Source organism: Maritimimonas sp. 2405UD52-3, from assembly GCF_056591715.1.
The window spans coordinates 1-57,671 of record NZ_JBWQOL010000008.1; the positions used below are offsets into that span (position 1 = coordinate 1).

At 34.7% G+C, this 57,671-nt stretch carries 41 protein-coding genes and 2 tRNA genes (1 of these 43 running past the window's edge); 31 read left to right on the forward strand and 12 right to left on the reverse strand.

The features are described from left to right. The 14 genes from AC1EU5_RS15185 to AC1EU5_RS15250 all read left to right on the forward strand — a co-directional run. Positions 1-3,385 (forward strand): T9SS type B sorting domain-containing protein (locus AC1EU5_RS15185; protein WP_480193271.1); only part of this gene is annotated, 3,385 nt, incomplete at its 5' end. Positions 3,386-3,430: 45 nt separating this feature from the next. Beyond that, positions 3,431-4,363 carry a PorP/SprF family type IX secretion system membrane protein gene (locus tag AC1EU5_RS15190; RefSeq protein ID WP_480193272.1) on the forward strand — a complete coding sequence of 311 codons (933 nt, stop codon included), beginning with the start codon at positions 3,431-3,433 and terminating at the stop codon, positions 4,361-4,363. Between the two features lie 28 nt (positions 4,364-4,391). Next, on the forward strand, positions 4,392-7,250 hold the full coding sequence (locus AC1EU5_RS15195) for an OmpA family protein (RefSeq protein ID WP_480193273.1): 2,859 nt from the start codon (positions 4,392-4,394) through the stop codon (positions 7,248-7,250). Between the two features lie 188 nt (positions 7,251-7,438). Continuing rightward, the gene (locus AC1EU5_RS15200) at positions 7,439-15,445 is read left to right on the forward strand and encodes a T9SS type B sorting domain-containing protein (RefSeq protein WP_480193274.1); all 8,007 of its coding nucleotides are present in this window, start codon (positions 7,439-7,441) and stop codon (positions 15,443-15,445) included. Positions 15,446-15,488: 43 nt separating this feature from the next. Beyond that, the gene (locus AC1EU5_RS15205) at positions 15,489-16,418 is read left to right on the forward strand and encodes a PorP/SprF family type IX secretion system membrane protein (protein ID WP_480193275.1); all 930 of its coding nucleotides are present in this window, start codon (positions 15,489-15,491) and stop codon (positions 16,416-16,418) included. Between the two features lie 19 nt (positions 16,419-16,437). Next, complete coding sequence (locus AC1EU5_RS15210) at positions 16,438-18,102, forward strand: OmpA family protein (protein ID WP_480193276.1); 1,665 nt, start codon at positions 16,438-16,440, stop codon at positions 18,100-18,102. A 101-nt stretch (positions 18,103-18,203) separates the two neighbouring features. Further along, entirely contained in the window at positions 18,204-19,145 is a 942-nt protein-coding gene (locus AC1EU5_RS15215; protein ID WP_480193277.1) for an OmpA family protein, read from the forward strand. Positions 19,146-19,211: 66 nt separating this feature from the next. Beyond that, positions 19,212-20,777, forward strand: a complete 1,566-nt coding sequence (locus AC1EU5_RS15220; protein ID WP_480193278.1) for an OmpA family protein — start codon at positions 19,212-19,214, stop codon at positions 20,775-20,777. A 117-nt stretch (positions 20,778-20,894) separates the two neighbouring features. Then, positions 20,895-24,299, forward strand: a complete 3,405-nt coding sequence (ileS, locus tag AC1EU5_RS15225; RefSeq protein ID WP_480193279.1) for an isoleucine--tRNA ligase — start codon at positions 20,895-20,897, stop codon at positions 24,297-24,299. 6 nt (positions 24,300-24,305) lie between these two features. Continuing rightward, entirely contained in the window at positions 24,306-24,683 is a 378-nt protein-coding gene (locus tag AC1EU5_RS15230; protein WP_480193280.1) for a TraR/DksA family transcriptional regulator, read from the forward strand. Positions 24,684-24,726: 43 nt separating this feature from the next. Beyond that, entirely contained in the window at positions 24,727-25,392 is a 666-nt protein-coding gene (locus AC1EU5_RS15235; RefSeq protein ID WP_480193281.1) for a hypothetical protein, read from the forward strand. A 45-nt stretch (positions 25,393-25,437) separates the two neighbouring features. Continuing rightward, positions 25,438-26,166: a lipoprotein signal peptidase gene (locus AC1EU5_RS15240; RefSeq protein WP_480193282.1), complete on the forward strand. Its 729-nt coding sequence runs from the start codon at positions 25,438-25,440 to the stop codon at positions 26,164-26,166. Positions 26,167-26,201: 35 nt separating this feature from the next. After that, complete coding sequence (gene uvrC, locus AC1EU5_RS15245) at positions 26,202-28,001, forward strand: excinuclease ABC subunit UvrC (protein ID WP_480193283.1); 1,800 nt, start codon at positions 26,202-26,204, stop codon at positions 27,999-28,001. A gap of 30 nt (positions 28,002-28,031) precedes the next feature. After that, positions 28,032-30,254 (forward strand): patatin-like phospholipase family protein, encoded by a 2,223-nt coding sequence (locus AC1EU5_RS15250; protein ID WP_480193284.1) that lies wholly within the window; start codon positions 28,032-28,034, stop codon positions 30,252-30,254. Between the two features lie 42 nt (positions 30,255-30,296). Here AC1EU5_RS15250 and AC1EU5_RS15255 read toward each other — a convergent pair whose 3' ends face one another. Genes AC1EU5_RS15255 through AC1EU5_RS15270 form a run of 4 tightly spaced genes read right to left on the reverse strand, consistent with a single transcriptional unit; the run spans position 30,297 to position 37,002 of the window. Next, the gene (locus AC1EU5_RS15255; RefSeq protein ID WP_480193285.1) at positions 30,297-33,827 is read right to left on the reverse strand and encodes an efflux RND transporter permease subunit; all 3,531 of its coding nucleotides are present in this window, start codon (positions 33,825-33,827) and stop codon (positions 30,297-30,299) included. A 4-nt stretch (positions 33,828-33,831) separates the two neighbouring features. Then, positions 33,832-35,031, reverse strand: coding sequence for an efflux RND transporter periplasmic adaptor subunit (locus tag AC1EU5_RS15260; RefSeq protein WP_480193286.1), 1,200 nt, complete (start codon positions 35,029-35,031; stop codon positions 33,832-33,834). A gap of 19 nt (positions 35,032-35,050) precedes the next feature. Next, the gene (locus tag AC1EU5_RS15265) at positions 35,051-36,394 is read right to left on the reverse strand and encodes a TolC family protein (protein ID WP_480193287.1); all 1,344 of its coding nucleotides are present in this window, start codon (positions 36,392-36,394) and stop codon (positions 35,051-35,053) included. After that, positions 36,394-37,002, reverse strand: coding sequence for a TetR/AcrR family transcriptional regulator (locus AC1EU5_RS15270; protein ID WP_480193288.1), 609 nt, complete (start codon positions 37,000-37,002; stop codon positions 36,394-36,396). Before AC1EU5_RS15270 ends, AC1EU5_RS15265 begins: the two co-directional genes overlap by 1 nt. Before the next feature lie 125 nt (positions 37,003-37,127). On the opposite strand from AC1EU5_RS15270, the gene AC1EU5_RS15275 reads away from it, so the two are divergent. The 3 genes from AC1EU5_RS15275 (at position 37,128) to AC1EU5_RS15285 (ending at position 38,626) form a co-directional block, all read left to right on the forward strand. Beyond that, positions 37,128-38,093: a polyprenyl synthetase family protein gene (locus AC1EU5_RS15275; protein WP_480193289.1), complete on the forward strand. Its 966-nt coding sequence runs from the start codon at positions 37,128-37,130 to the stop codon at positions 38,091-38,093. Between the two features lie 71 nt (positions 38,094-38,164). Next, a tRNA-Ile gene (locus AC1EU5_RS15280) sits at positions 38,165-38,238 on the forward strand. Positions 38,239-38,389: 151 nt separating this feature from the next. Beyond that, on the forward strand, positions 38,390-38,626 hold the full coding sequence (locus AC1EU5_RS15285; protein WP_480193290.1) for a PID-CTERM protein-sorting domain-containing protein: 237 nt from the start codon (positions 38,390-38,392) through the stop codon (positions 38,624-38,626). Here AC1EU5_RS15285 and AC1EU5_RS15290 read toward each other — a convergent pair. After that, entirely contained in the window at positions 38,616-39,200 is a 585-nt protein-coding gene (locus AC1EU5_RS15290; RefSeq protein WP_480193291.1) for a riboflavin synthase, read from the reverse strand. The genes AC1EU5_RS15285 and AC1EU5_RS15290 overlap by 11 nt on opposite strands. Before the next feature lie 125 nt (positions 39,201-39,325). On the opposite strand from AC1EU5_RS15290, the gene pdxA reads away from it, so the two are divergent. The 7 genes from pdxA (at position 39,326) to AC1EU5_RS15325 (ending at position 44,818) form a co-directional block, all read left to right on the forward strand. Continuing rightward, on the forward strand, positions 39,326-40,369 hold the full coding sequence (pdxA, locus tag AC1EU5_RS15295) for a 4-hydroxythreonine-4-phosphate dehydrogenase PdxA (RefSeq protein ID WP_480193292.1): 1,044 nt from the start codon (positions 39,326-39,328) through the stop codon (positions 40,367-40,369). 70 nt (positions 40,370-40,439) lie between these two features. Beyond that, positions 40,440-40,970: a YceD family protein gene (locus AC1EU5_RS15300; protein ID WP_480193293.1), complete on the forward strand. Its 531-nt coding sequence runs from the start codon at positions 40,440-40,442 to the stop codon at positions 40,968-40,970. Between the two features lie 2 nt (positions 40,971-40,972). Next, on the forward strand, positions 40,973-41,167 hold the full coding sequence (gene rpmF / locus AC1EU5_RS15305) for a 50S ribosomal protein L32 (RefSeq protein ID WP_480193294.1): 195 nt from the start codon (positions 40,973-40,975) through the stop codon (positions 41,165-41,167). Positions 41,168-41,333: 166 nt separating this feature from the next. Then, complete coding sequence (locus AC1EU5_RS15310) at positions 41,334-42,338, forward strand: beta-ketoacyl-ACP synthase III (RefSeq protein WP_480193295.1); 1,005 nt, start codon at positions 41,334-41,336, stop codon at positions 42,336-42,338. Positions 42,339-42,357: 19 nt separating this feature from the next. Further along, a complete protein-coding gene (accB, locus tag AC1EU5_RS15315; RefSeq protein WP_480193296.1) occupies positions 42,358-42,846 on the forward strand; it encodes an acetyl-CoA carboxylase biotin carboxyl carrier protein in 489 nt (162 codons plus the stop codon). A 74-nt stretch (positions 42,847-42,920) separates the two neighbouring features. Next, positions 42,921-44,273, forward strand: a complete 1,353-nt coding sequence (accC, locus tag AC1EU5_RS15320) for an acetyl-CoA carboxylase biotin carboxylase subunit (protein ID WP_480193297.1) — start codon at positions 42,921-42,923, stop codon at positions 44,271-44,273. Positions 44,274-44,353: 80 nt separating this feature from the next. Continuing rightward, entirely contained in the window at positions 44,354-44,818 is a 465-nt protein-coding gene (locus AC1EU5_RS15325) for an Lrp/AsnC ligand binding domain-containing protein (RefSeq protein WP_480193298.1), read from the forward strand. A 51-nt stretch (positions 44,819-44,869) separates the two neighbouring features. On the opposite strand, the gene AC1EU5_RS15330 is transcribed toward AC1EU5_RS15325, so the two are convergent. After that, the gene (locus tag AC1EU5_RS15330) at positions 44,870-45,568 is read right to left on the reverse strand and encodes a zinc metallopeptidase (RefSeq protein ID WP_480193299.1); all 699 of its coding nucleotides are present in this window, start codon (positions 45,566-45,568) and stop codon (positions 44,870-44,872) included. A 160-nt stretch (positions 45,569-45,728) separates the two neighbouring features. Here AC1EU5_RS15330 and AC1EU5_RS15335 point away from each other — a divergent pair, with 160 nt between their 5' ends. From AC1EU5_RS15335 to AC1EU5_RS15365, 7 genes are all read left to right on the forward strand, one after another. Continuing rightward, a complete protein-coding gene (locus AC1EU5_RS15335) occupies positions 45,729-46,763 on the forward strand; it encodes an asparaginase (RefSeq protein ID WP_480193300.1) in 1,035 nt (344 codons plus the stop codon). Between the two features lie 74 nt (positions 46,764-46,837). Continuing rightward, a tRNA-Ser gene (locus AC1EU5_RS15340) sits at positions 46,838-46,924 on the forward strand. Positions 46,925-47,000: 76 nt separating this feature from the next. After that, positions 47,001-47,738 carry a MotA/TolQ/ExbB proton channel family protein gene (locus AC1EU5_RS15345; RefSeq protein ID WP_480193301.1) on the forward strand — a complete coding sequence of 246 codons (738 nt, stop codon included), beginning with the start codon at positions 47,001-47,003 and terminating at the stop codon, positions 47,736-47,738. Positions 47,739-47,745: 7 nt separating this feature from the next. Continuing rightward, positions 47,746-48,213, forward strand: coding sequence for a hypothetical protein (locus tag AC1EU5_RS15350; RefSeq protein WP_480193302.1), 468 nt, complete (start codon positions 47,746-47,748; stop codon positions 48,211-48,213). 9 nt (positions 48,214-48,222) lie between these two features. Beyond that, the gene (locus tag AC1EU5_RS15355) at positions 48,223-48,801 is read left to right on the forward strand and encodes an ExbD/TolR family protein (protein ID WP_480193303.1); all 579 of its coding nucleotides are present in this window, start codon (positions 48,223-48,225) and stop codon (positions 48,799-48,801) included. A gap of 8 nt (positions 48,802-48,809) precedes the next feature. Then, entirely contained in the window at positions 48,810-49,280 is a 471-nt protein-coding gene (locus AC1EU5_RS15360) for an ExbD/TolR family protein (RefSeq protein ID WP_480193304.1), read from the forward strand. A gap of 75 nt (positions 49,281-49,355) precedes the next feature. After that, positions 49,356-50,036: a porin family protein gene (locus tag AC1EU5_RS15365; protein ID WP_480193305.1), complete on the forward strand. Its 681-nt coding sequence runs from the start codon at positions 49,356-49,358 to the stop codon at positions 50,034-50,036. Here AC1EU5_RS15365 and AC1EU5_RS15370 read toward each other — a convergent pair. From AC1EU5_RS15370 to AC1EU5_RS15395, 6 genes are all read right to left on the reverse strand, one after another. Continuing rightward, the gene (locus tag AC1EU5_RS15370; protein WP_480193306.1) at positions 50,024-50,638 is read right to left on the reverse strand and encodes a hypothetical protein; all 615 of its coding nucleotides are present in this window, start codon (positions 50,636-50,638) and stop codon (positions 50,024-50,026) included. The two genes, AC1EU5_RS15365 and AC1EU5_RS15370, sit on opposite strands and share 13 nt — an antisense overlap. Before the next feature lies 1 nt (position 50,639). Beyond that, entirely contained in the window at positions 50,640-52,088 is a 1,449-nt protein-coding gene (gene rpoN, locus AC1EU5_RS15375) for an RNA polymerase factor sigma-54 (protein ID WP_480193307.1), read from the reverse strand. Between the two features lie 39 nt (positions 52,089-52,127). Continuing rightward, the gene (gene asnS / locus AC1EU5_RS15380) at positions 52,128-53,558 is read right to left on the reverse strand and encodes an asparagine--tRNA ligase (protein ID WP_480193308.1); all 1,431 of its coding nucleotides are present in this window, start codon (positions 53,556-53,558) and stop codon (positions 52,128-52,130) included. Between the two features lie 66 nt (positions 53,559-53,624). Continuing rightward, positions 53,625-54,485 carry a glucose-1-phosphate thymidylyltransferase RfbA gene (gene rfbA / locus AC1EU5_RS15385; protein WP_480193309.1) on the reverse strand — a complete coding sequence of 287 codons (861 nt, stop codon included), beginning with the start codon at positions 54,483-54,485 and terminating at the stop codon, positions 53,625-53,627. A 3-nt stretch (positions 54,486-54,488) separates the two neighbouring features. Beyond that, the gene (locus AC1EU5_RS15390) at positions 54,489-56,882 is read right to left on the reverse strand and encodes an efflux RND transporter permease subunit (RefSeq protein WP_480193310.1); all 2,394 of its coding nucleotides are present in this window, start codon (positions 56,880-56,882) and stop codon (positions 54,489-54,491) included. 48 nt (positions 56,883-56,930) lie between these two features. Beyond that, on the reverse strand, positions 56,931-57,671 hold the 3' end of the coding sequence (locus tag AC1EU5_RS15395; protein WP_480193311.1) for a DUF5686 and carboxypeptidase-like regulatory domain-containing protein. 1,773 nt of this gene lie beyond the right edge of the window; only the last 741 of its 2,514 coding nucleotides appear in the window; its start codon lies beyond the right edge, outside the window — the gene reads right to left on this strand; it ends in the stop codon at positions 56,931-56,933.

Sequence of the window (57,671 nt, forward strand, 5' to 3'; positions counted from 1 at the left end):
GATAGATAGTAATGTTACGCCAGATGATTTGGAGGAGACGATTACAGTAGAGAATGAATCTGACTTATTTATTAGCAAGACGGTTGACAATAATACACCCTTTGTTGGTGAAATAATTACCTATACAATTACAGTAGAGAATAGAGGTCCCGCTCAAGTATCTGGGTTAAGTTTAGATGACGCATTGCCGTCAAGAGTAACGGCAACAGGTAATAATACAACAACACAAGGTAATTATGATGGCACTACCTGGACTATAGGTACGCTTAATAATGGAGCAACAGCAATTTTAACAATTGAAGCCAGAGTAGACCTTGATGTTGGAGGCCAAATAATTACAAATGAGGTTACCAATGTAGTATTAGGTCAAATAGATAGTAATTTAACTCCTGATGATCTTGAGGAAACTATTGAAGCAATAGCACTTTCAGATTTAGAGTTGAGTAAAATAATTACCAGCGCAGGCGGAAGCTCTCCTTTTGTTGGAACAGACATTACCTTTGAACTATCTGTAACAAATCAAGGTCCAAGTGATGCAACAGGAGTTATTGTTTCTGATGTGTTGCTGTCTGGTTATAGTTTTGTTAATGCAATAGGAGATGGTACGTATACCGAAAGTACTGGAGAATGGGTGTTGCCAGCAACAATCCTTTCAGGACAAACGGCCACTATAGAAATTACAGCCACAGTATTGGCAAACGGAGTAGCTGGTGATTATGATAATTATGCAGAGATTGTAGCATCAGATAATGAAGATCCTGATAGTGATCCGGCAATTAGTTTTGGTGTTGATGATAGAGATAGTGACGGTCTTGATGATGATGATGAAGATTTTGTTGCTGTTACACCTATTCCGGTATCTGATTTAAGGTTGGAGAAAACCATGAATGATTACAACCCAACCACAGGAGATATTGTAACATTTATGATTACTGTTACCAATGATGGGCCAAGTAATGCAACTGGTATTTCAGTACGTGATGTGGTTCAAGATGGCTACAGCGTTATTCCAGGAAGTCTTGTCGTTGACAGAAGTGGTACGGTTACCAGTTCAGGAACTTTAACAGGAAATACTGTCGTTTGGTCAGGTACAGAACTTGATTTAGCAACAAATGAATCTATTGAATTACGATTTGAAGCAGAAGTATTAACTACCGGAACAGATTATTCTAATGGAGCTGAGATCATAGGTTCTGATAATATTGATTTTGATAGTGACTTTACACTAAGCTTTGATGTTGATGAAGATGGTGATGGAGATCCTTTAGATGATGATGAAAGTGTACTGACAGATGACGGCTCTAATCCTGATATTGTTATTAATTTCTTACCTACGGCGGTAGATGATGATGTACAGGTTGTAGAAAATTCAACGGATAATGTTATTAATGTACTAATTAATGATGATTTTGGTAGAGATGGTCCAAGTAATAATACTATTGTGATTACCACTCCACCAGTGTTTGGGACAGCTGCAGTTGATGATCGTGGTACTCCAAATGACCCTACAGATGATAGAATTATATATACGCCAAACGCAGACTTTGTGGGAGATGATAGTTTTGTCTACAGAATAGAAGATGGTCAGGGCTTGATAGGCTCGGCTAATGGTGATTATGCTTTTGCAACGGTTACCATAGAAGTATTGGTTGATACAGATGGTGATCTGGTACCAGATATCTTTGATATTGATGATGACAATGATGGTATCATAGATATAATAGAGTCTAACAATTTTAATGGAGGAACTGACCCAAGTGCAGATGATGATAATGATGATATTCCTAATTATCAAGATCCTGATACTGGATGTGCAATAAATGCAGCTGGAATATGTGATAATTTAGATGCTGATGGTGACGGAATACCAAATCATTTAGATATAGATGCAGATGGTGATGGAATACCAGATAATGTTGAAGGGCAACCTACTGATAACTATAGATTACCTTCTGGGGTAGATAGCGATGGTAATGGTTTAGATGATAGTTATGAAACTACGCCAGGTGATGGAACAGGTATTGACCCTGAAAATACTGACGGAACGGATAATTCTGATTATTTAGATTTAGATTCTGATAATGATCTGGTACCTGATAGTACTGAAGCGCATGACGCAAATAGTAATGGTATGATTGATCCTAGCGAAGCATCAGCTATTGGAACGGATACAGATCAGGATGGATTGGATGATGGTTATGAAGGGTCTGATGTAAATGACGGATTTGATGTAAATGATGAAATAAATGATCCGGCTCTTGATCTAACCGATACTGACGAAGATGCAAATAGTGGTGAACCTGATGCGGATGTTGATTATAGAGATATTGATGATGATGGAGATGGAATTAATACCATTGATGAAGATGTTGATGGTCTTGGTGACCCATTTGATGATGATAGTGATAATGACGGTCAACCTAATTATTTAGATATAGATGATGATGGTGACGGCATTTTAACAGCTATTGAAACAAGTGATGATGCAGACTTTGATGGAAATCCGAATTACTTAGATATAGACGCTGATGGCGATGGAATTCCTGATAACATTGAAGGACAGCCAACAGGAACGTATACAGAACCTTCAGGATTGGACTCAGATGGTGATGGTTTAGATGATGCTTATGAGCCAACAGATGGTATTGATCCTGAAAATACAGATGGAACAGATACCCCGGATTATCTAGATGATGACTCAGATAATGATGGTGTGCTTGATGAAGTAGAAGGTCATGATACTGATCATGATGGTGTAGCAGATGCAGAGTCTACTGGAACTGATACTGATGGTGATGGATTGGATGATGGATTTGAAGGTAGTGATGTGAACGATCCGTATGATGTGAATGATGAAATTGATGATCCAGCTAATGATTTACCAAATACTGATCTTGATATTTCTAATACACCAAATCTTCCTGATGGTTTTGTGGAAGCAGATGCTGAAGTAGACTACAGAGATATAGATGATGATGGTGATGGTACAGATACATTTGATGAAGATTTCAATGAAAATGGTAATTGGTTAGATGATGATTGTAATCAAAATACTATACCTGATTATTTAGATCCTATTTCATGTGATATCATTCCAGATGGATTCTCACCTAATGATGATGGAGATAATGATACATTTATCATTCCTCTATTAACTAGATATCTAGACTTTAGAATAGAAATCTATGATCGTTGGGGTACACGAGTTTATAATTATGAAAACAATGGAAATCCAGAACCAGAATGGTGGGATGGATTCTCAAATGGAAGAATGACAGTTAGAAGAGATGACTTTAGAGTTCCCGTGGGTACCTATTATTATATCATCTATTTTAATGATGGTGAACGTAAACCAATTACAGGTTGGGTATATGTAAATTACTAATATAAGTGAGCAGCATGTTGAATGCTGCTCATAGATTATATAAAAATGATTAAAAAGAAAATAACATATTTACTATTAATAGCTGTAATTTCTATCACTAACCTTAACGCCCAGCAGGATCCTCAGTTTACGCAGTATATGTACAACATGAATGTTGTAAATCCGGCTTATGCAGGTAGTAGGGGTACTTTGAGTTTAGGTTTGTTAGGTAGAACCCAGTGGGTTGGTATTGATGGAGCACCAAAGACAGCTACCTTGTCAGTTCATGCGCCTGTAGGTAGGAACTTGGGAGCTGGATTTACGGCTATAGCTGATGAGTATGGCCCTGTTCAAGAGACCAATATTTATGCAGATGTGTCGTATACTATTTCTACTTCAGAAGAAGGTAGATTGGCTTTTGGATTAAAAGGAGGTATCAGTTTGTTTAATGTAGATTTATTATCGGCGGTGTTACCACAGACCTTACCAGGTCAAGATCCATTGTTTAATGATAATGTAAATGAGACCTTTCCTAATTTTGGAGCAGGCGCTTATTATTATACAGACAGGTTTTATGTAGGGTTGTCGGTTCCCAATATTTTAGAGACGAAGCATTTAGAGAAGGAAGATGGTAGGATAACCAGAGCAGCAGAGGAGACACATTACTTTTTAACTTCTGGATATGTATTTTATTTATCAGATAATTTAAAGTTTAAGCCTTCAACGATGATCAAGGGGGTTACAGGCGCACCATTATCTATAGATGTATCAGCTAATTTTTTGATGAATGAGCGATTGGAGTTAGGGTTGAATTATAGATTGGATGATTCTATAGGTGCTTTGGTTAATTTTGGGGTGACTCCTAGTTTTAGGATAGGTTATGCATATGATTACACGACTACAAACTTAGGCGACTTTAATGATGGTACCCATGAGGTATTTTTATTATGGGATATAGATTTTTCAAAGAAGAACTTAAAATCACCTAGATTTTTCTAAACGAATAGTATAAGATAAAGCGATTAAAATGAAAAAAGTTATTTGGAGTTTACTATTAATTGCGGGAGTTGTATATGGGCAGACAACTCCAGGTAAGTATACAATTAAAGGTGTAAAGATCAATACTAAGAATTCTGACTTTGGAACCACTTTTTTCGGTAAGGACAAGGTGATTTTTGCGGCTCCTAAAGAAAACGCCTTTATTACAAAAACAACCTGGAGTGGTAATAACCAGGCTTTTTTAGATATATATATTGGTAACGTTTCTGAGGATGGCGAGATAGAAAATAAAAAATTAGTGCCTGGTGATGTGAATAATAAGTTCCATGAGGGGATAGCATCGTTCACAAAAGACTTGAAAACGGTATATTTTAGTGCGAATAATTATTCTTCTGGAAACAAAGCAATAAAAGACTCTACAGGTACTGTAAATATACAATTATATAAAGCAAAAGTTACAGACAAGGGTCAATGGATAGATGTGGTAAAATTACCTTTTAACAATGATGAGTATTCTACTGGGCACCCTACATTAAGTGCAGATGATAAAAAATTATATTTTATTTCAGATAGACCTGGTTCTATTGGTAAAACAGACATTTATGTAGTGGATGTAAATAATGATGGAACCTATGGCACTCCTCAGAATTTAGGACCTAGAATAAATACCGAAGGGCGTGAGATGTTTCCTTTTATTAGTGATAATAATTTCTTGTATTTTTCTTCAGACGGACATAAGGGCTTTGGCGAGCTAGATATTTTTGCCTCACGCGTTTTTGATTCAACCATTACTGAGGCAATTAACCTTGAAGAACCTATTAATAGTGAAAAAGATGATTTTGCTTATATAATCAATGATGAAAACAATCGAGGATATTTCTCTTCTAATAGAAAAGGAGGTAAAGGAGATGATGATATCTATGCTTTAGTAGCTGACCCACCCATACAGATTGAAGGAAAGCAGGCTATTGTAGGTATCGTAAAAGATATTGATACAGATCAGATCATTCCAGGAACCACTATCACATTATTTGACAATGAAGGAAATGAAGTTGATAAATTGGTAATTCCAACAAGCTTAGATGATGATTGGAAACCTTTCACAAATGTTGATAGCGATGCTTCAATAAAGACAACAGTTGAAGAAATTAACAATACAGAAATTGATGTAAAGATTACTATTGACAATGAAGCCCCAGAAACTGGAGAAGAAGTGGAGTTTACTGTTGAAGTTAGTAATATTGGTAAAAAAACTGCTAAAGGTATAGATGTTAAAGATATCTTACCTGATGGGTATACATATATTATTGATGATAACCCTAGAATTTATGACGAGGAAACTGATGCTGTAAGAATTGATGAATTAAAGAAACAACAAAAAAGAATTGTTAAGATAAAGGCGGTTGTTTTACCAGAATTAAAAGGAGCCTTTGGCTTTGATGCCAAAAGTGATACTGAGTATAAAGCTGTAGTTGAGGCACCGGGATACATGAAAAAAGAAATAGATTTTAAAACAGCCAACGATACAAATGTTACACCTTTGAATATAGGTGTAAAAATGGACCCTGAATTAAAGATGGTTGATGAAAAGATCGTGATTAATGTAAACACTATCTATTTTGATTTTGATAAGTGGAATATCCGTCCTGAGGCGGCTAAAGAATTAGATAAGGTAGTAGCTGTTATGAAAGAGCATCCATCTATGGTAATAGAAGCAGGCTCACATACTGATTCAAGAGCAAGAGAAGGGTATAATCAGATATTATCAGAGAAACGAGCAAAAGCTACGGTAGATTATATCGTCTCGAAAGGTATTGACAGAAATAGAATTACTGCAAGAGGGTACGGAGAAATGCAGCTGGTCAATAACTGTTCAAGCTTTGTGAAATGTTCTAGAGAAGAACATCAATTAAACAGAAGAACAGAATTTGTTATTGTTAATGATAATGACAGGTTTGCTTCAAATGCAGCGAGCATTGAAAATGTAAAAGTTGGTGAGAATAACATGACCTATGTAAAAACAGACGAGGTCAAAACAGAAAATAATACCATAAATGAGGATTCGGTACTAGAAGCTAATGCTGAGAATACGGGTGTTGCTGATAACGATTTATCTGTAAGTGCAAAAATGGGAAGCTTTATTAAAATTTCACCTATTTATTTTGAATATGATAAATGGAGCTTGTCTGATGATGAGTTGAAGCAATTGGATAAAATAGTTCAAATAATGAAAGATAATCCTACCATTATTGTTGAGGCAGGGGCACATACAGATTCTAGAAATATTGAATCATATAATCAAATTTTATCTGATAAAAGAGCCAAGACAGTTGTAAACTACATCATTTCTAAAGGGATAAATGCCAACAGAATTTCAGGCAAAGGTTATGGTGAAAAAAGGTACGTTAACAAATGTAAGAGTTTTGTTAACTGTTCAGAAAATGAACATCAGGCTAATAGAAGGATTGAGTTTATGATTGTAGGAGGTAATGGCTATCCTTCAGAGCAAATTATAGAAAAAAATAATGCAAGGTTTATTAATACAAATCCAATTTATTTTGACTATGATAAGGTAGATATACGAAGGGATGCCGCTTATGAATTAAAAAGGGTGGTAGAAATATTAAAAGAAAATCCTTCTTGGATTATAGAAGCAGGGTCTCATACAGATTCTAACAATACAGAAGCGTACAATCAGATACTTTCGCAAAAGCGTGCTAAATCGGTCAAAGAATTTTTAATAGCAAAAGGAATTGAAGGTAATAGAATTAAGAGTAAAGGCTACGGGGAGATGCAATTGGTGAACAACTGTTCAAGTTTTGTGAAGTGTACATCAGAGCAGCATCAGGAGAACAGAAGAACTGAGTTCAGAATTATTAAAATGTAATAAATATGCTTGATAAATATGTAAAAAATAAAGGTTCAAAAAAAATTGACGTTAACATTTTTTTATATATTTGTTTTTATTGCTAATCTGAAGGGAAACAATTAATAAATAAGGGATTATCAAAGTTATTGTACGCTTTAAAGAAGCTGTAAATTACCAAAAACAACATACTTAAGTAAAAATATACCATGAGAAAAAATTACTTAACTGCAAATCATATTTACGATTATGTGCATTTAAGAAATAAAATATTAACAATTACTTTGTTAAGTATTCTTTTCTTTTCATCGCAAATAATTTTATCACAATCAATTCCTGCATCAGATGGGTCTGCTCCATGTGCGTCATGTGTTCCACCTGGTTGGGTTGCTACTTCGGGTACACCTGATGTTTCAGATGCCAATCAAGCTGCTGCTACCGGTATTTCATTAGGTGGAGGTGCCACATGGAATGTTGCTGGGGGCATGTTGCCATTGCCACCCAATGGCCACACATCATGGATTTCATTGAGGGATTTAGGTCCATCAGGATCAGAGGAAATAATAAGTACTACCATGACAGGTTTGGTTGCTGGGTTTACTTATGAGGTGACGCTATATACATTGACTGCCACCACAAATGCTGACGGTTTTGGTAGTGTTGCATATTCTCCTGTTTACAATGATGAGTTTAGATATGTAGTAGGAAGTTTTCCAATGCAAACAATTTCACTTGCCGCTTCACAAGATGTTTGGAGTACAGAAACATTTAGGTTTGTTGCAACTGGTACAACTGAAACATTACAACTTTTACCAGGTGATAATTCTGCGGGTATTCCTAATATTGAATCTGTTCAGGTCTCTGTTACTTTAAATGCAATAGTTGCGGTACCAGTAGTGATAAATGATGAAGTTGAAACTATTGTTGATACCATCTTAAATGGTGATGTGTTTGTTGATAATGGAGATGGGGCTGATCAATTAGGAACAGGCCCTACTACAGTTACAAGTTTTGATGCAGTTTCAGCAAACGGAGGTACTGTTGTTGTCAATGCAGATGGTACTTTTACATATACACCTCCTATTGGTTTTTCCGGAAGGGATTCTTTTACCTACACAATTACGGATAGCAATGGTTTAACTGATACTGGTACAGTAAATATTTCTGTAAAAGTAGATAGTGATGGTGACGGTATAGCTGATGATACCGATTTAGATGATGATAATGATGGTATTCCAGATACAGAGGAATGTCCGGCTACAGCCAATCAAGATTGGATAGACAATAGCATAAACGTATATACTGTTGGGGGTTTAACAGATGGTAGTGGAAATACAGCTTCAAACTGGGATGCAGATGTTACTACCAGTGGAGGTGTGATTACTTCAATTACTGATTGGGCAGGCTCAGAGCCATTTTCTGATGGAGGAACCAGTTATACTGTTAGCTATACTACAATATCAAGCGCAGTTTCCTCAACAAATAATAGATATCAATCAGGAGGAGGAGGTACGGGTATCCGAGTTCGACCGCCCTCACCCAGCAACATAGATGATTATACAGCTATAACTACTATTACATTTACAAATCCTGTTAATGCGGCAGGGTTTGACTTAGTAGATATATTAGATTTTGGCGGTATCGCTACCACAGATATTGAAATTCAAGTTGATGGAAGCTTGGTTTGGCAAACACCTCCATCCTTAGGGGTTGGATTAAACGCCACAGGTATATCAGATTTTCAAGATGGCGCTGGAACAACACAAGGATCAACTACTTTTGGTGAAAATATTGAGAATTTTGTAGGGGTAATAAGCCCAAAACCATTTACTACAATTGTTATTGAATATGGTGTTGATTCTGATGGTGCTGCTGGAAGAGATGAGCAGGGCTTTGATAACTTACGTTTTGCTACATTTCAACTTTGTGATGATGATGGTGATGGAGTTCCAAATTTACTTGACTTAGATAGTGATAATGACGGTATTCCGGATGCTGTTGAAGGAAATGGTGATATTGACGGGGACTTCACTCCTAATTACTTAGATATAGATAGTGATAATGATGGTGTTTATGACATGTTTGAAGCAGGTCACGCTTTTATTTTAGATACAGATTTTGATGGTAGAATTGATGGTGCTGATACTGGGTCAGGAGCTAATGGCTTATTTAATGGCATTGAAAGTGATGATACGCTAACGGCAACTCTTACATATACAATCCTAAACACTGATAGTGACGGAGATATTGATGCTCTGGATGTAGATGATGATGATGATGGAGTAAATACATTTTTTGAGAATCCAAACCCAGATGGAGATGGCAACCCAAATACCGGTTTGACACAAGATACAGATTTAGATGGTGTTGATGATTATTTAGATGTTGATGATGACGGTGATGGAGTAAATACGGAGTTTGAAGGTTCTAATTTAGACGGTGATGGTGATCCTATTTCTGGTGCAACTCCTCCACAGAATACAGATTCAGCCAGTGGAGATACAACCCCAGATTATTTAGATGTAGATGATGATGGCGATGGAGTAAACACGGAGTTTGAAGGTGCAAATTTAGATGGCGATGGTGATCCTACTTCTGGTGCAACTCCTCCACAGAATACAGATTCAGCCAGTGGAGATACAACCCCAGATTATTTAGATGTAGATGATGATGGCGATGGAGTAAATACGGAGTTTGAAGGGGCAAATTTAGATGGCGATGGTGATCCTACTTCTGGTGCAACTCCTCCACAGAATACAGATTCAGCTAGTGGAGATACAACTCCAGATTATTTGGATGTTGATGATGATGGTGACGGAGTAAACACGGAGTTTGAAGGGGCAAATTTAGATGGTGATGGTGACCCTACTTCAGGGTCTACAGATCCATTAGATACAGATTTAGATGGTACAGATGATTATTTAGATGTAGATGATGATGGTGATGGAGTAGATACAATTTTAGAAGGACCAAATCCTGATGGCGATGGAAATCCTAATACAGGTGATACATTAGATACTGATGGTGATGGAACAGATAATTATTTAGATGATGATGATGATGGTGATGGCATTGATACTGCCGATGAGGATACAGATATGAATGGTGACTTATTTAATGATGATAAAGACGGTGATGGTATTCCAGAGTTTTTAGATTTAGATAGTGATAATGATGGTATTCCAGATGCGATTGAAGGAACGGATGATTTAGACAATGATACAATTCCTAATTATCTTGATTTAGATAGTGATGGGGATGGAATTTCTGATATCATAGAAGCTGGAGGTGTAGATGCCGATGGAGATGGCCATCTAGACTATGGTACTCCTGGAGATCCAACAACTTTAAATGATGCAAATGGTAATGGACTAGATGATACTTTAGAAGCTACTCCTCTACCACTTCCAAATACTGATGGAACGGGTGATGAAGATTATATAGATATAGATGCAGATGGTGATGGTATTGTTGATAATATTGAAGGACAAACAACTGCAAATTATATAGCACCTGCTGGTACAGATGTTGATGATGATGGGCTTGATGATAATTATGATGGTGATGATCAATTAACAGTTGGTATTAGTGGAGGTACAGGTCCTTTTGGAGCTGTAGTTCCTACAAATACTGATGGCGCGGCTGATGGTGCTGATTATATTGATTTAAATAGTGATGATGATGCAGATATTGATAGTGTTGAAGGTTGGGATACTGATAATGACGGTACACCTGAAATAGTACCTTCAGGTGGCGATGCTGATGGAGATGGATTAGATAATGCCTATGATGCTGATGATACACAAATAAACCCAACCAATGGGCAAACACCTGCTAGTTTTCCAGATTTAGATACACCAGGAGGTGAGCCTGACTGGAGAGAAGCACTTGACATCGATTGGGACAATGACGGTATAGATGACCCTATAGATTTAGATGATGATAATGATGGTATTCCAGATGTTGATGAGGGAGGTGATACACTTGATACAGATTTAGATGGTGTGCCTAACAGATATGATTTAGATTCAGATAATGATGGGATTTACGACTTAGTTGAATCAGGTCAGATAGATGGAGTAAATGTATTAGATAATGTTTCTGACGGAATTATAGATGGGGCAGCAGCTAACTCAGGCAATAATGGGTTGTTTAATTTTATAGAATCTGATGATACATCTACTGCAACACTCCTTCAACCAACCACAGATTCTGATTCTGATTTGAATTTTGATGCTTATGAGATAGATGCAGATGATGATAACTGTTTTGACCTTGTAGAGGCTGGTTTTGGCGCAGAAGATACTGAGCCCAATGGTATCTTGGGTGCAGATGTGAGTTTAGTGTTTGATGTAAATGGTATTGTTGATTTGGCAGCGTCAGGATTGACTTTAGGATATACACTTCCTGATGATGTAAATGGAAATTCAACATTTGATTTTCAAGAAGCTTCTGTTACAACAGCTATTACAAATCAGCTTGATCCTATCTCACCAATTTTGGCTGGTGATAATGTTACAGTAGTAGGTTTGGTTACTACAGGAGATACTTTTCAATGGCAAGTAAGTCTTGATGATTCACCAGGCTCCTATGTAGATATTACAGATGCAAATCCAAACTATAGTGGTACAAATACAATAAGTCTAACTATTAGTAATACTCCCGCTAGTTTTGGAGGTAATTATTATAGGGTACTTGTTAGTACAAGTAATTATGCTTGTGATACAGAAATAGCTTCTGATTCTAGACAATTAATAATACAAGAAGACTCCGATGGAGATTTAGTAGCAGATGTTAATGATGCTGATTCAGATAATGATGGTATTCCTGATGTAGATGAATCTGGAGGAAACGATCCATACGGAGACGAAGATGGTGATGGCATTCCAAACTGGCAAGATCTTGTCGGTGGTCCTGGTCCTGGCGATGGTAGCTTAACAGATTATACTGATGCTGATGGTAATGGTATTCCAGATGTATATGATACTGATGGTGACGGTGTACCAAATCACTTAGATTTGGATAGTGATAATGACGGTATTTATGATATTGTAGAATCTGGTCAGTTAAGTGCAACAGTACTTGATGGAGATAATGATGGAAGGTTAGATCTTATTGATGTTACAGATGTTGGAATTAATGGATTATTAAATGCTTTAGAAGATGCACCTGATAGTGGTGTTTTGAATATACCAGTGTTGGACTCTGATGGTGATGGAGATATTGATGCTTTGGATTTAAATTCAGATAATGATGATTTCAATGGAGATCCTTGTAATGATCTCACCGAAGCTGGTTTTGGTGCTGAAGATTTAGATGATAATGGTATACTGGGTAGTGATTTTAACCTTACTGTTGATGCTAATGGTGTAGTAAATACACCTGGATTAACTTTAGGTTATACTGAACCGATAGATTTTGGGAATGACGGAACGTATGACTTTCAGGTTGCCGGTATAGGAGTACAGCCTTTGCCAGCAGGTCAACCGGGTGATGATACAGTAATTATCAATGCTCCTGCAATATTTACAGTAGATGGTCAGCCAGTTACTTTTGAATGGCAAGAAAGAGAAAATCCTGCCGCACTTTGGACTACTGTAAATAATGGACCGCCAGTTGCTGGTGTGAGTTCTGGTTATAGTGGTGCTACCACTAATCAATTAACACTTACTATCGTACCTGCAAGTTATAATGGGTATCAGTACAGAGTTATCTTATCATCACCTGCATTTGTTTGTGATATTGATCAACCTTCACGAGTTGCTACTTTAACAGTAGATTCTGATTTTGATGGAGATGGAGTTGGCGATATGGCAGACTTAGATGACGATAATGATGGTATTCCAGATTCAGTAGAGTTAAATGGTTTAGATCCTTTAGCAGATGATGATAGTGATGGGGTACCTAATTATTTAGATGATCGACCGGGTAATCCTGCTGTTGGAGATGCAGATGGTAGAGTAGAATCAGCATATGATTTTGACGGAGATAATATTCCAAATCATTTAGATATAGATTCAGATAATGATGGACTTAATGATGTTGTAGAAGCTGGTCACGGCCAATTAGATGCTAATAATGATGGTTTTATAGATGATGCTGACACAGACTCTGGTGCAAACGGCTTGTTTGATGCTATTGAAGACAATGATACTGATTCGGCAGTTATTACTTATACATTAACAGATACTGATAATGACGGTAATAATAACTTCTTAGACATTGATGATGATGATGATACTGTGAATACAAGCATAGAAATTGCATTTGGTGATACAGATGGAGATGGTATTGATGACCATTTAGATATTGATGATGATAATGATGGTATCTTAACAGCTACTGAAGGAGGTACGGCTAATACAGATAGTGAAGGTAGACCAGATTATAGAGATCAAGATTCAGATAATGATGGTATTACTGATAATGTAGAAGGTCAAACTACTGATGGTTATATACCGCCTACAGGTACTGATGCAGATGGTGATGGTTTAGATGATGCCTATGATAATTTTGATAATCTTACAGTTAGTGACCCAAATAATAATAGTGCATCTGATAATGGTATTCAAGCCAATGATGTAAATTCTGATTCAGGTTTATTTGGAGCTGATAGTGATCCTGATTATAGAGATACCGATAGTGACGGCGATACAGTGCCAGATCGTATTGAGGGACATGATTTAAATGAAGATGGAACTGAGGATGTATTCCCTAGTGGAAGTGATGTTGATAATGATGGCATTGATGATGCTTATGACGGTGATACTTCTGGTTATGGAGATCCAAACGGATTAATAATAACTACAGATCCAGCAACAGATTTACCAAATACTGATGAAGAAGATGATGTAAACTACAGAGATATTGATGATGACGGTGATGGTATTCATACCAGATTTGAAGGTCCAGATCCTAATGGAGATGGTGATTTCTCTGATTCACAAAACACAGATGCTAGTACCGGAAATAACATGCCAGATTATTTAGATGCTGACGATGATGGTGATGGTGTTCCCACAGATGCTGAAAATCCTGATCCTAATGGTGATGGTAATCCAAGTGATGCTCAAGATACAGATAGCGATGGTATTGATGATTATTTAGATAATGATGATGATAATGATGGTGTAGATACCATTGATGAAATTGCTTTTGGTGATACAGATGGAGATGGTATTGACAATTATTTAGATATAGATGATGATGGAGATGGTATTATAACGCTTAATGAACCTGATGGTGATCAAGATGGTGATTCAAGACCAAACTATTTAGATCAAGATGCAGATGCAGATGGTATTCCTGATAATGTTGAAGGCCAAACTACAGGAGGCTACTTGAACCCTGTAGGAGATGCTGATAATGATGGTTTAGATGATGCGTATGATATAGACCCTGATAATGGTGAAGAAAATTATCAATCTGGTAATGGTATTCAACCTATAAATACTGATGGTACAGATAATGTTGATTATTTAGATGAGGATTCTGAAAATGATAATGTACCAGATTTTGTTGAAGGACATGATTTTGACGCAGATGGCAATCCTGATGTAGAAGCTTCAGGAAATGACAGCGATAATGATGGACTTGATGATGCATTTGATGGCTCAATAGGAGATTTCTTAGATCCTAATGGTTTGACTGTAATTACTGATCCAGCCACTGAACTTCCAAATAGAGATCAGTCACTATTTGATGAGCTTTCAGCCACTCTAGGAAATAGTGTATCTAATTCAATTACACCTGATGCTGAGGTTGATTATAGAGATACTGACGATGATGGAGATGGTATACCAACCGCTGAAACGGGTGAAGATGGAGAAGATACAGACTCAGATGGTAATCCTAGAAATGATAATTGTAATGGTCCGCCAGACAATAATTCACCGAATTACTTAGATCCAGTTCCTTGTAATTTCATTCCTTCAGGGTTCTCACCAAATGGTGACGGATTGAATGAGGAGTTCATTATTCCTTTACTAGCTGAGTATCCTAATTTTACGATGGATGTTTATGATCGCTGGGGTAATATAGTATATGAGTATGCTAACAATGGTAGAGATGAGCCTCTATGGTGGGATGGTTTCTCTACAGGTTCAAGAACCTTAGATAAAGGTCAAAGAGTGCCAGCAGGAACATATTACTATATAATTGAGTTTAACCAAGGTGGTAGGCAATCTGTTGCTGGCTGGGTGTATGTTAATTATTAAAATAAATAAGATTTTGTTCTTATTCAAAATATCAAATAGAATCATGAGAATAGCATTTATAGCTTTACTGTTACTATTAAGTTTAACATCAGTTACAGGTAACGCCCAGCAGGATCCTCAGTTTACGCAGTATATGTACAACATGAATGTTGTAAATCCGGCTTATGCAGGTAGTAGGGGTACTTTGAGTTTAGGTTTGTTAGGTAGAACCCAGTGGGTTGGTATTGATGGAGCACCAAAGACAGCTACCTTGTCAGTTCATGCGCCTGTAGGTAGGAACTTGGGAGCTGGATTTACGGCTATAGCTGATGAGTATGGCCCTGTTCAAGAGACCAATATTTATGCAGATGTGTCGTATACTATTTCTACTTCAGAAGAAGGTAGATTGGCTTTTGGATTAAAAGGAGGTATCAGTTTGTTTAATGTAGATTTATTATCGGCGGTGTTACCACAGACCTTACCAGGTCAAGATCCATTGTTTAATGATAATGTAAATGAGACCTTTCCTAATTTTGGAGCAGGCGCTTATTATTATACAGACAGGTTTTATGTAGGGTTGTCGGTTCCCAATATTTTAGAGACGAAGCATTTAGAGAAGGAAGATGGTAGGATAACCAGAGCAGCAGAGGAGACACATTACTTTTTAACTTCTGGATATGTATTTTATTTATCAGATAATTTAAAGTTTAAGCCTTCAACGATGATCAAGGGGGTTACAGGCGCACCATTATCTATAGATGTATCAGCTAATTTTTTGATGAATGAGCGATTGGAGTTAGGGTTGAATTATAGATTGGATGATTCTATAGGTGCTTTGGTTAATTTTGGGGTGACTCCTAGTTTTAGGATAGGTTATGCATATGATTACACGACTACAAACTTAGGCGACTTTAATGATGGTACCCATGAGGTATTTTTATTATGGGATATAGATTTTTCAAAGAAGAACTTAAAATCACCTAGATTTTTCTAAATACTTGATTACACAAACTATGAAAAAATATATTTTAACATTATTTACATTTAGTACTTTATTGATAGGTGCTCAAGAAGGATCAGGTAAATATAAAGATGTCAAAAATCTTGAAGTAAATACAGTAAATTCAGATTTTGGTACTTCATTGCGCAGTGATGGGGTGTTGGTTTTCACGTCACCGAGAACTGGTTTTAATATCATTAAAGACGTATGGAAACAAAATGGTCAACGTTTTTTAGATCTCTATCAAGGTAGTATTAGTGATAATGGAGAAGTTTCCAATAAAAAGAAGCTAAAAGGAGAAGTGAATTCAAGATACCATGAAGGGAATGCTGTTTTTACTAAAGATGGTAAAACAGTCTATTTCACTCGAGATAATTATTATAACAAACAACTGGGTGTCGATAATAGAGGATGGACAAATTTAGCCATGTTCAAAGCCACCGTGAATAGTGATGGTGAATGGATTAATGTTATTCCTATGCCTTTCAATAATGTAGAATATTCTGTAGGTCACCCTGCTCTAAGTGAAGATGAAAAGACCTTGTATTTTACATCAGACATGCCAGGTACGATGGGTGAAACAGATATTTTCAAGGTAGACGTCAATCAAAGTGGATTTGGAAATCCTGAAAATTTGGGACCAAAGGTGAATTCTGAAGCTAAAGATTGGTTTCCATTTGTAGATAATGATGTGCTTTATTTTACTTCTGATAGATATGGTGGTAAAGGAGGGTCAGATATTTATGCAACGAAATTGGAAGGCTTTACACCAAATCCTGTATTATTAAGCGAGCCAATTAACACTTCTAGTGATGATTTTGCTTTTATTATTGATAATGAAACCAGAAAAGGTTATTTTTCTTCTAATAGAGAAGGTGGAAAAGGCGATGATGATATCTATTCATTTTTAGAAGAAGAACCGGTTGAATTTAAATGCAGACAACAGGTTATTGGTGAAGTGCGCGATAAAAATTCTACTGATTTATTGCCAGGATCAGAAGTTATCTTAAGCGATAAAGATGGTAATGAAATTAAAAGAATGGTAGTAAAAGATGATGCTATATTTACTTTTGAAGTAGATTGTGAAACAGAGTATAAGCTAGAAGGTAAAAAGATAGAATATACTCCACAATCAAAAGGGTTCACGACTTCAGATGAAGCTGATATAGAATTAAAGCTATTAATACTACTAGGAAAAGGAGATATTGATTTTGTAGCTGATGGAACTGGTAATCAAACAGAAGGAGAAGGTGAAGATGTGAAACCTGAAGGTTTACCTGATGTTTTGCCAGATGAAATTGTTAGATTAAGACCAGGTACGTATGCTGTAAACATTAACCCTATATATTTTGACTTTAACTCGTCTTATCTTACTAAGCAAGCTAAAAGAGAATTACAAAAAGTAGTAGATTTAATGAATGAATACCCTAAAATGATTATTGAATCAGCATCACATACAGATTCTCGTGGTCCTGATGGGTATAATATGTGGTTATCTGATAGAAGGGCAAAATCTACCGTAAACTATATTATAGAAAGAGGTATAGATCCTACCAGGATTACAGGAAAAGGATACGGTGCGAGCCAATTGATCAATCAATGTGAAAAGGGCGTTAATTGCACTGAAGCACAGCATGCTGCTAACAGAAGAACAGAGTTTGTAATTATAAAGATGTAAGTCAACAAACCAAATTTAAAAGCCTTCGTTTTACGAAGGTTTTTATTTTACACGCATAATTTATTTAGGCACTTATACGTTAATAGATAAAAAGACTATTTATGAAACGGTATTTCATAGCATTTTTCTCTCTACTATTTGCAACATACCTTTATGCTCAAGACAAAGCTGTAGATTCGCTTTCAGTTCCTTCTGAAACTATATGTAAGCAAATACTAAAAGGCGAAGTAAGAGATCAACAAACCAATGACCTATTAACAGAATCTGAAGTTGTCATTATGGATGAATCAGGTACTGAAATAGCCGCTCAAAAAGTAAACGGAAATGCAGAGTTTTATTTTGAACTTGAATGCAATACTATTTATAAAGTTGAGGGAAGAAAAGAAAAGTACACGCCTGAATCTACATCATTTACTACAACAGGTGAAGCTAATAAGGAGCTAAAAATTATTATCTCTTTGGGTACAGGAGAAATTGATTTTGTAGTTGATTCTGAGAGAAGACAACGTAAAAAGAATGAGGTGACAAAGGAAATGAAGAATGAATCCGTCATAGAAGATGAAGTTAAAGAAAGTGCATTAATCAAATCCGAAGAGGTGAAGGAAGAAGTTACTGAAAATGAAGAAGTAAAAGAAAAGAGAAATGAAAATAGACCCAAAATTAGCTCAACTCCTAAGTCAAGTAGTAATTCTTTAAAAATAGATCCTATCTATTTTGATTATGAATCCTCGTATTTAAACCAAAATGCCAAACGACAATTACAGAGTATTGTTAAAATGATGCGAGAAAATCCTGATCTGGTGCTTGAATGTAAGGCATATGCAGATTCAAAGGGCCCTGATGAATACAATCAATGGATGTCTGATAGAAGAGCTAAGCGTGCTATTGATTACGTAGTAAGTAGAGGTATTTCTACTTCACGTATTAGTGGTAAAGGCTATGGGGCTTCAAATATATTGAATAAGTGTATTAAAGATGTTGAATGTACGGATGAAGAGCGAAGGATCAATAGAAGAACAGAGTTTGTTGTTATTAATATGTAATATTTGTTTTCAATTGGAAACCAAACTTTGGTACACCATTTGTATTATGGCAAATAAAGATTGTTAATGAAGTACTTAACTACCTTACTTTTTATTTTTATTGTAAGCTTATCTTATGGCCAAATAGAACGTGCAGATTCTATTATGGCAGCGGAGTATAGTATTAAAAGTATAGATGCAAATACGAAGTATTCTGATTTTGGTTCCACTTTTATGGGTGATAAGCTAGTTTTTTCCTCAACACGCAGAAAACCAGGAATCTCTAATAGAGTCTGGCGTGGCAATAATCAACCATTTTTAGATCTATATATAGGTGACCTAACAGAAAGTGGTGAAATCAAAAATGTACGCCCTTTTTCCGAAAAAGTGAATACTAAATACCATGACGCATTTGTAAGTTTTACAAAAGACTTAAAACAGGTGTATTACACTTCTAATGACAAAATTAATAGACGTATTAAATCAAAAAGTCTAAAGTTATTCAGGGCTTCCATTGGAGAAGGCGGTGAATGGAAGAATGCAGAAAACTTACCTTTTAACAGCGATGGGCATGATGCAGGACACCCATTTATAAGTAGGGATGGTGAGCGTATTTATTTTGTTTCTGATATGCCGGGCACGCAAGGAGATAAAGATATTTTTTATGTAGAAATTAAAAATGGGTATTATAGCAAACCTATTAATTTAGGATCTACCATTAATTCACCTTATAAGGAATACACACCATTCATTGATGGTGATTTAATCTATTTTTCATCCAATAGAAAGGGTGGAAAAGGAGGTTTTGATGTATATGTTACAAAATTAGATGGCTCGCTACCAGAACCTATAAATTTGGGAGCGCCTATCAATAGCAAGGGTGACGATTTTTCGTTTATCATTAATAGCGAAAAATTACAAGGTTACTTCTCATCTAATAGAAAGGGTGGCAAAGGCGATGATGATATTTATACTTTTGTGCAAAAGACAACAATCTCTTTATGTGATCAGTCTGTTTCAGGAATTGTCAGAGATAAAGTAACAGGGTTACCTGTAAAAAATGCATTAGTCACTTTAGTTAACCCCGAAGGGGAAAAGTTAAGAACAGTATCCACCCTGGCAGATGGGGTATTCTATTTTGGATTGGATTGTGCTTTGAAATATACTATTAAGATAGTCAAGAATGGCTATTTTGAATCTGATACCTCATTAGAAACATCAAATGCAAACGGCTTAGAAAACAATCTGGAGGTATTTATTGAAGAAAAAGAGTTTATCACTAGAAATGGTGTAGAGATGTTGTATGTAGATAATATTGGCTTTGAATTAAATGAGGCTACTATTAAAGAAGCATCAAAGAATACTTTAGGTAAAGTAGTACGTTTAATGAAGAAGTATCCCAATATGGTAATTGCCTTTGGAGCTCATACTGATTCTAGAGGTCCTGATGGGCTGAATTTGTCATTGTCAGAACAGAGAGCGGCAGAAACAATATCATATATAATTAATCAAGGAATTTCACCTGATAGAATTTCAGGAAAGGGCTATGGAGAGACCAAATTATTGAATAAATGTGCCAATGGCATTAAATGTACTGATCTACAACATAGAAAAAATAAACGCACGGAATTTGTAGTAATTAAAAAAGAGTAGAAAATACAGATCACCAAATATAAATGAGCACTCTAAACGAGTGCTTTTTTTATTTCTTGAACCCTTTATTTTCAGTAAAATATGTAATTTCGCGAATCAATAGAATTTCAGGAACAAATGGGCGTGAACTATAGAGAATATAAGGGGTTGGATTTACCAAAGGTAGCAGATGAAATACTACAGTATTGGGAAGAAAATGATATATTCAAAAAAAGTATTACTTCACGAGAAGACAACAAACCATATGTTTTCTTTGAAGGTCCTCCTTCTGCAAACGGATTACCTGGTATTCACCACGTAATGGCACGCTCTATTAAAGATATTTTTTGTCGTTATAAAACTTTAAAAGGCTATCAGGTAAAACGAAAAGCTGGCTGGGATACACATGGCCTCCCTATAGAGTTAGGCGTTGAAAAAGAGTTAGGAATCACCAAAGAAGATATTGGCAAGAAAATTTCTGTAGAAGAATATAATGAAGCCTGTAAAAAGGCAGTGATGCGTTACACAGATATATGGGAAGACCTGACTCGAAAAATGGGTCATTGGGTTGACATGAAAGACCCTTATATTACTTATAAATCGAAATACATAGAATCTGTATGGTGGTTGTTAAAGCAATTATATAACAAAGATTTATTATACAAAGGTTATACAATTCAGCCATATTCGCCTAAAGCTGGAACCGGATTAAGTTCGCATGAGTTAAACCAACCAGGAACATATCAGGATGTTACAGATACTACGGTGGTAGCTCAATTCAGAGCTATTGAAGAAACACTACCTGATTTTTTACAAAACGAAGGCGACATTTACTTTTTAGCTTGGACAACTACGCCTTGGACATTACCTAGTAACACAGCCCTAACAGTTGGTGCTAAAATTGACTATGTATTAGTTGAAACTTACAATCAGTATACATTTCAACCTATAAACGTTGTGTTGGCAAAAAACTTGGTTGGCAAGCAGTTTGCTGGTAAATTTTTTGAGGTAGAAACCAAATCAGAGTTACTTAACTATAAGAATGGAGATAAGAAAATTCCATATTATGTAGTTAAAGAGTTCAAAGGAAAAGACCTTATTGAAATCAGGTATGAGCAATTACTACAGTATGCACTACCTAATGATAATCCTGAGAATGCATTTCGAGTGATTTCGGGTGATTTTGTAACTACAGAAGATGGTACCGGTATAGTACATACGGCACCAACTTTTGGTGCAGATGATGCTTTGGTGGCCAAGCAAGCAACTCCAGAAGTGCCTCCTCTGTTAGTGCAGGATGGTTTAGGAAATTTAGCACCTCTAGTAGATCTTCAAGGACGCTTCAGACCTGAAATGAAAGAATTTGCAGGTAAGTATGTCAAGAATGAATATTATGAAGATGGTCTAGCTCCTGAAAGGTCTGTAGACGTAGAATTGGCTATAAAACTTAAAGAAGAAAATAAGGCTTTCAAAGTAGAGAAATATAAACACAGCTATCCTAATTGCTGGAGGACTGATAAGCCTATTTTATATTATCCGTTAGATTCTTGGTTTGTAAAAGTCTCAGATGAGCGCGATAAACTATTTGAACATAATAAGTCTATCAATTGGAAACCAAAATCTACCGGTGAAGGCCGTTTTGGTAACTGGCTATTAAATGCCAATGACTGGAATTTATCCAGATCACGTTTTTGGGGTATTCCATTACCTATCTGGAGAACAGAAGATAAAACGGAAGAGCTTATTATTGGTTCTGTTGAAGAACTAAAGACTGAAATGAAAAAAGCGGTTGATACAGGTATTATGGTTTCAGACATATTTGCCGATTTTGAAGTAGGTAATATGGCTGAGGAAAACTATGATAAGGTTGACCTTCATAAAAATATTGTAGATCAAATTATATTAGTTTCGCCTTCAGGAAAGCCTATGCAGCGCGAATCAGATTTGATTGATGTGTGGTTTGATTCAGGTTCTATGCCTTATGCACAATGGCATTATCCTTTTGAAAATAAAGAACTAATAGACCAGAATAAGTTTTATCCAGCGGATTTCATAGCAGAAGGTGTTGACCAGACCAGAGGATGGTTTTATACACTGCATGTAATTGGTGGGCTGGTATTTGATTCTGTTGCCTATAAGAATGTTGTGTCAAATGGTCTAGTATTAGATAAGGAAGGTAAGAAGATGTCTAAGCGTTTGGGCAATGCGGTAGATCCGTTTAAAACTATGGAAACCTACGGTGCAGATGCTACGCGTTGGTATATGATATCAAATGCCAACCCTTGGGATAATTTAAAATTTGATATTGAAGGCGTTGATGAGGTGCGCAGAAAGTTTTTTGGCACTTTGTACAATACCTACTCTTTCTTTGCACTATATGCTAATATTGATAGTTTCAAGTATGAAGAAAGCAATATTGCTATAGACGAGCGTCCTGAAATAGACCGTTGGATACTTTCTGAATTGAACACATTAATAAAGAATGTAGACGAATTTTACAACGATTATGAGCCTACTAAAGCTGCAAGGGCTATTCAATATTTTGTAACGCAAAATTTAAGCAATTGGTTTGTTCGTTTGAGTAGAAGACGTTTCTGGAAAGGAGAATATGGTCAAGATAAGATTTCAGCGTATCAGACCTTATATACTTGTATGTTAACAGTAGCGAAGTTAGCTTCTCCCATTGCCCCATTTTATATGGACAGACTATATAAAGATCTAACTAGCGTTACGGGTAAAGAAAGTGAAGCATCGGTTCACATCGCAACATTTCCTGTATACGAAAAAGAAATGGTAGACGTTACATTAGAACGCAAGATGCATAAAGCACAGGCAATATCTTCTATGGTACTGTCGTTACGCAAGAAAGAAATGATCAAAGTGCGTCAACCATTGCAACGTATCATGATACCTGTTTTGGATGATCAAGATAAAGAAGATGTAGAAGCGGTAGCTAATTTGATCAAAGCTGAGGTAAACGTTAAAGAAATAGAGTTGATTGATGATGCTTCAGGTATTTTGGTGAAGAATATTAAGCCTAATTTTAAGGTGCTAGGTCCTAAATATGGTAAGGATATGCGTTTTATTGCAGCTGAGGTTCAAAAGTTAACACAAGAAGACATTGCAATCGTTGAAAAAGAGGGTGAAATTTTTGTAAAAGTAAATGATAAAAATATTAAATTGACCCTCGGTGAACTTGAAATTTCATCTCAAGATATAGAAGGTTGGCTGGTAGCTAATCAAGGCAATTTAACCGTGGCTTTAGATGTTACTATTTCAGAAGATTTACGTAATGAAGGTATTGCAAGAGAATTGATCAATAGAATTCAGAATTTACGTAAGGAAACAGGACTAGAAGTAACAGATAAGATAAAATTAAGTGTAAAAAAAGATGGTATTGTTGATGAAGCAGTGCTGGTAAATGAAGATTATATAAAGAACGAAACCCTAACCAATGAATTAGTATTAATTGACGAAGTTGAAAATGGTACAGAAGTTGCCTTTGACGATGTTAATACAAAATTGCTAATTGAGAAAAACTAGAGAACCATGACAGAGAACAAGGTAAAATACTCTGATAAAGAGTTACAAGAATTTAGAGAAATTATTGAAGATAAAATAAGCAAGGCTGAAGAAGATCTTCAATTATTACAAAGTGCGTACAAGAATGACGAGAATAATGGTACAGATGATACTTCACCTACTTTTAAGGCTTTTGAAGAAGGCTCAGAGACCATGTCTAAAGAAGCCAATGTACAATTGGCTATTCGTCAAGAGAAGTTTATACGTGACTTAAAAAATGCTTTACTACGTATCGAGAATAAAACATATGGTATATGCAGAGTAACTGGCAAATTAATTCAAAAAGAACGTTTAAAACTGGTTCCGCACGCTACGCTGAGTATAGAAGCCAAAATGCGCCAATAACATCAAAGCTCCTTATTCTAGGAGCTTTTTTATTTCCTTTTTTTTGAAATTCCCTGTTTACATAGTATGTTTTTTTCTAAGTTTTTCTATTGCAAGTCAGGAAGAGAATAAAAAGTCATTAATATCTTCTACTAAGAGTCTAAATATTAACCTAGTATCTGTCAATCAGATAGAATTAATCGTTAATGATTCTAAAGAAGAAATAGAAATATCCTATTCAAATACTGATGCTAATAATGAACCTCAACTGTCAGAAAAAAATGGAAGTATCTTTATAGAAACTTCTAAAGAAGCATCTAATTTAAAAGGAACTGAAAAAAATAAATATCGAGCAGGCCAACCATTATACCCAAACTATAAAATAGCAATTCCTAAAGGATTAAATGTTCAACTGTTTTATGATAAAGGCAACTTTTACGCAAAAGAATTTTACGGCAATTTAAATGTTCATCTTAATTCTGGAGATGTTACGATTGATGACTTCGTTGGCAAGGTCAGCATTAGTTCCTATTCAGGAAAGATAATATGCTCATTGCTGAATGGGGAAGTGTTTATAGAAAATAGTAAAGGTATTACAGAGTCTCTTTTGAACGATTCAAACTTGGAACAATCGAGAGATTTGCTAAAGGGCATCTATAAAAATGCTAGTAATTTGTTAAAAGTGAAAACTGTACGAGCAAAAGTAACCTTGAAACCTGCCAAACAATAATATTATCCTTACTTTTGTGGACTTTTGAAAAATTGTAATTGATTCTTGAAAAGAGCTATTGTCATTATTGTTATTATTCTGTTGATTGATCAGATCAGTAAAGTATACATGAAAACTCATTTTGTGTTAGGTGAGGAAATCAAAGTATTAGGATTTGATTGGTTTAGAATCCACTTTTTAGAAAATAATGGAATGGCTTGGGGTACCGAATTTGGAGGTAAAAACGGCAAACTATTTTTAACTTTATTCAGATTAGTAGCCATTACGGGAATTGGTTACTGGCTTTATTCTGCGGTAAAGAACAATGCCCCAAGAATTCTAATAACGGCTATCGCTTTTATTTTTGCCGGTGCTTTGGGTAATATTATTGATTCTGTTTTTTATGGAGTGCTATTTAGCGATAGTTATAATACAATAGCATCTTTCTTGCCTGAAGGTGGGGGTTATAGCTCTGTTTTTCATGGCAAGGTAGTAGATATGTTATACTTTCCATTAATAGATACCCAATTACCAAGTTGGGTGCCTAGTATCAGCTTTATATGGCCAGATTGGCTGCCTTTTATTGGAGGTGATTTATTTACCTTATTTGTTGATCGACATTTTACATTTTTTGACCCTGTATTTAACATAGCTGATACTGCTATTTCTACGGGCGTGGGTATTCTATTAGTTTTCAATAAAAAGGTCTTTCCTAAAAAAGTGGAAGACGATCAAGAAACCCATAAGATTGTACCTCCAGTGGTGGTACGACATTATGAAAAACCTCAATCATGATTTCTTCCTGAGGTTAAAATCCTTAACTTCGTTGTATGCCTAATGAAGCCTTAGCATTACAATTAAAAACACTACCCACTTCACCCGGAGTTTATCAATATTTTGACAAAGAGGATACTATTCTTTATGTAGGTAAAGCTAAGAATTTAAAAAAGCGAGTTGCATCCTATTTTACGAAAAATCATGAGTATGGTAAGACTAGGGTATTGGTAAAAAAAATTGCCTTTGTAAAACATATTGTGGTTGAGACTGAGTCAGATGCCTTGTTGCTAGAAAACAGCTTAATTAAAAAGTATCAACCCAGATACAATGTAATGTTAAAAGATGACAAATCCTATCCATGGATTTGCATCAAGAAAGAGCCCTTTCCTAAGGTGTTTATGACCAGAAATTTGATCAAAGATGGCTCGGAATATTTTGGCCCTTATACTTCGGTAAGAACAGCAAAAGCATTATTATCATTAATAAAAGAACTATACCCATTACGTACTTGTGCTTATGATTTATCTCAAAAAAATATAGAAGCAAAAAAGTATAAAGTTTGCTTAGAATATCATATTAAAAATTGTCAGGGACCTTGTGAAGGACTGCAAAAAGAAGCTGATTATTTAGAGGATGTTAAGGCTATTAGAAATATCATCAAAGGTAATTTTAAACAATCCTTACAGCGTTTCGAGTCTTTAATGCATGAATTTGCTGCAAACCTTGAATTTGAAGAAGCACAGAAAATAAAAGAGAAAATAGATTTACTGGCAAATTATCAGGCCAAGTCTACGGTGGTGAATCCGTCGATTAATAATGTGGATGTATTTTCCATTATTTCAGATGAGGGTTATGCCTATGTTAATTTCTTTAAGATTGCCAACGGAGCTATTATTCAATCACATACTACAGAAATCAAGAAAAAGTTAGATGAGTCTGATAAAGATCTATTAGAACTAGCGGTTGTAGAAATACGCCAACGGTTTAATTCGCAATCAAAGGAAATCTATGTTCCTTTTGCTATAGAAATTGGTGACACAGTGAAAGTGACAGTTCCGAAGTTAGGTGATAAAAAACGCATAGTTGAACTTTCTATTAGAAATGCTAAATACTATCGCCAAGAACGTTTCAAACAAATCAAAATTGTAGATCCAGATCGGCACACTAAACGTATCATGGCACAAATGCAAAAGGACTTACGTTTAACTCAAGAGCCTAGACATATTGAATGTTTTGATAATTCTAATATTCAAGGTACACATCCGGTAGCATCTTGTGTGGTATTCAAAAATGGGAAACCCAGTAAAAAGGAGTATCGACATTTTAATATAAAAACCGTTGAAGGACCTGATGATTTTGGCTCTATGGAAGAAGTGGTGCATAGACGTTATAGACGACTACTTGAAGAAGGACAAGACTTGCCTCAATTAATTATCATTGATGGAGGTAAAGGACAATTATCTTCTGCTCTAAAGAGTCTAGATTTATTAGGGCTTAGAGGAAAAATTGCCATTATTGGTATTGCAAAGCGTTTAGAAGAAATCTATTACCCTGGCGATTCTATACCTATGTATCTTGATAAAAAATCTGAAACCTTAAAGATTATTCAACAGCTGCGTAACGAAGCACATAGATTTGCTATAACATTTCATAGAAACAAACGAAGTAAAAGTGCTATTCAAACGGAGTTAGAGTTAATTTCAGGTATTGGCGAGCAAACTATATTATCCTTACTCAAACGTTTTAAATCAGCTAAACGTATTAAATTAGCTTCTTTAGAAGACCTTTCAGCAGTGGTGGGCAATGATAAAGCCTCTAAAATTTTTAATTTTTATCATTCTAAAAAAGGATAAAAAATACCTACATTTATCAAAAATTGATGAATGAGGGCCTGTGTTATTTTCTTTCTTTTTATCAGCATATTTAGCTTTTCACAAACAGATTCTATTTCTGCCAAAGATTTAAAAGTAGGAGTAGTATTGAGTGGAGGAGGGGCTAAAGGCCTGGCACATATAGGTGTACTCAAAGTGCTTGAAGAAGCTGGGATTAGAATAGATTATATTGGTGGTACTAGTATGGGTGCTATTGTTGGTTCTTTGTATGCTTCTGGTTATTCAGCTACTCAGATAGACTCAGTAGTAAAAGCATATGATTTGATAGAACTAATGCAGGATAATCTTCCACGAAGAAGTAAATCTATTTATCAAAAAGAAAATGCTGAAAAATTTGCCTTAACCCTACCAGTAAAAAAAGGGAGCATTGGTTTGCCTGCTGCTTTATCACGAGGGCAGAATGTGTTCAATTTACTTTCAAGTTTGATGGAGCATGTACATCTGGTGAATGATTTCTCTAAATTACCCATTCCATTTTTCTGTATTGCCACGAATATGGAAACTGGCGAACAGGAAATTTTAGAAGAAGGCTTTTTGCCTGAGGCAGTAAAAGCAAGTGGGGCTTTTCCAACCTTATTAGAACCAGTTGAGTTAGATGGTAAATTATTAGCAGATGGAGGTATTGCTAATAATTTTCCGGTGGATATTATGGCTACCAAAGGTTTGGATGTGATTATAGGGGTTGATGTACAAGATAAACTAGGTAAAAAATCTGAATTAAACTCTGCACCAAAGATTCTTATGCAGATTGTGAGTTTTCAGATGTATGATGATAAGAAGGAAATGAAAGAGAGGTTAAATTCATATATACAACCTAACATTCAAGATTTTACCGTGGTTTCTTTTGATGATGCTGAGCAGATTATTCGTAATGGACAAGATGAAGCTATAAAGCAATTTAGTTATTTCAAAGAAATAGCAAATCAACAGAAGAGAGATAACAGCACTAAACAAAGTACAACAGCTAAAAATAGAGATAGAATTGCAATAAGAGACATTAATGTTATAGGAAATGAAAATTATACCCGTCGTTATATCATGGGTAAGTTAGGTATTAGAAAAGGAGATTCTATCAATTATGAAGAGTTTAAAAAAGGGATTGATGTGCTATCAGCTACCAATAATTTCAATAGTATACAATATAAGTTTTTAGATAAATACTGTGCGGAATTTAAGCTTAGAGAAAATGACATTTCTACGTACCTAAATATTAGTGCTCATTATGATGATCTTTTTAAAACTGCAGCTTTATTAAATGTTACCAGTTCACATTTGCTATTCAAAAATGATGTGATTTCTGCTAGTTTAATTTTAGGAGATAACATCCGTTATAACCTAGACTATTTTATTGATAATGGTTTTCATTGGAGTTATGGTATTAATACCAGTTATAACCATTTTGATAAGGATATCTTTCAAAGCACATTTAGAGGTTTAGAAATAACTGAAACAGATACTAAGGAAGAAACAGAGTATAATGATTTTACCACACAGCTATTTGTTCAAAGTGCATTTACCAATAATTTTGCTGCTAGACTTGGTGTAGAATCTAAGTATCTTAGAATTTTTACTGAAGATGTAACAAATAACAGAACAGTTAAGAATTTTTATGACAACAATACCTATATCAACGCTTTCGCAGAAATTAAAGTAGACACCTATGACAATTATTACTTCCCAAAAAGGGGATTTTATCTAGATGCCAATTTTAAAGGATACTTATTATCGTATTTAGATGGTGATCAAGATAATACCTTTAACCCTTTTTCGCAGTTAAAGGGAAGATTAGGTGTTGCTTATACTTTTTGGGATAGATTTACGGCTCATTTTAAATCAGAAGCAGGCGTAAGTATTGGAGAAAATGATAAAAGGTCTCTAAATTTTCACTTAGGCGGAAACAACGAAAATTTCATTAATAATTTCACCAATTTTTATGGATATGATGTAGGAGATTTAAGTGGCGAAGGGTTTTTAAAGTCTGCATTAACATTGCGCTATGAATTATTTAAAAAGCAATATCTAAATTTTACAGCTAATGCAGCAAGGGTAGATGATGATTTGTTAAACCAAGGAGCTATTTTTGATGATACCAAACTTGGATATGCGGTTGGCTATAGCATCGATTCTTTTTTAGGCCCTATTGAAATTAAATATACTTGGTCACCAGATCTTTCAGAAAATATTTGGTTTTTCAATGTAGGATTTTGGTTTTAAAACCAAAACCCCACATCTACATTTGTTAACCAAAACAATTTTTTACTTGTCCATAGCCAATTGTGGGCTGTCTGACGATACTTTTTCTGAATTAACAATCGCACCAGTGGAAGTGGATTTACTACGTAGCCACATTTTGAATCGTGTTGCCAGGAAGAATAGTATAGGTACCACTATCAATGTTAAGAATGTAGCAATAAATAGACCGTAAATAACAGTCCATGCTAAAGGTCCCCAAAATATTACATTATCTCCCCCAAAGTAGATTTTAGGGTCAAATTCACTAAACAAGGTGAAGAAATTGATATTAAATCCAGTAGCCAGCGGTATTAATCCTAATATAGTTGTAATTGCTGTTAATAGTACTGGTCTCAAACGCGCTTTTCCTCCCTTAACAATAGCTTCTAATAAGTTTTCCTTATCCAGATATTCTTTCTCATCAACATCTAACTCTACCTTTTTTCTATCGATCAGTAGCTGTGTGTAGTCTAATAATACCACCCCATTATTTACTACGATTCCTGCCAGAGAAATAATCCCCATCATGGTCATCATTATAACGAATGGTTTCCCCGTTATGATCAATCCTCCAAATACTCCTATTAAGCTTAAGAAAATTGCAAGCATAATAATTCCAGGCTTTGAGACTGAATTAAATTGGAAGATTAGAATGAAGAAGATTAATCCCAGACCAGCAAAAAATGCACTCATTAAAAAGGTCATTTGTTTATTTTGCTCTTCTATTTGACCAGTATAATCAACTTTAATATTGCTAGGGATACCTGTAAACGTTTTCATTTCATTTTGAATCTGTGAAACAATAGCGCCTGCATCTGTATAACCAGGAGCTAATGCCGAATAAACAGTAACAACACGTTTAACATCTCTATGCTTTATAGCACTAAAACCCGAAGCATTATTTTGCTTGGCTACGGCTGAAACAGGAATCTCTTTAATAGTACCTGAACTTTGGTCTCTAAAGGTGATGTTCTGATTGAAAATAGCACTAGTGTTGTACCTGTTTTCTTCATTAAAACGAACATAGATGTCATAATCATCCCCGCCCTCTTTATAGATACCTGCTTTAGCACCAAAAATAGAGTTTCGTAGTTGTTGACCAACCTGACCTGCGCTCACACCTAGCTCGCCAGCTTTTTTGCGATCTACCTGCACGAGCATTGAGGGTTTAGATTTATTCACATCAATTTTTAACTCATCAATTCCTGCAACATTTTTAGAATTGATAAAATCACGCATTGTTTCAGCAGCAGCAATAAGCTCTGAATAGTTATTACCTTCTAATTCTATGTTAATAGGATACCCTGCCGGAGGTCCTACAGCATCTTTTTCAACAGAAATGGCAACACCAGGATAAATATCTTTTAAAGCTTCCTGAACTTTTTTCTGAAGTTCTTTACTATCAGCACCTTTTCTGAATTTGAATTCGCGCATGGTAGCAGTAATTTTTCCCCGGTGTGGCATTTCAGCTGCAGAGCCCCCATCTGTCTGTGGATTACCGGCGCCTTCACCTACCTGAGATACAGCACTTTCTGTTAAGAAGTTAAAATCACCACTTTTATACGCTTCTTCATTGATGATCTTGTAAACCCGTTCTTCAATATCCTTAGTAATTGCATTTGTTTTTTTGATATCCGTACCTTGGGGATATTCAATATATACAATGATTTGATTAGGTGTATTGTCTGGGAAAAACTCGACTTTAGTACGCTGACTTCCTATAGAAGCTCCAAAGCCCATAAAAGCAATTATAAGTAAAGTAAGTGTTCCTAAGCTTATGAGTTGAGGTTTCCATCCATTAAGAGCACCACGAAGCAATTTTTCATAAAAACGCTCCCAACGAGGTAAGATTTTGTTTTGAAAACCATTTGCCCATTTCCTTAAAAAGAGGCGATATATCCATAGCATAATTGCTGTGAAGATCATTAAACTTCCCAACGCTCTATAGGCACCGCCAAACAATACTATTAGAAGGCCTATTATTGTCATAACCACAGTAATTCGTACGATTCTTCTTAATGGCATTTCAGAATCTTCGGTTGTCATATACTGAGATACCAATACTGAATTAAAGAAAATTGCCACAAATAGTGAAGATCCTAATACCACAGATAATGTTACCGGGAAATAGATCATAAATTCACCCATGACACCGGGCCACATACCTAAGGGTATAAAGGCTGCAACGGTTGTGGCAGTTGAGATAATAATAGGGAAAGCAATTTCGCCAATTCCCTTTTTTGCCGCTTCTATTCTTGGAACACCTTCATCCATCAAACGATACACATTTTCTACAACCACAATACCATTATCCACCAACATACCTAAGCCCATTATCAAACCAAAAAGGATCATAGTATTCATTGTATATCCTAAAGTACTCAGTATCATTAACGACATGAACATTGACATAGGAATGGCAAACCCAACAAACAATGCATTTTTAAACCCTAAAAAGAACATTAATACGGTGACAACTAATATAATACCAAAAATGATGTTATTTACGAGGTCATCAACCTGACCTATGGTCTTTGATGATTGGTCATTAGCAATAGTCACCTTTAAATCTTGTGGAAAGACATTTTTTATGGCGTCATCAACAATTACTTGAATCTGCTCTGCTGCGGCCACCATATTTTTTCCTGCACGTTTTTTAACATCTAACATAACAACTGGATCACCAAATTCTCTGGCATAGGTAGTCCTATCTTCTTCTTTAAAAGAAACATTTGCAATATCTTTTAGGTAAATAGGGTTGTTATTTTCAGACTTAACTACAAAATTTTCTAACTCATCTGGTGTTTCAATTTCGCCAATAATTCTAATAGTCCTTCTCTGTCCACTTGAAATTAAATTCCCGGCAGAGATGGTAGAATTTTCTCTACTAATTGCATTAATGATGTCATCAAAGCTTACTTTGGCAGCCATCATTTTATAAATATCTACAGCAACTTCAACTTCTTTTTCCTGCGCTCCCCGGATATCTACTTGTTTAATTTCAGAAAGATCTTCGATCTCATCTTCTAAATATTCACCAAACTCTTTTAACTTTTCTACAGGGTAATCACCAGAGATATTAATATTAAGAATTGGGAATTCTTCTGACATACTCAACTCAAAGATGTTAGGATCTACTTTGGCACCATTAAAGGTAGGCCAGTCTTCGCTAGATTTCTCCGAATCTACCTCATCCTTTACCTTTTGTTTAGCAGCTTCAACCGTCATCTTTTCATCAAATTCAACTATGATCATTGAATAATCCTCTTGCGATGATGAAGTAATTTCTACCACATTACTAACGGTCTTTAACTTGTCCTCTAAGGGGTCAGTAATTAGCTTTTCAACATCTTCAGCGGTATTGCCTGGAAATAGAGAACTGATATAAATTTTAGTTTCTTTAATTTCAGGGAAATTCTCTCTGGGCATGCTAAAAAATGCAGAAACTCCTAAGGTTAGTATCAAGGCTATTAAAACATACATGGTTGTTTTATTATTAATAGCCCATGAGGAAAGTGGAAATTCTTTATTTACTTTTTTAAGACGTTCTTCCATCTTGTTATTTTTTTGCTGTTTCTTGAGAGTCTTCTTCTATTTGTAAAATCTTTACTTCTTGGTCATTTTTCACACTTCGAGCACCTTCTTGAATAATTTCATCGCCATTTTTAATACCACTCAATACCTCAATAAGATCACCTTGTGTTTTTCCGGTTTCAATAATTATGCGTTTAGCTTTTCCTAAATTTTCATTCTTGTCAATTACAGTGTATACATACTGTTGATTTTGTGCATTTTCAGAGATAATACTTTGTGGTATTAGAATTGCTTTTTCACTCGTATAATCGTTGATCTTTAGCTTAGCAGTGAGGTTTGGTTTGATGCTTTTATCCTTATTAGGAATACTTACTTCAACTTTAAATGTTCTATTAGAAGGATTGATAAAGTTACCAGCTTGACGAACTTTAGTATCAACTTTTTTACCTAATACTGGGAATTCCACTTCTACATTCTTGCCTTTTTTAACTGTTGTTATATAGCTTTCTGGCACATCAGTTTCTATATACATATTATCTAGGTTAACAATTCTAAAGACTTCAGAACCTTGGCCGGGAGCTACTACTGTGCCTTGATCTTTAATAACATCATCAATAACACCAGAAAAAGGTGCTCTAATGGTAGATTTGCCTAATTGACTTTTGAGTTGTTTTAGTGCATTTTCTTGAGATTCATAATTGGTCTTTGCCTGTAAATATTGGATTTCACTACCAATTTTTTGCTCCCATAAACGTTTTTGCCTATCATAAGTGGTTTTGGCAAGTGCCACCTGCGCTTCGAATTGAGCTACTTGACTACTTAATCCGCCATCATCAATAGTTGCCAATATTTGTCCTTTGCCTACACGTTGTCCTTCTTTAACATATACGCGTACAAGAGTACCTGCCATTTCAGGGTAAATCAGTACATTTTTTTTAGTTTGCACATTGCCTTGTAACTCCAGGTAATGATTGAAGGTTTCTTCTTCTGCCTTAAATGTAGTGATCAATGGAATTTTTTTGCTGGTATCAAGCTCAGCAATTTTATCGTCTAATAGTTTTAACTCAGCTGCAATTTCTTGTTGTTGAGTAACTACCTCAGCTCTTTTAGCCCTAATAGACTCAAGATTTCCTTCAGCAACAATATCTTCAACGTTTTTTTTGGAAGTATTTCCACAAGAAGCAAGAAATAAACTTAGTAATAGTAATGAGTATATGCTTTTCATTTTAATGATGATTATAATATTAGTTTGATATTTTGTTCAGTACTGTTTCTAGTTCTGTTTTATTATTAATAACATTCAACATGGCTTGCAAATATTCCTGTTGTGTAGAATATAGTTGTGTTTGTGCCTGACGGAGATCAAAACTTGTTGAGATTCCTTCAAAGAACTTGGTTTGATTCTTTTTTTCAATACGCTCTGCCAAAGCCAAATTTTGCTTGGAGGTTTTATAAGATTCTACGGCAAATTGGTAATTACTTTTAGCAGAAGTGATCTGAAATTTAAGTTGCTGTTCAGTTTCAGTAAGGTCAGTTTTAGCTTTTTCTAAATTTATTTTTGCGCGTTGTGTAGCAGCACTTCTGCCCAGAGAGCTAAAAATAGGAATGTTTAAACTTACGCCTAAAAGGGATGAACCGAACCACTGCTGATCACTATTTAAGAAAGAAAATTCGTCATTAAACCCTTGATAACCTCCATTTACAAATGCGTTAAGTCTTGGAAGTGCTTTGCTTTTTTCCAGTTTTAAAAGTAGTTCACTTGCTCGCCTATTGTTTTCTGCAATACGATAATCAATATTGTTGTCAATGCTTTCTTGCGCTTCAAGAAGATCTAATCGTATGTTTTCTGATACTAGAGATTCCAAGTTATCTTTTAGAGATATGCTTTCATGTATACCAAGTCCTAGTGCAATGTTTAACATTTTATACGCAATATCTCTCAACCGTATTGAATTCTTCAGAGTATTGTCAAGCTGAAGTAAAGTAATTTGAAGCTGTTCTACATCTTCTTCTTCTGCCAAGCCATTTTCATAAATTTTTGACGTTTCATCAAAATTCTTTTGAAGAACAGTTTTATTGTTTTCCGTTATTTTAACACTTTCTTCAGCGAGCAATACATTACCATAAGCATTGATTACCGCCTTTCTGATTTCTAGATCAGTCTTCTCTTTAGCATTTTTTGATATATCCAGAAACACTTTGGCCGATTGCAAGGCTACTAAGTAGGAACCATCAAAAAGTTGCTGTTCTAATGTGGCAACGGCATTCACATTTTGCTTTGTGCCAAAAACAACTTCTGCAAATTCACCTGGATTACCGCCAAAAAACTCGGCAGGAACCAAAGATACAGGCTGCTTCAAAAAATTTTGATAATCTATTTTAGCACTTATTTGAGGCAAACCAGTTGCCGTTGTTTCCCATTTTTGTTTTTTAGCAGCATCAATATCGCGTTCAGCATTTTTTACTGTACGGTTATGCTCTAGTGCATATTGAATGGCTTCTTCTAATGAAAAATTTTTAGTGCTCTCCTGCCCAAAACTCACAATACTACCAATAAAAAGTATGATTAATAATAATGTATACTTCATTATGATTCTTGATTTACTGTTATAAATTGATTTAAGATCTTTAATCCTTTTTCCGTTACAATGGCTCTTAAGTGATATTCCAGATAACTTTCCATTAAATATTCAATACTGAATTCACTTCTTGGGAATATAGCTTCATCTTTTATTCCTGTCATACCATTAAAATACATCCTAGAAATAAATCCTACATCAATAGTTGATCTAAATAAACCTGTGTCTACGCCTCTTTGCAAACTCTCTTGAACAGATTCATGCATCTTTTCAAACTGTTTAACTCTTAAGACTGCATAAATTTGTGGGTAGTATTTCTTCAATTGATATTGAGGTGAGGCTTTTTCATTTTTTAAATGGTTCATCACGAACATCTTGATGTCGTAAAGCTCTTCAATAGGATTATCTGAACAATCACAAATGGTATCAATGCCGTCACATATTTTCTCAAATAAAGAGAAAGTAACCTCTTCAACTAGTTGTGTCTTATTTTTAAAATGGGTATAAATAGTCTTTTTAGATATACCCATATCATTGGCAATATCATCCATAGTCACACTTTTAAAACCAAGTGTGAGAAACATATCACCTGCAGTATGTAAAATTTTTTCTTTCATAAAAATCAACGACAAAAATAGGCAGGAAACTTTTAAAACAAAAAAAGTTTCCAAAGTTTTGCAAAAAATTAACATTTCGTTCACACTATTTTTTGGAATCTTTTATTTTTACAAAAATTTCGAATTTGGATATTGTAGATTATAAATCAATTTTTCTTAATTATTTAGAACAGAAACTTTCGGTAAAGGAACCCAAGAATCTCTATGAGCCTATTCATTATATATTACACTTAGGAGGTAAACGTTTACGCCCCTCTCTTACTTTAATGAGCTGTGAAATATTCGGAGGTAGTTATAAAGATGCATTAGATGCTGCACTAGCCGTTGAGATGTTTCATAATTTTTCGTTGATTCATGATGATATTATGGATAATGCGTCTCTAAGAAGAGGGCAACAGACTGTGCATGAAAAATGGGATTTGAATACGGGAATATTATCAGGAGATGCTTTGATGATTATGGCTTATCAATTATTTGAAAGTTATGAACCCAATAAATTTAGAGATTTGGCAAAGTTATTCAGCAAAACTGCTATTGAAGTTTGTGAAGGTCAGCAATATGATATTGATTTTGAAACAAGAAATGATGTTTCTATACCAGAATATATCAAAATGATCTCGTTAAAAACTGCGGTATTAGTTGCTGCTTCATTAAAAATGGGAGCTATTATAGCCAACGCTGATGAATTAGAAGCTCAAAAAATATATGATTATGGATTAAATCTTGGTATCGCTTTTCAATTGCAAGATGATTTTCTAGATGTTTTTGGCGGTGAAGATTTTGGTAAACAGAAGGCGGGAGATATTATTGAAAACAAAAAAACTTGGCTGTACCTTAAAGCACTGGAAGTAAGTAACTCTAGTGATAATAATAGGTTATTAGAATTATATAAAGATAATTCTGTGAATGAAAATAAAGTAGGAGAGGTGATTGAAATATTCCAAAGATGTGCTATTCCTGAACGCATAAATAATCAGATAGAGAATTATACAAATATGGCGCTGCTGAATTGTGAGTCACTTTCTATTGATGATATGCAAAAAGAGAAATTAAAAGATTTTGCCAATGCTTTGATGTATAGAAAAATTTGAGCATTGTATTTTAGAATAAAAAAAGATTGTGCATATAGTAAATTATTGGTAATATTGCACTCCAAAATTTAGGACCCATAGCTCAGCTGGTTAGAGCACCTGACTCATAATCAGGGGGTCGAAGGTTCGAGCCCTTCTGGGTCCACAATTTTAAGTAACATTATACCTTGCTAATATTATTAAAGCATTAATAATACTAAAAAGAATGGTATAACGTTAACTGGTTAAAAAGAATTTATATATTTGCAATTAATTAGCCAATTAATCGTTAGCTATTTTGTAAAAGGGGAAAGTTTATGCTAAAAAAGATACGTTTAATCGCAGTCATAGTATTTGTATTGCTATTTGAGGGTGTTGCTCATGCTCAACCAACATGTACTTCTGATGATGATTGTAACAGACCTGGAAGAATGGATTTTCAGTGTGTTGATGGGCGATGTCGTCCAGTTGTGCCTGGAACTCCTGTTGATGGAGGTTTAGTGATATTATTGGCGGCTGGTATAGTTTATGGCATCAAAAAACTTAGAGACTAGTTAATCTAGCTATATATTTTCCTATTACATCAAACTCAAGATTTACTATATCTCCTTTCTGTAATTGATTAAAATTAGTGTTTTCATATGTATAAGGTATGATGGCTACACTAAAACAGCTTCTTTTAGAGTTTACAACTGTTAGACTAACTCCGTTTATTGTTATAGATCCTTTTTCTATAGTTATGTTGTTTTTTGAAGTGTCATATTCAAAAGTAAACAGCCAACTCCCATCAGTTTTTCTTTTATCCGTACACATTCCTGTCTGATCTACATGCCCTTGAACAATATGGCCGTCTAATCGATCTCCTAACTTCATGGCTCTTTCAATATTTACTAGACTGTTTACTTCAAGTTGTCCTAAGTTTGATTTATTAAGGGTTTCATCTATTGCTGTAACAGTATAATTTAAACCATCAATCTCAACTACAGTTAAACAAACACCATTGTGTGCAATACTCTGATCAATTTGGAGTTCGCTAGTAACCCTGCTTTTTAATGTGATATGAAGATTATTTTCCTCTTTTTTTATCTTTGCTACTTCTGCTATTTCTTCTATAATACCTGTAAACATAACTTTTATTAAAAGGTTTTAAAAAGCAAATGGATTAACATATAATACATGAGTTTTTCATACATTCGCTTAGTCACTTAATGCGTTTTTAAGTGTACCAAAAATATAAAATATACTAAGCCCTAATGAAGAAATCTGAGAAAATAAAAGTGGGAATATCTATAGGAGATATTAATGGAATTGGTTTAGAGGTAATTCTAAAAACATTTCAAGATAATAGGATACTAGACTTTTGCACGCCTGTAATTTTTGGGTCTTCAAAAGTATTGTCTTTTCATAATAAAGCGCTCAACTTGGCATTACAATTTCATGGAGTTAATTCTGTTGATAAAGCGTTAAATAATAAAATTAATGTGGTAAATGCTTGGAATGAAGTTGCGGAAATTTCTTTGGGTAATGAAACTTCTCATGGAGGAAAATATGCTTATTTGTCACTTAAGTCTGCAACAGAAGCATTAAAGAATAAGAAAGTTGACGTTCTGGTTACTGCACCTATCAACAAACATAATATTCAGTCTGATAAATTTGATTTTAAGGGCCATACGGAGTTTTTAGAATCGCAACTAGATGGCCATAGCCTAATGATCTTAATGACTGAAGAGATTAGAATTGGTTTGATCACAGGGCATATTCCGGTTCAAAAAATTTCTGAAACTATTACACCAGAATTAATCAAAAAGAAAGTGAATATTATGTATGATTCACTTGTTAAAGATTTTAAAATTTCTAAACCTAAAATTGCAGTTCTAGGTCTAAATCCTCATTGCGGCGATCATGGTGTTATAGGTAAGGAGGATGACTCAATTATAAAACCTACATTAGAAAAAATACAAGAGGATGGTAAGTTAGTATACGGGCCTTATGCCGCAGATAGTTTTTTTGGATCAGGTTCTTATAAAACTTTTGATGGTGTATTAGCCATGTATCATGACCAAGGCTTAGGTCCATTCAAAACATTGGCTTTTGGGAAAGGGGTTAATTTTACTGCAGGGCTAGAAGCAATACGGACGTCACCAGACCATGGAACAGCTTATGAAATAGCCGGAAAGAATAAAGCGGATCATTCTTCATTTAAAGAAGCACTTTTTACAGCTATTAAAATTTTCAAATCTAGAAAAGAGCATAATGAACTACTAGAAAATAGATTACGGCCTGAAGAACAAAGGTAAAAGACTGTTATTTTTTGGTGTAAATCAACAAATTTTCTATCTTTGCGCGCTCAAATTGATGTGAGGAGAAATGGATAAAATGTTTGTCATTCCTTTTGTAGGGTTAAAAGAAGGAAAACACCAATTTGATTTTGTTGTAAATAACAAGTTCTTTGAGCGTTATGAGTATGATGAGGTTTTAGATGCCAACATCAATGTGCACTTAGATTTTGAAAAAAAGAGTACACTTCTTGAGTTAGCTTTTAAAGCTACCGGAAGTATAGAAGTTGCCTGTGATGTTAGTAATGAACCTTATAGTGAGCCTATAGATACATTGCTTAACCTCGTGGTTAAATTTGGCGAAGAATTTAATAATGAGAATGAAGAGATATTAATCATTCCGCATGGAGAATACCAAATAGATGTTGCTCAGTATATTTATGAGATGATTGTATTGGCTATTCCATTAAAAAAAGTACACCCTGGCATTGCTGATGGTTCATTACAATCAGACATACTTAATAAACTTGAAGAATTACAACCAAAAGAATTTATAAATAATAAAGATACAGATCCTAGGTGGTCAAAGCTAAAAGATCTATTAACGGATAAAAAAGAATAAAGATGGCACATCCAAAGAGAAAAATATCAAAACAAAGAAGAGATAAAAGAAGAACACATTATAAAGCTTCTACTCCTCAAATAGCTAAAGATCCAACTACTGGTGAAGCGCATTTGTACCATAGAGCACATTGGCATGAAGGTAAACTATATTATAGAGGTCAAGTAGTAATAGATAGCGAAGAGAATATAGCTTAATTCATACTATTCGAAAATACACTGAAAACCCTCAGAAATGAGGGTTTTTTTTATTTTTTGGGTTAAAATTGGTTAAAAACAGTACTTTTTTGATCAAAAACCGAAATAATTTTCATTACTTTGGAGTCACTTTTGTAACTCAAATAATTCTAAGAAAGGCTACACTATGAGCAAAGTTACTGCAGCCATTACTGCCGTAGGAAAGTATCTTCCAGACCATATTCTAACCAATAAAATGCTTGAAAATATGGTAGAGACCAACGATGAATGGATCACTACCAGAACAGGTATAAAAGAGCGTAGGATTTTAAAAGACGAAGGCAAAGGATCGTCTTTTTTAGCAATTAAAGCTGCTGAAGATCTATTCAATAAATCAGGTAAAAACCCTAAAGAAATAGATTTGGTAATTGTTGCTTCAGCAACACCTGATATGCAAGCGGCTTCAACAGCAGCTTATGTGGCATATAAAATTGGCGCAACCAATGCTTTTTCTTTTGATATAGATTCTGCTTGCTCAAGCTTTTTATATGGAATGTCTATTGTTTCAGGCTTTATTGAGTCAGGCAAATACAGAAAGATATTATTGATAGGAGCCGATAAGAACTCTTCAATGATTGATTATCAAGATCGTGCTACATGTATCATCTTTGGCGATGGTGCCGGTGCTACATTGTTTGAAGCTAATGATGATGGACTTGGAATTCAAGATGAATATCTAAGAACCAATGGTGAAGGTAGGGAGTTTCTGCAAGTAAAAAGAGGTGGGTCTTCTTATCCATATAAAAAAGGAGATGTAATAGGTGAGTTTGATGGTGGATTTGTACGTCAGGAAGGACGAACTGTATTCAAGAATGCAGTATTTAATATGGCAGATGTAAGTGAAAAGATACTAGAGCGCAATAATCTGAGTAAGGACGATGTAGCTTGGCTTACAGCACATCAGGCTAACAAGAGAATTATTGATGCTACCGCTGAACGAATGGGGCTTGATGAATCAAAAGTAATGATGAACATACATAAATATGGTAATACTACTTCTGCTACTTTACCATTATTATTATGTGATTATGAAACACAACTCCGTAAAGGAGACAATATAATATTTGCTGCATTCGGTGGAGGCTTCTCATGGGGAGCAATATACCTAACATGGGCATACAATTCTAACTAATGAAACTAATCTTAAAACAATGGATTTAAAAGAAATTCAAAATCTAATAAAGTTTGTAGCAAAATCTGGGGCTAGCGAAGTAAAGTTAGAAACAGATGATATTAAAATTACAATCAAAACGGGTTCTGATAAAACGGAGACCACCATCGTTCAACAAGCTCCGATGGCACCTTTACCGGTGACTCAAACAATTGCTACACCAGCTGCTCCAGCAACCGACGCTCCAGCAGCTGCTACACCAGCTGAATCAGCTGATGATGATTCAAAATACTTGGTTATAAAATCACCAATGATTGGTACCATGTACAGAAAACCATCACCAGACAAACCAGTTTTTGTAGAAGTAGGTAGTACAATTAATGTTGGTGATACGGTTTGTGTTATTGAGGCAATGAAATTATTCAACGAGATAGAATCTGAAGTTTCAGGTAAGATTGTTAAAGTACTTGTTGACGATGCTTCACCGGTTGAATTTGATCAACCATTATTTTTAGTTGATCCATCCTAATGTAAAATCGCAATTTTCAATTGCCAAATCCTTTTAGGTATTTGTTTTTTGAATATTGAAAATTTGAAGAGTTTATGTTTAAAAAGATATTAATAGCTAACAGAGGCGAGATAGCTCTACGTGTTATTAGAACATGTAAAGAGATGGGCATTAAGACAGTTGCAGTATATTCTACAGCTGATCAAGATAGTTTGCATGTTATGTTTGCAGATGAAGCCGTATGTATTGGTCCTCCACCGAGCGGCGACTCTTACTTAAAAATATCAAATATTATTGCTGCTGCTGAAATTACTAATGCCGATGCAATTCACCCTGGATACGGTTTTTTATCAGAAAACGCCAAGTTTTCAAAAATATGTGAAGAGCATGGTATTAAATTTATTGGTGCTTCCGCCGAAATGATCTCAAAAATGGGAGATAAGGCCACTGCTAAGGCAACTATGAAAGCGGCCGGAGTGCCTTGTGTTCCTGGTAGTGATGGCATTATTGAAGACTTTAACCAATGCAAGAAACTTGCTAAAGAAGTAGGATATCCTGTGATGTTAAAAGCTACCGCTGGTGGTGGTGGCAAAGGTATGCGCGCTGTTTGGAAAGAAGAAGATCTTAAGGATGCCTGGGATTCTGCGCGTCAAGAATCAAAAGCTGCTTTTGGCAATGATGATATGTATATGGAAAAACTCATTGAAGAGCCAAGACATATTGAAATTCAAGTGGTTGGTGATTCAAATGGAAAAGCATGTCATTTGTCTGAACGTGACTGTTCTGTGCAACGCCGTCATCAAAAATTAACAGAGGAAGTACCCTCTCCATTTATGACTGCAGCGCTTCGAAAAAAAATGGGAGATGCAGCAGTAAAAGCTTCTGAATTTATAAAATATGAAGGCGCAGGTACTGTAGAATTCTTGGTAGATAAGCACCGCAATTTCTACTTTATGGAAATGAATACACGTATTCAGGTAGAACACCCAATTACAGAACAGGTTATTGACTTTGACTTGATACGAGAGCAAATATTGGTGGCAGCCGGAGTACCGATTTCAGGGAAGAATTATACTCCAAATCTGCACTCTATAGAATGTAGAATCAATGCTGAAGATCCATTTAATGATTTTAGACCTTCTCCTGGTAGAATTACAACATTACATGCTCCCGGTGGACATGGAGTTCGTTTAGATACGCATGTATATGCTGGTTATGTGATTCCGCCCAATTATGACTCTATGATTGCTAAACTTATTACCACAGCTCAAACCAGAGAAGAAGCTATTAATAAAATGAAGCGAGCACTCGATGAATTTGTTATAGAAGGTATAAAAACTACAATTCCTTTTCATAGACAATTAATGGAGCATCCTGATTATTTAGCCGGAAATTATACAACAAAGTTTATGGAGGACTTTGAATTACAACCTCTAGAAGAAGAATAACGAGATAAATTTAAATAGCCTATACCAAGGATGTGATTATTCACATCCTTTTTTTATTTTTACTTCAAAATTTAAACATTTTGAAAGATAAGGGCTTACATATTGATGGTATTGATAAAATTATACTTAAAAATTTAATGAATGACGCCAGGGCCCCAATTCTTGGTATTGCAAGAGAAGTTGGTATTTCAGGAGCTGCAATTCATCAACGTCTAAGGAAGTTAGAAAAATCGGGATTATTGGCTGGTTCGAAATTTGTGATTAATCCTAAAGTACTAGGGTATAAAACCTTGGCTTTTGTAGGAATTTTTTTAGATGCTGCAAGTACTTATAAAGAGGCAATAAAACGGTTGAAAGAAATAGATGAGGTTATAGAGAGCCATTATACAACTGGAAATTATGCCATATTTGTAAAAATATTATGTAGAGATAATGAACATTTGATGCATGTGCTCAATAAACAGATTCAATCAATAAAAGGAGTTTCAAGAACTGAAACTTTTATATCCCTAGATCAACAAATAGACCGTCAGATTAAAATATAAAAAATCCCGCTTAGCGGGATTTTTTTTAGTTTTTTTCTATTTTACTCTTGATCAATCTCTACTGCCTAGTACTTGTAAACCCCAATACAATAACATAGCGAGAGAACCTAAAGCTGCTACCAAGTATGTTCTTGCAGCCCATTTCAATGCATCTTCAGAACCTTTATATTCTTCTTGACTCACCATATTCTTTCTTTTTAACCAAGCTAAAGCTCTGTTACTTGCATCATATTCAACAGGCAATGTAATAAAACTAAAAAGAGTTCCTAAGCCCATAAATATCAATCCAGCTACAGCGATATAAAATCCAATTTGACTATTACCAGAGGCCGCTGCTATAACTATTCCACCAATAACCATATATTGTGAAAAATTTGAAGTTATACTTACAACTGGTACTAGCTTAGAACGCATTTGTAACCATTCATAAGCTTGCGCATGTTGCACGGCATGACCAACCTCATGGGCAGCAACTGCAGCAGCAGCAGCATTACGTTGATTATAAACACCCTCACTTAAATTAACTGTTTTATTTTTTGGGTTGTAATGATCAGTTAACATACCTGGAGTAGAAATAACTTGTACATCTGTGATGCCATTATCAGCTAACATTTTCTCAGCAATTTCAGCACCACTCATACCATTTCTTAAATGTACTTGTGAATAATGTTTAAACTTTCTTTTTAATTTATTGCTTACAAGCCAGCTTACCAGAGAGATAGCTCCAATAAGTATATAGAATCCCATCATAATATTTTTGTTTTAAGTTTTTAATCAATTTTACTACGTAAATTTAAAGCATAAATTATTCCAAATAAAAAAAGACCAATTATTTATTTGTTAAAAGCAAGCAAATAAATGTATAACTCTGTAATTCAGATGTTTGTAATTTTATATTTTCAATGACATTATGACAACCCCCCCTGAAATATTATTGATTTACACTGGTGGTACGATAGGTATGATCAAAGATTATGATACTGATGCACTGAAACCTTTTAATTTCAATCACCTTTATAAAAAAATTCCAGAGCTTAATCAGCTATATTGTAATATAGAAACAGTATCATTTGAAAAGCCAATAGATTCATCAAATATGAATCCCGAATATTGGGTTGATATTGTAGAAATTATTGAAAGTTATTATGATTCAAAAGATGGGTTTGTTGTTTTGACAGGGTCTGATACCATGTCTTACACTTCTTCTGCCATCAGTTTTATGATAGAGAATTTGGCCAAGCCCATAATTTTCACTGGGTCTCAATTACCAATAGGTGATCTTAGAACTGACGCTAAAGAGAATTTAATTACAGCTATTCAGATAGCGGCTTCGGTTAATGAACAGTCAGGCAAGCCTAATATAAGAGAAGTGGGATTGTATTTTGAATATAAATTGTATAGAGCCAATAGAACAACTAAAATAAGCGCCGAGCAATTTGAGGCTTTTGCTTCTCCAAATTTTCCTCCGTTGGCCGAAAGTGGAGTGTATCTAAAATTTGATAAAAATGTAATATATCCTGATTACCAACCTGAGCATTTAGAAATTAGGAAAAGGCTAGAGGAAAGAATTGTAGTTCTAAAATTGTTTCCTGGCATTACTAAACATGTTATCAAAAGTATTTTGAATATAGATAATCTAAAAGGTGTTGTGCTTGAAACTTATGGCTCTGGCAATGCGCCAAGTGAGTCATGGTTTATTGATGCGCTAAAAGATGCTATAAAAAAGGGTATTCCTATAGTTGATGTTACTCAATGTGCTGGTGGAGGCGTATCACTAGGTAGTTATGAAACTAGTGTTGAATTGGAAAAAATTGGGATTATTAGTGGAAAAGATATCACTACCGAATCTGCAGTTGCTAAACTTATGTATCTGCTAGGCGAAGCAATTCCTAAAGCTAATTTTAAGCACATTTTTGAAACACCCTTGCGGGGAGAAATGAGTTAGTTTTTTTAATTCATACTTTCTCAACTGAATATTTTTTTGTTATTTGGTCTTTCCAAAATTTTAAATGGCTATTCAGAGAGGTGGCCGAGTGGTTTAAGGCGCACGCCTGGAAAGCGTGTTTACAAGAAATTGTATCGAGGGTTCGAATCCCTTTCTCTCTGCTATGAATTGTTATTTTTAATAAAAAATTTATATCTTTAACGCATTAACTAATTTAATTAATTAAGACTTAACACAATGAGAAAAGTATTTACCATCCTAGCTATTGCAGGATTATTTTTAGGTTCAGTTCAAAACACTTTTGCAGCAGTTGCAACAGTAGTTCAAGAAGAAGCTGCAGCAGAACAAACATTTCACCAAATTTTAAAACAACGTTTTATTGAAGGTGGTCCTTTCTTTATGGGTATTGTATTGATTACCTTAATATTAGGATTAGCAATTGCTATTGAAAGAATCATCTACTTAAATATGGCTACTACAAATACTAATAAATTGGTAAGTAGCATTGAAGATGCATTGTCATCTGGTGGAGTTGAAGCTGCTAAAGAAGTGGCTAGAAATACAAAAGGTCCTGTAGCATCAATTTTCTATCAAGGTTTAGATAGAATGGATGAAGGTGTTGAAGCAGCAGAGAAAGCTGTGGTGAGCTACGGTGGTGTACAAATGGGGTTATTAGAAAAAAATATCTCATGGTTATCATTATTTATTGCCTTAGCGCCAATGCTTGGTTTCATGGGAACTGTAATTGGTATGATTGGAGCATTTGATGCAATTGCCGCTGCAGGTGATATTTCTCCATCAATTGTTGCAGGAGGTATTAAAGTAGCATTATTAACAACAGTATTTGGTTTGATTGTAGCGATTATTCTTCAAATCTTCTATAACTATATTATTTCTAAAGTAGATGGTATTGTAAATAATATGGAAGATGCTTCTATTTCGCTAGTTGATCTTTTAGTAAGACACAAAAAATAATTAAACCATGGAGAGTAATAAAAATTTATCTAGAATTCTAACCATCGTTGCTACCGTAATTGCGTTGATTGGCGCGTTTATGCTTATTCGCATTATTATGGTTGGTGATGAAGCTATAGAAACAGATCCTGAACAACAAGGTATTGTTTCTGCTTTTGTAGGCTTTTCAAGATTTTTGCTTATAGCGGTAACAATTATAACATTAGTATTATCGCTATTAAATCTGCTTAGAAACCCACAAAATTTAAAGAAAACCCTAATGGGTCTTGCAGTATTAGGAGTACTATTAGCGATCGCTTATTTTACAGCATCAGGTGATGCAGTTATAGATCCTTACACAAATGATGTGATCAAAGATGGGGAAGCAGGCTCAACGTCTAAATGGGTAAGTGCTCTAATTAACTTTACAGGTATTTTAGGAGCTGCTGGATTACTTATCATTGGAGCAGGAATAGTAAAAAATATCATTAAATAATAAAGAATTATGGCAAGAAGAGACACCCCAGAGATTAACGCGGGTTCTATGGCAGACATAGCGTTCTTGTTACTTATTTTCTTTTTAGTAACAACTACTATGGATGTTGATACTGGTATTTCGCGTAAATTACCAGAAAAACAACCACCAGATGCACCACCACCACCGGTATTAAAAGAGAAAAACGTTTTTGAGGTTAATATTAACCGAAGAAATGAAATACTGGTAGAAGGAGAAACATATATGAAAATTGAGGATTTGCGTGAAGCAACAATTGACTTCATTGATAATGGAGGTGGTAAAGATGCTGAAGGGAATGATTGTACTTGGTGTAAAGGAGACAAAGATCCTGCATCTTCAGATCATCCTAAAAAAGCAATTATATCACTACAAAGTGACCGAGGTACTAGTTATGCCACCTATATAGCTGTTCAGAATGAATTAGTAGGTGCTTATAACGTACTTAGAGATCGTTACGCAAATGAGAAGTTTGGTAAAGATTTTGATAGATTATCATCAGAACAGCAGAAAGAAATCAAGAAGAATATTTATCCTCAGATCATCTCTGAAGCTGAACCAACTAAATAATAATAACTATGGCTAAATTTGGAAAAAAGAAAAAAGGAATGCCTGGTATTTCCACGGCATCCTTACCGGATATTGTATTTATGTTATTATTCTTTTTTATGGTAACAACAGTTATGCGTGAAACTACACTTAAAATTCAGCAACCTAAATTGCCGCAGGCAACAGAGGTAAAGAAGTTGGAAAAGAAAAGTTTAGTAAGCTATATTTATGTTGGTAAATCAAAGGATGGTACTCCTGGAGATAAGATTCAGTTGAATGATAGAATTTCTAATGTTAAAGAAGTAAAGAGTTTTATTTTTAGTGAGAGAGCTTCGCATAAAGAAGAAGACATCCCTTTCTTAACAACCTCTATCAAAGCTGATATGAAAGCCAATGTTGGAACAATTACTGATATTAAGCAAGAGTTAAGAGATGTTAACGCATTAAAACTTAATTACTCTACTAGAAAGGGTAGCGCTCTTGATAATATGAAGAATTAACAACTAAATTAGTTATGAAAAAAGGCAGTCATTTATGATTGCCTTTTTTGTTTTATAAAAGTTATATTTGTTTTAATGACAAAGCAAATAGTTTTACTTCTTTTTCTTTTGAGCACCATTAGCTTTGCTCAATCTAGAGATTCCATTTCTAATACTTACTTTGAAGATCAGTTCTATATTAGTATTGCTTACAATACCTTGAGTAAGGTTCCGAAGGGTATTAATCAAAACGGATTTTCTAATGGAATTTCTTTAGGTTACATAAAAGATATATCATTTAACCAAGAGGGTAATTTTGGAATAGGTATAGGGCTTGGATATGGTAGATATACCTATTTTCAAAACTTAAAGATCAATGAAGTAAATGGTATTACTGAGTTTGAAGAAGTTGCCGATTTCACCAGAAATAAATTTTCACTTCATATGGCGGAAGTTCCTTTTGAAGTTAGATGGCGTACTTCAACTATAGATAGGTATAAATTCTGGCGTTTTTATTCTGGATTAAAATTTGGGTATGTCTTCAACTCAAACTCATTATTTAAAAAGGATGGCGCCACCACCAGAATTAGAGGTAAGATTGATGCAGTTGAACAATTTCAATATGGCTTAACCCTGGGTGCCGGTTATGGAACTTGGAACCTTCATGTATATTATGGTCTCTCAGATATTTTTGATTCCAATGCCATATTGAATACCGCTAACGATCCCATTGAGGGTCGTGAATTACGCATAGGGTTGATTTTTTATATACTATAATTCTGCAATGTAGCATAACTGGCAAGCTGGGTTAAAAACCCTATAATAAACCCTAAATAAATCTCTCGCTCATTGTGAGCATCAAGCTTCAAGCGAGAAAATGAGATCAATCCGAAAAGCAAAAACAGGCCTATAATAAGTGTTAGTAAATTTAATTCATAGTTATAGCTAATAACACAAACAAAACTTATTAGACCTGCAGCCGCTATAGCATGGAGACTCGTCTTTATATTCGCCATAAAACTAATATAGACTAAAACTAAGGCCAAAGAACATCCGAAAAAAGAAAATGCCAAAAGGTCTACAACGTTGGTTTCTAAAAGTGTTCTTCCTAATAGAACAAAAAGAACAACCATAAATAATACGGGAAACTTACGCTCATTAATAGTTTTCATTTGAAAGCTTTCAATCATTTTAAATTGTCTTAAAAACAACAATAAAATAATAGGAACTAAATAGGTACTTAAAAAAACTATGGTTAGAATACTATATTCAGATTGCTTGGTAATATGACTTGGTAAGATTATAAAGTAAAGTAGTGTTGAGATAATAGAAAAAACGATAGGATGAAAGAGGTAAGAAATAATTTTATGAAACAACATATTATATTTCTTTACGGAGTCTAGCGACGGGAATATCTAGTTGCTCCCTATATTTAGCCACAGTTCTACGCGCAATCAAATATCCCTTCTCTTTCAAAATACCCGAAAGTTTATCATCTGTTAAAGGCTTCTTCTTATCTTCCTCTTCAATAACAGTTTGCAAAATTTTCTTAATTTCTCTTGTAGAAATATCTTCACCTTGTTCATTCTTCATAGACTCTGAAAAGAAATCTTTAATAAGCTTAGTGCCATAAGGTGTATCCACATATTTGCTATTCGCCACTCTTGAAACGGTAGATACATCCATATTGATTTTATCTGCTATGTCTTTTAAGATCATAGGTTTTAGCTTTCGTTCGTCACCCGTCAGGAAGTACTCCTCTTGACGATGCATTATGGCATTCATAGTAAGCAATAGCGTTTCTTGTCGTTGCTTAATGGCATCAATAAACCATTTAGCGGCATCTAATTTTTGTTTTACAAAAAGCACCGCATCTTTTTGCGATTTCGATTTATTTTTTGACTCTTTATAACCCTTTAATAGATTATTATATTCAGAAGAGATATGAAGTTCAGGAGCATTTCTAGAGTTCAGGGATAATTCAAGTTTTCCTTCAATAATCCTGATAGTAAAATCAGGTACTATTTGCTCAACAATTTTATTACTGCCCGCATAAGAACCACCTGGTTTTGGATTTAATCTTTCAATTTCTTGAATAGCATCTCTCAGTTGAACTTCAGTAATATCAAATTTTTGAAGTAACTTTTTGTAGTGCTTTTTTACAAAATGATCAAAAGCATTTTCAAGAATATTTATAGCCAATTCACGATCAGGTTTTTCTTTTTTCCTTCTTAATTGGATTAACAGGCATTCTTCCAAACTTCTTGCACCAACACCCGCAGGATCAAGTTGATGAACCACATCTAACATTTCTTTAACTTCTTCTTCAGAAGTCATAATATTAGCAGTAAAAGCTAGATCATCAACTATATCTTCTATTGAACGTCTTATATAACCACTTTCATCTATGCTACCTACCAAAAACTCGGCTATTTGCCTTTGATTATCATTAAGTCTAAATGTATTTAGTTGGTTTTTTAAGTGCTGATTAAATGACATTCCAGATGCATAAGGAATATGCTTGTCTTCATCACTATCGCTATAATTATTTGTTTGCAGTTTATAGCTGGGCATTTCATCATCACTTAGATAGTCATCAATATTGATGTCAGTCTCAATAGTCTCATTACCATCATTTTCATACTCGTTCTGAGTTTCTTCAAATGTGTCTTGTGTTTCCTTGCCGGATTCTAAAGCTGGGTTCTCTTCAATCTCTTGTTTAATTTTATCTTCAAATGCCTGTGTAGGCAATTGAATCAATTTCATCAGCTGAATTTGTTGAGGAGAGAGCTTTTGCTGTAATTTATATTGAAGATTCTGTTTAAGCATTAATTACAATAATTCTTATCTAAAGTACAAATTATAAGATTAAAATTCAGCATTCTGTGGCGTTCTAGGATAAGGAATAACGTCACGAATATTATTCATGCCAGTAGAAAATTGAACCAAACGTTCAAATCCTAGGCCAAAGCCTGAGTGAACAGCGGTTCCAAATTTTCTAAGATCTAAATACCACCAAAGTTCTTTTTCGTCTATGTTTAATGCTTTTATTTTTTCTTTCAAAACATCTAAGCGTTCCTCTCGTTGTGACCCACCAACTATCTCTCCAATTCCAGGAAATAAAACATCCATGGCTCGAACAGTTTTTCCATCTTCATTCAAACGCATATAAAACGCCTTAATATTGGCAGGATAATCATATAAAATAACAGGGCAGTTAAAATGCTTCTCAACTAAATAACGTTCATGCTCACTTTGTAAATCAGCACCCCATTCTTCTATTAAAAACTGAAATTTTTTCTTTTTATTAGGTTTTGAATTCCGTAAAATATCAATGGCTTCTGTATATGTAACGCGTTTAAAGTTGTTTTCAACAACAAATTTCAACTTCTCTAATAAAGGCATTGTGCTGCGTTCAGCCTGAGGCTTTGACTTTTCTTCTTGAGTTAACCTTTGGTCAAGAAATACCAAATCATCTTGACAATGTTCTAGTATATACTGTAAGACATTTTTGATAAAATCTTCTGCCAAATCCATATTGTCATTCAGGTCATAAAAAGCCATTTCAGGTTCAATCATCCAGAACTCAGCCAGATGCCTCGTAGTATTTGAATTCTCCGCTCTAAATGTTGGACCAAATGTGTATACTTTTCCAAGCCCCATAGCATAGGTTTCAGCTTCTAACTGACCTGAAACCGTCAAGTTGGTTTCCTTACCGAAAAAATCTTCTTTAAAATCAACTTCATCATTTTCATTTTTAGGAGCCTTGTCAAGGTCAAATGTTGTTACTCTAAACATTTCTCCCGCACCTTCAGCATCTGACCCTGTAATAATTGGTGCATGAAAATTATAAAACCCATTTTCGGTAAAATATTTATGAACAGCAAAAGACAAAGCAGCTCGAACACGCATTACCGCACCAAAAGTATTTGTACGAACTCTTAGGTGAGCATTCTTACGTAAAAACTCAAAACCAAGTTTTTTTGGTTGGATAGGGTATTCTTCAGGGTTAGAATCGCCTAAAATTTCAATATTAGAAACTTGTATTTCTACAGACTGTCCTCTTCCTTGACTTTCAACAAGTTCTCCGGTTACAGCAATTGCTGCACCAGTTGTAATTCGCTTTAAAAGATCTTCATCAGTGTTTTCAAAATCAACTACACACTGAATACTATGAATAGTTGACCCATCATTTAAGGCAATGAAACGATTGGCTCTAAAGGTGCGAACCCAGCCTTTTAGGCTAACTTTTTTAGAAAATTCTTTTGACTTTAATAACTCAGCAACACTCTTTTGCATTTCTCAAAAATTTATGAAACGCAAAGATACTAATTGCTTCAGGATTGTTGAATTCTGGTCGAGAAATTATTTGAGCAAGTTCATTAAATATTGGCCGTAGCCACTTTTTAGTAATGGTGTGGCAATTTCTTTCAATTGCTCATCTGTGATATATCTTTTATGATGAGCTACTTCTTCAATACATCCAATTTTTAAGCCTTGTCTTTCTTCAATAACTTGAACATATTGTTGAGCTTGCATTAATGATTTAAAAGTGCCGGTATCTAACCAAGCTGTACCTCGGTTTAGCATACTCACTTTTAGTTTTCCTCTTTTAAGGTACTCTTTATTTACATCTGTAATTTCATATTCACCACGTGAAGAAGGTTTCAAGTTCTTAGCGATTTGCACAACATCATTATCGTAAAAATATATACCAGGTACAGCAAAATTTGACTTTGGTTTTTCTGGTTTCTCCTCAATTGAGATAACATTATCATTTTCGTCAAATTCTACTACACCGTAACGTTCAGGATCGTTTACATGATATGCAAAAACAGTTCCTCCATCATTTTCATAAGCATTTATTAAAGCATGATGCATCCCCGTACCATAAAAAATATTGTCTCCTAAAATGAGAGCAACTTTATCATTATCTATAAATTTTTCGCCTATAACAAATGCTTGAGCTAGTCCATTAGGTACTTCTTGAACGGCATATTGAAAATTACAACCCAATCGTTTTCCATCACCTAACAAACGCTCAAAAAGGGGCAAGTCATGCGGTGTAGAGATAATTAACACATCTTTTATACCTGCTAACATAAGAGTAGATAAAGGATAATAGATCATTGGTTTGTCATAAATTGGCATTAGTTGTTTACTTATAGCTAATGTTAACGGATGCAACCTGGTGCCACTACCTCCGGCAAGAATAATACCCTTCATAATTTATTTGTTTTCTATTAATTCTGCATTAATTTCTTCGTCTTCTTTAGGAATAATTTTTATAGATGGTTCTTTAAACACCTTTTTATTTGCGATACTCTGTTCTAACGACAACAATAATGAGGGTAATAATAATAAATTAGATACCATAGCAAATAATAGGGTTACCGATACCAAACCTCCTAATGCTTTTGTGCCGCCAAAACTTGATACTATAAACACTAGAAAACCAAAAAATAATACGATAGAAGTATAGAACATACTTACTCCTGTTTCTCGTAATGCACCATATACAGACTTACGTACTTTCCAATTATTAGCTTGTAATTCTTGTCTATATTTTGCTAAAAAGTGTATAGTATCATCTACAGAAATACCAAAAGCAATGCTAAATACCAAAATAGTAGAAGGTTTTATGGGAACACCTAAATATCCCATCAAGCCAGCCGTAATTAATAAGGGTAACATATTTGGTATTAATGATATAATGATCATTTTATAAGATCTGAACATCCAGGCCATAAACAGTGATATTAACAGAATGGCCAGCGAGAGGGAAACAACTAAATTCTTAACCAAATAATTGGTTCCTTTTAAAAATACTAAAGCTTTGCCGGTCATTTTTACGTCATAACGTTCTTTAGGGAATTCTTTATCAATTCTTGCTTGAATACGCTCTTCTATACGCTCCATTTTTTCGGTACCAATATCTTTCATAAATGTGGTCATACGAGCATATTGACCGGTAGAATCAACAAAATTATTTAACAGATCAGAATTGGCATCAGAGTTTTTTGTGAACTCTAGAATAAATGCACGTTCCTGTCCATTAGGCAATTGGTAATACTTTGGATTCCCATTGTAGTAAGCTTGCTTAGAATACTTTACAAGATTTAATACAGATACTGATGAAGAAAGTTCAGGGATTTCATCAATAATATCGTTAAGCTTATCCATCCGCTTAAGCGTAGCTAATTTCATTACGCCCTTTTTTCGCTTGGTATCTACAATAATTTCTAAAGGCATAATACCGCCAAACTCTTCCTCAAAAAACACAATGTCTTCAAAGAAAGGCTCCCCTTTAGGCATATCTTCTATAAGGCTCCCAGAAATATTAATTTTATAAACACCAGTAATGCTCACAATAATTACGATAACTGTAGTTACATAAATGGCAATACGTTTATGTCTTACCATGTTTTCCATCCAGTCTACTACAAGCTCCATCCAGCGCTTTTCAAGGTGTTTAAGATGCTTACTTTTTGGTTTCGGTTGAAAACTGTAAATAATAGGAATAATCAGTAATGACAATATAAATATGCAGAGAATATTTATGGAAGCAATAATACCAAACTCATTCAACAACTGACTCTTTGTAAAGATAAAGGTAGCAAAACCAGAAGCAGTAGTTACATTGGTCATTAGAGTCGCATTCCCTATTTTAGAAATTACTCGCTGTAAGGATTTAGCTTGATTACCATGACTTTTAACTTCCTGTTGGTATTTATTGATTAAAAAGATACAGTTAGGCACTCCAATAACAATGATTAAAGGAGGAATTAAAGCCATAAGTACTGATATTTCGTATCTAAACAGTCCAATAAAACCTAAAGCCCAAACAACACCAATACTAACTACCAACATGGTAATAAATGTTGCTCTGAAAGATCTAAAAAAGAAGAAAAATATAATGGACGTAATCAATAAAGCCAGCCCTACGAAAATGCCTATCTCGTCAATGATGTTTTGAGCATTCATGGTTCGTATGTAGGGCATACCCGATACCCTTACATCTAGATCATTTTCTTTTTCAAAATCTGCTATTACAGAGTTTAGGTTTTTAAGGATAAAATCCTTACGCTGAATTGTGTTAACAATGTCTTTTTTAAGATAAATAGCAGAGCGGATTGTGCCTGTTTTTTTATTGAATAGAAAATTGTCAAAAAAGGGTAGCTTTTCAAATAGCTCTTCCTTTATCTTAAGTACTTCAGCATCACTTTTCGGTTCATTTTCATATAGGGGTTCAACCTTAAATCTTTTATTTACATTATCTTTTTTTAATTGTTTTATATCGCTAATGGATACGCTAAAGTCTACTTCAGGAAATGTGTCGAGTTGTCTTGATAGGGCATTCCATTTATTGAATTTTTCAGCAGTAAATACTGTAGAATCTTGAACAGCCAAAATGATGATATTGCCTTCTTCACCAAAAATTTCAAGAAATTTATCATATTCTACATTAACAGGATGGTCAGAAGGTAAGAGGTTGGCTTCAGTGTGTGAAAACTTAATATGCTCTGTTTGAGTATATAGCAAATAAGTAATAGCGGCTATTAAAATGAGAATGGCTATTCTTCCTTTGAGGATAATTCTAGATACTACAGACCAAAAATTCATGAATGGTTTATAAGAATAACAAAGGTAGTAAAATACTTGAGCTTAATTTTAAAAACCAAGGCTTAAAACATAGGTAAGTTTTACGGCTAAGTTATCAGAAAACTTAGGATTATTATAGGCCCCATATCGGTAAAAAGAACTAATTCCAAAACCTTTATAGAGATGATTTAAAACAAAACCTGACTCTAAGTATCCTCTATTCATTCTCTTGAAATTCACTTCATTATGAAATTCAATATTATCAATATCGCCAATGGCAAAGCGAGTAATTAAACTCAATCTTGGCCTAAATTTTTCACTAATAAAAAAGCGTTCAAAATTATGTCTACCTTGAATAGAAACATATTTGTCAGAGATGAATTCATTAAAAGTCATTGTTTCAAAAGCATTGGTGCCTGAGAAGTTGATCCGCTTTCGCCATGGATTTCTTAAAGAATAGTTGGGCGTGGCATTATATAGATGTGTCAATGGGGCATCACCTCTTACAAACCCACCTTGAACTAAGAAAGAAGTTGAACTGTTTTGCAGTGCTTTTATTGTGTGTTCATATTTAAAGTTGAACTGAGTAAAGTCAAAATCACTTTCAATAAATTCATCAATACTTTTAGTAACCTGAGCAGTAATTTTAGGCCATCCATTTTTTACTGTTATTTTACCTGAAGGTGATGTCATATACTTACTAAAAGGAGTCCATTTAATGGCTAACGTTGCTAATGTCAATTTATAATCTTGCAGATTTTTCGTATCATTAACAAAACGATAATCAAACTTGGTGTCAAAACTACCATG

What these genes read in the sequence shown, in the direction of transcription:
- AC1EU5_RS15285 (WP_480193290.1), top strand. Translation starts at nt 38,390, where the DNA reads ATGCTAAAAAAGATACGTTTAATCGCAGTCATAGTATTTGTATTGCTA.
- AC1EU5_RS15265 (WP_480193287.1), bottom strand. Translation starts at nt 36,394, where the DNA reads ATGAAGTATACATTATTATTAATCATACTTTTTATTGGTAGTATTGTG.
- AC1EU5_RS15200 (WP_480193274.1), top strand. Translation starts at nt 7,439, where the DNA reads ATGAGAAAAAATTACTTAACTGCAAATCATATTTACGATTATGTGCAT.
- AC1EU5_RS15260 (WP_480193286.1), bottom strand. Translation starts at nt 35,031, where the DNA reads ATGAAAAGCATATACTCATTACTATTACTAAGTTTATTTCTTGCTTCT.
- rpmF (WP_480193294.1), top strand. Translation starts at nt 40,973, where the DNA reads ATGGCACATCCAAAGAGAAAAATATCAAAACAAAGAAGAGATAAAAGA.
- AC1EU5_RS15345 (WP_480193301.1), top strand. Translation starts at nt 47,001, where the DNA reads ATGAGAAAAGTATTTACCATCCTAGCTATTGCAGGATTATTTTTAGGT.
- AC1EU5_RS15330 (WP_480193299.1), bottom strand. Translation starts at nt 45,568, where the DNA reads ATGATGGGATTCTATATACTTATTGGAGCTATCTCTCTGGTAAGCTGG.
- AC1EU5_RS15205 (WP_480193275.1), top strand. Translation starts at nt 15,489, where the DNA reads ATGAGAATAGCATTTATAGCTTTACTGTTACTATTAAGTTTAACATCA.
- AC1EU5_RS15290 (WP_480193291.1), bottom strand. Translation starts at nt 39,200, where the DNA reads ATGTTTACAGGTATTATAGAAGAAATAGCAGAAGTAGCAAAGATAAAA.
- AC1EU5_RS15390 (WP_480193310.1), bottom strand. Translation starts at nt 56,882, where the DNA reads ATGAATTTTTGGTCTGTAGTATCTAGAATTATCCTCAAAGGAAGAATA.
- AC1EU5_RS15350 (WP_480193302.1), top strand. Translation starts at nt 47,746, where the DNA reads ATGGAGAGTAATAAAAATTTATCTAGAATTCTAACCATCGTTGCTACC.
- AC1EU5_RS15215 (WP_480193277.1), top strand. Translation starts at nt 18,204, where the DNA reads ATGAAACGGTATTTCATAGCATTTTTCTCTCTACTATTTGCAACATAC.
- accC (WP_480193297.1), top strand. Translation starts at nt 42,921, where the DNA reads ATGTTTAAAAAGATATTAATAGCTAACAGAGGCGAGATAGCTCTACGT.
- accB (WP_480193296.1), top strand. Translation starts at nt 42,358, where the DNA reads ATGGATTTAAAAGAAATTCAAAATCTAATAAAGTTTGTAGCAAAATCT.
- AC1EU5_RS15250 (WP_480193284.1), top strand. Translation starts at nt 28,032, where the DNA reads ATGAGGGCCTGTGTTATTTTCTTTCTTTTTATCAGCATATTTAGCTTT.
- AC1EU5_RS15355 (WP_480193303.1), top strand. Translation starts at nt 48,223, where the DNA reads ATGGCAAGAAGAGACACCCCAGAGATTAACGCGGGTTCTATGGCAGAC.
- AC1EU5_RS15310 (WP_480193295.1), top strand. Translation starts at nt 41,334, where the DNA reads ATGAGCAAAGTTACTGCAGCCATTACTGCCGTAGGAAAGTATCTTCCA.
- ileS (WP_480193279.1), top strand. Translation starts at nt 20,895, where the DNA reads ATGGGCGTGAACTATAGAGAATATAAGGGGTTGGATTTACCAAAGGTA.
- AC1EU5_RS15255 (WP_480193285.1), bottom strand. Translation starts at nt 33,827, where the DNA reads ATGGAAGAACGTCTTAAAAAAGTAAATAAAGAATTTCCACTTTCCTCA.
- AC1EU5_RS15270 (WP_480193288.1), bottom strand. Translation starts at nt 37,002, where the DNA reads ATGAAAGAAAAAATTTTACATACTGCAGGTGATATGTTTCTCACACTT.
- AC1EU5_RS15335 (WP_480193300.1), top strand. Translation starts at nt 45,729, where the DNA reads ATGACAACCCCCCCTGAAATATTATTGATTTACACTGGTGGTACGATA.
- AC1EU5_RS15190 (WP_480193272.1), top strand. Translation starts at nt 3,431, where the DNA reads ATGATTAAAAAGAAAATAACATATTTACTATTAATAGCTGTAATTTCT.
- AC1EU5_RS15365 (WP_480193305.1), top strand. Translation starts at nt 49,356, where the DNA reads ATGACAAAGCAAATAGTTTTACTTCTTTTTCTTTTGAGCACCATTAGC.
- AC1EU5_RS15195 (WP_480193273.1), top strand. Translation starts at nt 4,392, where the DNA reads ATGAAAAAAGTTATTTGGAGTTTACTATTAATTGCGGGAGTTGTATAT.
- AC1EU5_RS15360 (WP_480193304.1), top strand. Translation starts at nt 48,810, where the DNA reads ATGGCTAAATTTGGAAAAAAGAAAAAAGGAATGCCTGGTATTTCCACG.
- AC1EU5_RS15300 (WP_480193293.1), top strand. Translation starts at nt 40,440, where the DNA reads ATGGATAAAATGTTTGTCATTCCTTTTGTAGGGTTAAAAGAAGGAAAA.
- rpoN (WP_480193307.1), bottom strand. Translation starts at nt 52,088, where the DNA reads ATGCTTAAACAGAATCTTCAATATAAATTACAGCAAAAGCTCTCTCCT.
- pdxA (WP_480193292.1), top strand. Translation starts at nt 39,326, where the DNA reads ATGAAGAAATCTGAGAAAATAAAAGTGGGAATATCTATAGGAGATATT.
- rfbA (WP_480193309.1), bottom strand. Translation starts at nt 54,485, where the DNA reads ATGAAGGGTATTATTCTTGCCGGAGGTAGTGGCACCAGGTTGCATCCG.
- uvrC (WP_480193283.1), top strand. Translation starts at nt 26,202, where the DNA reads ATGCCTAATGAAGCCTTAGCATTACAATTAAAAACACTACCCACTTCA.
- asnS (WP_480193308.1), bottom strand. Translation starts at nt 53,558, where the DNA reads ATGCAAAAGAGTGTTGCTGAGTTATTAAAGTCAAAAGAATTTTCTAAA.
- AC1EU5_RS15370 (WP_480193306.1), bottom strand. Translation starts at nt 50,638, where the DNA reads ATGTTGTTTCATAAAATTATTTCTTACCTCTTTCATCCTATCGTTTTT.
- AC1EU5_RS15230 (WP_480193280.1), top strand. Translation starts at nt 24,306, where the DNA reads ATGACAGAGAACAAGGTAAAATACTCTGATAAAGAGTTACAAGAATTT.
- AC1EU5_RS15220 (WP_480193278.1), top strand. Translation starts at nt 19,212, where the DNA reads ATGAAGTACTTAACTACCTTACTTTTTATTTTTATTGTAAGCTTATCT.
- AC1EU5_RS15210 (WP_480193276.1), top strand. Translation starts at nt 16,438, where the DNA reads ATGAAAAAATATATTTTAACATTATTTACATTTAGTACTTTATTGATA.